Source organism: Caulobacter sp. FV2ye17ST (assembly GCF_058680955.1).
This window is the reverse complement of record NZ_CM178727.1, coordinates 170704-228374: the sequence shown is the minus strand read 5'-3', so window position 1 is coordinate 228374 and position 57671 is coordinate 170704. Positions and strand designations below refer to the sequence as shown.

General features: G+C 68.5%; 46 protein-coding genes and 1 pseudogene (2 of these 47 only partly in view). 21 read left to right on the top strand and 26 right to left on the bottom strand.

What is annotated here, in order from left to right; genetic code table 11:
• From ACW17V_RS01035 to ACW17V_RS01015, 5 genes are all read left to right on the top strand, one after another.
• Positions 1–8, top strand: the 3' portion of a protein-coding gene (locus tag ACW17V_RS01035; protein ID WP_492107055.1) for a CPBP family intramembrane glutamic endopeptidase, BDIM_20840 family. 703 nt of this gene lie to the left of the window's left edge; the window shows 8 of its 711 coding nt (coding positions 704–711); its start codon lies beyond the left edge, outside the window; its stop codon occupies positions 6–8.
• Between the two features lie 227 nt (positions 9–235).
• On the top strand, positions 236–1282 hold the full coding sequence (locus tag ACW17V_RS01030; protein ID WP_492107054.1) for an aspartate-semialdehyde dehydrogenase: 1047 nt from the start codon (positions 236–238) through the stop codon (positions 1280–1282).
• 224 nt (positions 1283–1506) lie between these two features.
• The gene (locus ACW17V_RS01025; RefSeq protein ID WP_492107053.1) at positions 1507–2277 is read left to right on the top strand and encodes a sulfite exporter TauE/SafE family protein; all 771 of its coding nucleotides are present in this window, start codon (positions 1507–1509) and stop codon (positions 2275–2277) included.
• 70 nt (positions 2278–2347) lie between these two features.
• Positions 2348–3010 carry a PAQR family membrane homeostasis protein TrhA gene (trhA, locus tag ACW17V_RS01020; RefSeq protein ID WP_492107052.1) on the top strand — a complete coding sequence of 221 codons (663 nt, stop codon included), beginning with the start codon at positions 2348–2350 and terminating at the stop codon, positions 3008–3010.
• A 7-nt stretch (positions 3011–3017) separates the two neighbouring features.
• Positions 3018–4250 carry a patatin-like phospholipase family protein gene (locus ACW17V_RS01015; RefSeq protein ID WP_492107051.1) on the top strand — a complete coding sequence of 411 codons (1233 nt, stop codon included), beginning with the start codon at positions 3018–3020 and terminating at the stop codon, positions 4248–4250.
• A gap of 38 nt (positions 4251–4288) precedes the next feature.
• Here the strand turns inward: ACW17V_RS01015 and ACW17V_RS01010 are convergent, their stop codons facing one another.
• The 5 genes from ACW17V_RS01010 to ku form a co-directional block, all read right to left on the bottom strand.
• Positions 4289–4612, bottom strand: coding sequence for a hypothetical protein (locus ACW17V_RS01010; RefSeq protein WP_492107050.1), 324 nt, complete (start codon positions 4610–4612; stop codon positions 4289–4291).
• A 48-nt stretch (positions 4613–4660) separates the two neighbouring features.
• Positions 4661–5680: a lipid A-modifier LpxR family protein gene (locus ACW17V_RS01005; protein WP_492107049.1), complete on the bottom strand. Its 1020-nt coding sequence runs from the start codon at positions 5678–5680 to the stop codon at positions 4661–4663.
• Positions 5681–5852: 172 nt separating this feature from the next.
• A complete protein-coding gene (locus tag ACW17V_RS01000) occupies positions 5853–7733 on the bottom strand; it encodes a ribonucleoside-diphosphate reductase subunit alpha (RefSeq protein WP_492107048.1) in 1881 nt (626 codons plus the stop codon).
• Positions 7734–8170: 437 nt separating this feature from the next.
• Positions 8171–9382 carry an outer membrane beta-barrel protein gene (locus ACW17V_RS00995; protein ID WP_492107047.1) on the bottom strand — a complete coding sequence of 404 codons (1212 nt, stop codon included), beginning with the start codon at positions 9380–9382 and terminating at the stop codon, positions 8171–8173.
• 370 nt (positions 9383–9752) lie between these two features.
• Entirely contained in the window at positions 9753–10601 is an 849-nt protein-coding gene (ku, locus tag ACW17V_RS00990; RefSeq protein ID WP_492107046.1) for a non-homologous end joining protein Ku, read from the bottom strand.
• 149 nt (positions 10602–10750) lie between these two features.
• On the opposite strand from ku, the gene ligD reads away from it, so the two are divergent.
• Entirely contained in the window at positions 10751–13315 is a 2565-nt protein-coding gene (ligD, locus tag ACW17V_RS00985; RefSeq protein WP_492107045.1) for a DNA ligase D, read from the top strand.
• Here ligD and ACW17V_RS00980 read toward each other — a convergent pair whose 3' ends face one another.
• Both ACW17V_RS00980 and ACW17V_RS00975 read right to left on the bottom strand, forming a co-directional pair.
• Positions 13316–15121, bottom strand: a complete 1806-nt coding sequence (locus tag ACW17V_RS00980) for a cation:proton antiporter domain-containing protein (RefSeq protein ID WP_492107044.1) — start codon at positions 15119–15121, stop codon at positions 13316–13318. It abuts the gene before it with no gap.
• A gap of 21 nt (positions 15122–15142) precedes the next feature.
• Positions 15143–15403: a helix-turn-helix transcriptional regulator gene (locus ACW17V_RS00975; protein ID WP_492107043.1), complete on the bottom strand. Its 261-nt coding sequence runs from the start codon at positions 15401–15403 to the stop codon at positions 15143–15145.
• A gap of 71 nt (positions 15404–15474) precedes the next feature.
• Here ACW17V_RS00975 and ybaL point away from each other — a divergent pair, with 71 nt between their 5' ends.
• The 9 genes and pseudogenes from ybaL (at position 15475) to ACW17V_RS00930 (ending at position 27519) form a co-directional block, all read left to right on the top strand.
• On the top strand, positions 15475–17139 hold the full coding sequence (gene ybaL, locus ACW17V_RS00970) for a YbaL family putative K(+) efflux transporter (protein ID WP_492107042.1): 1665 nt from the start codon (positions 15475–15477) through the stop codon (positions 17137–17139).
• Positions 17140–17512: 373 nt separating this feature from the next.
• Entirely contained in the window at positions 17513–18673 is a 1161-nt protein-coding gene (locus tag ACW17V_RS00965) for a serine hydrolase domain-containing protein (RefSeq protein WP_492107041.1), read from the top strand.
• Positions 18674–18938: 265 nt separating this feature from the next.
• Positions 18939–19334 carry a DUF2946 family protein gene (locus ACW17V_RS00960; RefSeq protein WP_492107040.1) on the top strand — a complete coding sequence of 132 codons (396 nt, stop codon included), beginning with the start codon at positions 18939–18941 and terminating at the stop codon, positions 19332–19334.
• A 68-nt stretch (positions 19335–19402) separates the two neighbouring features.
• Entirely contained in the window at positions 19403–21487 is a 2085-nt protein-coding gene (locus ACW17V_RS00955; protein ID WP_492107039.1) for a TonB-dependent receptor family protein, read from the top strand.
• Between the two features lie 9 nt (positions 21488–21496).
• Positions 21497–22000, top strand: a complete 504-nt coding sequence (locus tag ACW17V_RS00950) for a YcnI family protein (protein ID WP_492107038.1) — start codon at positions 21497–21499, stop codon at positions 21998–22000.
• Between the two features lie 17 nt (positions 22001–22017).
• The gene (locus ACW17V_RS00945; protein WP_492107037.1) at positions 22018–22503 is read left to right on the top strand and encodes a copper chaperone PCu(A)C; all 486 of its coding nucleotides are present in this window, start codon (positions 22018–22020) and stop codon (positions 22501–22503) included.
• Between the two features lie 96 nt (positions 22504–22599).
• A complete protein-coding gene (locus ACW17V_RS00940; protein WP_492107036.1) occupies positions 22600–24717 on the top strand; it encodes a M13 family metallopeptidase in 2118 nt (705 codons plus the stop codon).
• Positions 24718–24911: 194 nt separating this feature from the next.
• Positions 24912–27257: a glycoside hydrolase family 95 protein gene (locus ACW17V_RS00935; protein ID WP_492107035.1), complete on the top strand. Its 2346-nt coding sequence runs from the start codon at positions 24912–24914 to the stop codon at positions 27255–27257.
• 67 nt (positions 27258–27324) lie between these two features.
• A pseudogene (locus tag ACW17V_RS00930) lies at positions 27325–27519 on the top strand (hypothetical protein).
• Positions 27520–27534: 15 nt separating this feature from the next.
• On the opposite strand, the gene ACW17V_RS00925 reads toward ACW17V_RS00930, so the two are convergent.
• From ACW17V_RS00925 to pgi, 6 genes are all read right to left on the bottom strand, one after another.
• A complete protein-coding gene (locus ACW17V_RS00925; protein ID WP_492107034.1) occupies positions 27535–28233 on the bottom strand; it encodes an HTTM domain-containing protein in 699 nt (232 codons plus the stop codon).
• Complete coding sequence (locus tag ACW17V_RS00920) at positions 28230–28661, bottom strand: hypothetical protein (protein WP_492107033.1); 432 nt, start codon at positions 28659–28661, stop codon at positions 28230–28232. Before ACW17V_RS00920 ends, ACW17V_RS00925 begins: the two co-directional genes overlap by 4 nt.
• A 453-nt stretch (positions 28662–29114) precedes the next feature.
• On the bottom strand, positions 29115–30077 hold the full coding sequence (gene hisG / locus ACW17V_RS00915; RefSeq protein WP_492107032.1) for an ATP phosphoribosyltransferase: 963 nt from the start codon (positions 30075–30077) through the stop codon (positions 29115–29117).
• A complete protein-coding gene (locus ACW17V_RS00910) occupies positions 30074–31201 on the bottom strand; it encodes an ATP phosphoribosyltransferase regulatory subunit (RefSeq protein WP_492107031.1) in 1128 nt (375 codons plus the stop codon). The genes hisG and ACW17V_RS00910 overlap by 4 nt, the downstream gene beginning before the upstream one ends.
• Before the next feature lie 3 nt (positions 31202–31204).
• On the bottom strand, positions 31205–32692 hold the full coding sequence (gene hisS, locus ACW17V_RS00905) for a histidine--tRNA ligase (protein WP_492107030.1): 1488 nt from the start codon (positions 32690–32692) through the stop codon (positions 31205–31207).
• Positions 32693–32921: 229 nt separating this feature from the next.
• Entirely contained in the window at positions 32922–34541 is a 1620-nt protein-coding gene (gene pgi, locus ACW17V_RS00900) for a glucose-6-phosphate isomerase (RefSeq protein ID WP_492107029.1), read from the bottom strand.
• 109 nt (positions 34542–34650) lie between these two features.
• Between pgi and ACW17V_RS00895 the strand changes: the two genes are divergently transcribed.
• Entirely contained in the window at positions 34651–35130 is a 480-nt protein-coding gene (locus tag ACW17V_RS00895) for a hypothetical protein (protein ID WP_492107028.1), read from the top strand.
• A 20-nt stretch (positions 35131–35150) separates the two neighbouring features.
• Here ACW17V_RS00895 and ACW17V_RS00890 read toward each other — a convergent pair whose 3' ends face one another.
• On the bottom strand, positions 35151–35762 hold the full coding sequence (locus ACW17V_RS00890; RefSeq protein ID WP_492107027.1) for a redoxin domain-containing protein: 612 nt from the start codon (positions 35760–35762) through the stop codon (positions 35151–35153).
• A gap of 69 nt (positions 35763–35831) precedes the next feature.
• Positions 35832–37985 (bottom strand): protein-disulfide reductase DsbD family protein, encoded by a 2154-nt coding sequence (locus ACW17V_RS00885; RefSeq protein ID WP_492107026.1) that lies wholly within the window; start codon positions 37983–37985, stop codon positions 35832–35834.
• Positions 37986–38096: 111 nt separating this feature from the next.
• Between ACW17V_RS00885 and ACW17V_RS00880 the strand changes: the two genes are divergently transcribed.
• From ACW17V_RS00880 to ACW17V_RS00870, 3 genes are all read left to right on the top strand, one after another.
• Positions 38097–38489: a hotdog family protein gene (locus tag ACW17V_RS00880; RefSeq protein WP_492107025.1), complete on the top strand. Its 393-nt coding sequence runs from the start codon at positions 38097–38099 to the stop codon at positions 38487–38489.
• A 197-nt stretch (positions 38490–38686) separates the two neighbouring features.
• Entirely contained in the window at positions 38687–40261 is a 1575-nt protein-coding gene (locus ACW17V_RS00875; RefSeq protein WP_492108855.1) for a sensor histidine kinase, read from the top strand.
• Positions 40262–40990, top strand: coding sequence for a response regulator transcription factor (locus ACW17V_RS00870; RefSeq protein WP_492107024.1), 729 nt, complete (start codon positions 40262–40264; stop codon positions 40988–40990).
• A 103-nt stretch (positions 40991–41093) separates the two neighbouring features.
• Here ACW17V_RS00870 and ACW17V_RS00865 read toward each other — a convergent pair whose 3' ends face one another.
• The 9 genes from ACW17V_RS00865 to ACW17V_RS00825 all read right to left on the bottom strand — a co-directional run bounded on the left by ACW17V_RS00865 (position 41094) and on the right by ACW17V_RS00825 (position 52726).
• Positions 41094–41657, bottom strand: coding sequence for a metal-independent carbonic anhydrase family protein (locus tag ACW17V_RS00865; RefSeq protein WP_492107023.1), 564 nt, complete (start codon positions 41655–41657; stop codon positions 41094–41096).
• A gap of 198 nt (positions 41658–41855) precedes the next feature.
• The gene (locus tag ACW17V_RS00860) at positions 41856–42485 is read right to left on the bottom strand and encodes a hypothetical protein (RefSeq protein ID WP_492107022.1); all 630 of its coding nucleotides are present in this window, start codon (positions 42483–42485) and stop codon (positions 41856–41858) included.
• A 17-nt stretch (positions 42486–42502) separates the two neighbouring features.
• Positions 42503–43228, bottom strand: coding sequence for a DUF2490 domain-containing protein (locus tag ACW17V_RS00855; RefSeq protein WP_492107021.1), 726 nt, complete (start codon positions 43226–43228; stop codon positions 42503–42505).
• A complete protein-coding gene (locus ACW17V_RS00850; protein ID WP_492107020.1) occupies positions 43192–43875 on the bottom strand; it encodes an OmpW family outer membrane protein in 684 nt (227 codons plus the stop codon). Before ACW17V_RS00850 ends, ACW17V_RS00855 begins: the two co-directional genes overlap by 37 nt.
• A gap of 319 nt (positions 43876–44194) precedes the next feature.
• On the bottom strand, positions 44195–44986 hold the full coding sequence (locus tag ACW17V_RS00845) for a SapC family protein (RefSeq protein ID WP_492107019.1): 792 nt from the start codon (positions 44984–44986) through the stop codon (positions 44195–44197).
• 165 nt (positions 44987–45151) lie between these two features.
• A complete protein-coding gene (locus ACW17V_RS00840; RefSeq protein ID WP_492107018.1) occupies positions 45152–47188 on the bottom strand; it encodes a TonB-dependent receptor in 2037 nt (678 codons plus the stop codon).
• 133 nt (positions 47189–47321) lie between these two features.
• Positions 47322–48200: an N-carbamoylputrescine amidase gene (gene aguB, locus ACW17V_RS00835; RefSeq protein ID WP_492107017.1), complete on the bottom strand. Its 879-nt coding sequence runs from the start codon at positions 48198–48200 to the stop codon at positions 47322–47324.
• Positions 48197–49198: an agmatine deiminase family protein gene (locus ACW17V_RS00830; protein ID WP_492107016.1), complete on the bottom strand. Its 1002-nt coding sequence runs from the start codon at positions 49196–49198 to the stop codon at positions 48197–48199. The genes aguB and ACW17V_RS00830 overlap by 4 nt, the downstream gene beginning before the upstream one ends.
• Positions 49199–49363: 165 nt before the next feature.
• Positions 49364–52726 (bottom strand): TonB-dependent receptor, encoded by a 3363-nt coding sequence (locus ACW17V_RS00825; RefSeq protein ID WP_492107015.1) that lies wholly within the window; start codon positions 52724–52726, stop codon positions 49364–49366.
• A gap of 247 nt (positions 52727–52973) precedes the next feature.
• On the opposite strand from ACW17V_RS00825, the gene ACW17V_RS00820 reads away from it, so the two are divergent.
• The gene (locus ACW17V_RS00820; protein WP_492108854.1) at positions 52974–54524 is read left to right on the top strand and encodes an ArnT family glycosyltransferase; all 1551 of its coding nucleotides are present in this window, start codon (positions 52974–52976) and stop codon (positions 54522–54524) included.
• On the opposite strand, the gene ACW17V_RS00815 is transcribed toward ACW17V_RS00820, so the two are convergent.
• Together ACW17V_RS00815 and divL are read right to left on the bottom strand one after the other, a co-directional pair.
• Positions 54521–54880, bottom strand: coding sequence for a DUF1304 domain-containing protein (locus ACW17V_RS00815; protein WP_492107014.1), 360 nt, complete (start codon positions 54878–54880; stop codon positions 54521–54523). The genes ACW17V_RS00820 and ACW17V_RS00815 overlap by 4 nt on opposite strands.
• A 12-nt stretch (positions 54881–54892) precedes the next feature.
• Positions 54893–57205 carry a cell cycle protein kinase DivL gene (gene divL, locus ACW17V_RS00810; protein WP_492107013.1) on the bottom strand — a complete coding sequence of 771 codons (2313 nt, stop codon included), beginning with the start codon at positions 57203–57205 and terminating at the stop codon, positions 54893–54895.
• A gap of 169 nt (positions 57206–57374) precedes the next feature.
• Between divL and ACW17V_RS00805 the strand changes: the two genes are divergently transcribed.
• Positions 57375–57671, top strand: partial view of a metallopeptidase family protein gene (locus ACW17V_RS00805; protein ID WP_492107012.1) — the 5' portion only. It continues 105 nt past the right edge of the window; only the first 297 of its 402 coding nucleotides appear in the window; it begins with the start codon at positions 57375–57377; its stop codon lies beyond the right edge, outside the window.

The window sequence follows — 57671 nt, the reverse complement described above, 5'->3', positions numbered from 1 at the left end:
TTCTCTAGCGCAGGCTTTACCTCGCCAAGCTTCGCCGCTAGAAACCCCGCCGATGCACATCGCCGCGACCACTATTATGACCCCAAAAACGACCCGCTTCGGTGGGGCGTCTTCGGGTCTGTGCGCGATCTAGTCCGCATCCCGAACTCAGCCCCGCCGATGCGCGGGGCGGCTCTCACTTTGCAAGAGACCTGAAGCTCCCCGCGCCTCCGCACTTTCCAGGAGACGTACCCCCGTGAGCTTCAGATTTTCCCGTTCCAATCCCCCGCATGTCGGCGTCGTCGGCGCCACCGGCCTGGTCGGCGGCATGATGCGCGAACTGCTGGCGGAGCGCGACTTCCCGCTGGCCTCGCTGCGCCTGTTCGCCTCGCCCCGTTCGGCGGGGACGAAGATCGCGTTCCAGGGCCGCGAGATCACCGTCGAGAACGCCGAAACCGCCGACTTCACGGGCCTGGACCTGGTGTTCTTCTCGGCCGGCGGCGCTGCCTCGCGCCAACTGGCCCCCAAGGCCGTCGCGGCCGGGGCGATCGTGATCGACAACTCCTCGGCCTGGCGCGGCGATCCCGACGTGCCGCTGGTGGTGTCGGAGGTCAATCCGCACGCCCTGAACCATATCCCCAAGGGCATCGTCGCCAATCCCAACTGCACCACCATGGCCGCCATGCCGGCGCTGAAGCCGCTGCACGAGGCCGCCGGCCTCAAGCGTCTGACGGTCAGCACCTATCAGGCCGCTTCGGGTGGCGGCGTGGCCGGCATCGAGGTACTGGCCAAGCAGCTGGCCGCCGGCGCCAAGGGCGATGTGGCGGGCCTGGCCCTGAGCGGCGACGCCGTCGCCCTGCCCCCGCCCGAAAAGTGGGCCGTGCCCCTGGCCTATAACGTGGTGCCGCTGAACTACGTGCTGGCCGAGGATGGCTATACCGAGGAAGAGCTGAAGCTGCGCGACGAGACCCGCAAGATCCTCGAGATCCCGGGCCTCCCGGTGTCCAGCACCTGCGTGCGGGTGCCGGTGTTCACGGGCCATTCGCTGTCGATCAACGCCGAGTTCGAGCGGCCGCTCTCGGTGGCGCAGGCCACGGCCCTGCTGGCCGCCGCGCCGGGCGTCGTGCTCGACGACGTGCCCAACCCTCTGGCCGCGACCGGCCAGGACCCGGTCTTCGTCGGCCGCCTCCGTCCCGACCCCACCGTGGCCCACGGCCTGGCGCTGTTCGTCACCGGCGACAACCTGCGAAAGGGCGCGGCCCTGAACGCCGTGCAGATCGCCGAGGTGATGCTGGGGGCGTAGGGGGTCACCAGACTTGCCCCCTGACCTCTTCTCCCTTCCCCCTTTGATGGGGGAAGGGCGGGGTTGGGGGTGACCCCGCCGGACGATTTCACGCAGGCTGCGCCACATCCTGAACCTCTGTCACCCCCATCCCCAACCCTTCCCCCATCAAAGGGGGAAGGGGGCAACGTGGGCGGATGGAGAGGCGCGTGGTCTCGCAAAGCCCGACCTGCTAAGTCCCCGCCATGCTGACCGATCCCTTCTTCTACGCCGTCGCCATCCCGGCCGTGATCCTGCTGGGCCTGGCCAAGGGCGGGTTCGCGGGGATCGGGGTGGTGGCGACGCCGCTGCTGGCCCTGGCCATCTCGCCGGTGCTGGCCGCCGCCATCCTGCTGCCGATCCTGATCGTGCAGGACGTCGTCAGCGTCTGGGCGTTCCGCAAAACCTGGGACAAGGGCCTGCTGAAGCTGATGCTGCCGGCCGCCGCGATCGGCATCTTTCTGGGTTGGGCGCTGGCGGCCTTTGTCTCGCCGGCGGCGGTCGAGCTGGCCGTGGGCCTGATCTCGATCGTCTTCGCCCTGCAGCGGCTGTGGGCCGAGCGGGCGGTCAAGGTCTCCGAACAGCTGGGAACCACAGCGGGCCGGCCGTGGCTGGGGGCCCTGTGCGGCCTGACGGCGGGCTTCACCAGCCAGATCGCCCATGCCGGCGGGCCGCCGTTCCAGATCTATGTGCTGCCGCGCCGCCTGCCGCGCGACGTCTTCATCGGCACCAGCGCCATCTTCTTCGCCGTGGTCAACTGGATGAAGGTGCCGGCCTATATCGCCCTGGGCCAGTTCACGCCCAAGGTGCTGGCCACCGCCGGCGTGCTGCTGCCCCTGGCCATCGCCTCGACCTGGGCCGGGGTCTGGCTGGTGCGACGGGTTCCGGCAGAGGGCTTCTATCGCGTGATCTATGTCCTTTTGGTCGCGGTCGGCGGAAAGCTGGTGTTTGACGGGAGCGTCGCTTTGCTTTCCTGACGACCCGCCGCCCTTTCGGCGCCATGATCATCGTCGTTCATACGTCATCCGACGCGATTAGACTGACTCCATGACCGACATCATCACCACGCACTATCCGACCCCGGGCGCCAAGTTCGCCGACCTCATCGTGCATCTGGCCGGCCTGGCCTGCGCGTTGCTGGGCGGCGGCATCCTGCTGGGCCTGGCCTTCGGGATCGGCGACCTGAAACAGGTCGCGGCGGTGTCGGTCTATACGGTCGGCCTGATCCTGATGCTGTCGCTGTCGACGGCCTACAATTTCGCCACCACCCGCTGGCGGCCGCTGCTGCGTCGCTTTGACCATGCCGGCATCTTCGTGATGATCGCCGCGTCCTACACCCCCTTCACCACCCAGAACCTGACCGGCTGGTGGGCGATCGGCATGACCACGGCCGTCTGGACCGTGGCCACCGTCGGCGTGCTGGCCAAGTTGCTGCTGCCGGGCCTGGACAAGCGCTTCTGGGTCGGCCTGTACCTGGCCCTGGGCTGGCTGGTGCTGGTGGCCATCAAGCCGATGATCGACGGCCTGTCCTGGGTGGCCCTGCTGCTGCTGGCCATCGGCGGCATCGTCTATTCGACCGGCACGATCTTCTATCTGATGCGCCGCCTGAAGTTCCGCCGCGCCATCTGGCACGGCCATGTGATCGGCGGCGCGGGCCTGCACTACGCCGCCGTGCTGGTCGGCGTGGTCCTGGCTGGCTCGCACGCGTGAGGCCGGCTTGAGTCGGGGGCCGGAGAGCAAGACCACCGTACAGAGCCTGTTCGCCGACTGGTGGACGGGCGATCCCCTGCGCGGCAAGCGCCTGGCGACCCCGCCGGCCAACCAGCTGGCCGAGATCGTCGATTTTCCCGGCGTGCGCCTGACGGCGGATCAGGCCGACCAGGCCCTGAACGCCGTCGCCGACCGCCTGACCCCGACCCGCTCGCTGCTGGGTCGCGCCGACTTCAACATCCTGGCCCTGTCGGGCGGAGCCTCCGGCGGCGCCTATGGGGCGGGCGTGCTGACCGGCCTGTCCAAGGCCGGCGCGCGACCCGAATTCGCCATCGTCACCGGGGTCAGCACCGGCGCCCTGATCGCGCCCCTGGCCTTTCTGGGCTCGGCCTGGGACGAACGCCTGACCGACTCCTATGTCGGCGGCCACGCGGCCGACCTGCTCAGCATCAAGGGCTTCGCCGGGGGCCTGGGGGCCGGCCTGTTCAAGGGCGAGGGCCTGGAGGCGCTGGTCTGGCCGTTCATCGACGAGGTGGTGGTCGAGGCCGTGGCCCGCGAGCACGCCCGGGGCCGTCGCCTGCTGATCGCCACCACCAATCTCGACAACCAGAAGGCCGTCATCTGGGACATGGGCGCGATCGCCAGCCGCGGCGGCGAGGCCGCCCTGCAGCTGTTTCGCGACGTCATGCTGGCCTCGGCCTCGGTGCCGGGCCTGTTCCCGGCCAAGCTGTTCACGGTCGAGGCAGGCGGCGAGCGCTATCAGGAAATGCATGTCGATGGCGGCGTCGCCGCGCCGCTGTTCCTGATGCCCGACGCCCTGCTCCACTGGCGCAGCCTGGGCCAGCGCCTGAGGCGCGGCAGGGTCTATGTGATCGTCAACACGGTGCTGGACCCCTCGCCACGCTCGACCCCGGCCGGGGTGGCCTCGATCATGGTGCGCGGCTTCGAGACCATGCTGCGGTTTTCCTATCGGCAGGCGCTCAGCCTGGCCGCCGGTTTCTGCGCGCGCCACAATCTGCCGCTCAGCGTCGCCTCGATTCCGTCGAGCTTCGACAATCTGAACATGCTGAAATTCGACACCGCGACCATGCGCGCCATCTTCGATGAGGCCGAGCGCCTGGCCATGGCGGGCAGCGTCTGGGCCAGCCCCTCGCCCGAGCCCACCGGCTGGAGGGGCCTGTTCCGGCGTCAGCCTGCCCGGGCCGACATCGACCCCGGCCCGACCGACGTTCTGGAATAACGGACGCCGCGGCTCAGGCCTTTTTCAGATGGCTTTCTTCAGGTGGCTTTCTTGAGGTGACGGGCGCGCAGCTTTTCCACGTTGGGCGGATCGGCGCGGAAGTCGGACGCCAGGCCCAGGCGCGCATTGCACGACGGGCAGCGAACGGAATCCTCGTCGGCCAGATCGGGCGAAGGGTCAAAGCGCGTGCCGCACGGCTTGCACTTCCAGTCGCCCACGGCCGGAGGCGGCGGAGGCGGCGGTTCGGGCACGACCGGGCGCGCCGGACGGGCCATGCGCTCCAGCGGCTTTGGGCCTCCGGGCGCGGCGACGCCGCTCTTGAGGCTCAGGATCTTGCGGCGCGGGGGCTCGCTGTCAGTCATGGGGGCGCTATCGCATGATCACGGCGCGAAACTCAAGCGCCGAGAGCCCTACCAGTTCGGTTTCAGGCTGAAAGACAGGGCTACCATCGAGTCCTTCTGGGTGGCCATGCCCATGATGACGTCCTTGGCCTTCATCTCGCGATGGATGTAGCCGACCGAGGCCTGCATCGGCCCCTTGCGCCAGGCCACGCCGGCCTGGGCGTCGCCGATCAGCTTGCTGTTGACGTCCGAGCTCATGCCGGCCCGGCTCCAGTCGCCGTCCTGGCCGCGCAGCATGTTCAGGCCCACGGCCCGGCCGCTGGCGGCGGCGAACACGTACCAGCGCCCGCGCTGGCCGAAGGCCTCGTCGCCGTCGCGCAGGCCCAGGGAGTCGCTGACCCGGTCCTCGACATTCTTGCCCAGGCGCACGGTGGCGCCGGCCTCGGCCGAACCGCCCGCGTCGCCAAAGCCAAAGCCGGCATGGGGCGAGAAATCCAGGGCGTACTTGCCCGCCTCCAGCTTGACCGCCGAAGGCCAGCCGCGCGTCAGGGTGACGTCGATGTTTTCGGCGTCGAAGGCCTGGGCGTCAGGGCGCACCAGGCTGAGCGGTGCGATGGCGGCGTTGCGGGCCACGGCGGCGACCGAAACACGCAATGAATCGACCGCACCGCCTTCCGTCTGGCCGACCACGAAGGCGTTGGAGCGCCAGCTCACCGGGCCGCGGCCGTCATAATAGCGGTCGGCGTCCAGCAGCCGCACATCGCCGAAGGTGGCGGCGGGCGAGAGTGCGAACTGGCCCTCCACGCGGCCCTGGGGCGAGCCCACCTCGCGCGGCGCGAAGCCGGCGGCGGCGGTGTCGGCGGGCTGAACCTCGTTGCGGGTGAGCTTCATGGGCTCGGCCGTGGGGGCGCTCAGCTGGAAGCTGACGGAGGCGGCCTCGTCTGTGGCCGCGACAGTCTTCGAGGGTTTGGCTGGAGGGGTCTTGGAGGCCTTTGGCGCGGCCTGAGCGACGGATACGGGCGTCGCGGCCATGACCAGGGTCATGACTGTCAGGCAGAGCGCGGAAAGTCCCGTTTCCCTGATCCGCACGGCGGATTCCCCAATCCCAGTTGTCGTCAGCCTATCCCGTAAATCGCGGCTGTCTACCGCGACGAAAGCCCACAGGGTGAACAGCGTGACTCCAAAAGGGTTCCAGAAACGCAAACGGCGGCGGGGTTTTTGACCCCGCCGCCGCTTAACCATCTTGAATTTTTCTGGCCGCCTATTGGCAGGCGAGGCATTCCTCGTAGTCGGTCTTCTCGGCGATATCGAAACCGCCGGTCGGCTCGACCGCGAATTCCGAGCCGGCATAGGAAGCCCGCTGAACCGACTTCGAGCGCAGATAGTACAGCGATTTGACGCCGCGCTCCCAGGCCTGCCAGTGCAGCATGTGCAGGTCCCACTTGTCGACATCGCCCGGCAGGAAGATGTTGACCGACTGGCTCTGGCAGATTTCCGGCGTGCGATCGGCGGCCAGTTCGACCACCCAGCGCTGGTCCAGCTCGAAGGCGGTCTTGTAGACGTCCTTGTCGTCCTGGCTGAGGAAGTCCAGGTGCTGGACCGAGCCCTCGTTCTCCAGGATCGTGCCCCACACCGCGTCGGTGTTGTGGCCCTTTTCTTCGAGCAGCTTCTCCAGATAGGGGTTCTTGACCGCGAACGACCCCGACAGGGTCTTGTGCGTGTAGATATTGGCCGGGATCGGCTCGATGCCGGCGCTGGTGCCGCCGCAGATGATCGAGATCGAGGCGGTCGGGGCGATGGCCAGCTTGTGCGAGAAGCGCTCCATCGAGCCGCGATCGGCGGCGTCCGGGCACGGGCCCTTCTCTTCACCGATGGCGATCGAGGCCTTGTCGGCCTCGCGGCGCAGGTGCTTGAACATCCGCATGTTCCAGCTCTTGGCCAGCGCGCTCTCGAAGGGCACGTTCTGGCTTTGCAGGAAGCTGTGGAAGCCCATCAGGCCCAGGCCCACCGAACGCTCGCGCATGGCGGCATAGGCGGCGGTGGCGGCGGCGTCCGGCGCGCGGTCGATGAAGTCCTGCAGGACGTTGTCTAGGAAGCGCATGATGTCCTCGATGAACATCGGCTCGTCGCGCCATTCCATGAAGGTCTCGGCGTTGACCGACGACAGGCAGCAGACGGCCGTGCGGTCATTGCCAAGGTGATCGACGCCGGTGTGCAGCATGATCTCGCTGCACAGGTTGGACTGGCGCACGGTCAGGCCCAGCTCGCGCTGGTGCTGGGGCATGGCGCGGTTCACGGTGTCGGAGAAGATCAGATAGGGCTCGCCGGTCTGCAGGCGCAGCTCCAGCACCTTCTGCCACAGCGAGCGGGCGTCGACCTCGCGCAGCACTTCGTTGGTCTTGGGCGAGCGCAGGCCAAACTTCAGGCCGTCGCGGACCGCGTGCATGAACTCGTCGCTGATCGAGATGCCGTGGTGCAGGTTCAGGGACTTGCGGTTGAAGTCGCCCGACGCCTTGCGGATTTCCAGGAACTCTTCGATTTCCGGGTGGTGGATGTCCAGATAGACGGCCGCCGAGCCGCGGCGCAGCGAGCCCTGGCTGATCGCCAGGGTCAGGCTGTCCATCACGCGGATGAAGGGGATGATGCCGCTGGTCTGGCCCTGGCCCTTGACCTTCTCGCCGATCGACCGGACGCCGCCCCAGTAGGTGCCGATGCCGCCGCCGTTGGCCGCCAGCCAGACGTTCTCGTTCCAGACACTCAGGATGCCGTCCAGGCTGTCGGAGACCGAGTTCAGGAAGCAGCTGATCGGCAGGCCGCGCTCGGCGCCGCCATTGCTGAGCACCGGGGTCGACGGCATGAACCACAGCTTGCTCATGTAGTCATAGACGCGCTGGGCGTGGTCGGCGTCGTCGGCGAAGGCGGTCGACACGCGGGCGAACATGTCCTGATAGGACTCGCCCGGCAGCAGATAGCGATCTTCCAGGGTGGTCTTGCCGAAATCGGTCAGCAGGGCGTCGCGCGAGCGATCGACCTCGACCTTGCGCACCAGCGCCAATTTCGGACGCTCGGAGACCCGCATACCCTCGGTGCGACCCTGGGGGAGCGCAGTCGTCTTCGCCGCTTCACTGCCGTTCATGACCAAAATCCATAATCAATCAGCGTGTTCCGGAGAAGGGAACGCCCCGCCCAGCCGCTACATCTTGTGGCCGAGGAGCCCCCTCAGCCCACATATGGGGCCACAGTGGCTAATGACTCGTCAACGCCCCGCAGGCGAGTTTTTCGTTAACAAGCTGTGAACGGCTCCAACTTAGCGGGCAGGATCAAGGGGTTGCCCAAGCGAACTTTTTTCAGCTGCGACAGACGGTCACAAGCCCGGTCAAGCGATCCGCCCCCGGACTTCGACATCCGCCCACAGCATGGTCCATGGGCGCCCCGGGTCGGTCACACCAGGGGCTTGAGCGCGGTCGCGGGACGTTGGCGTGCGCGAGGTGGCCAGGGCCCTCCTGAAGGGCCTACGGCGCAAAAGAAAAGGGCCCGGCGTCGCCGCCAGGCCCTTCCCAGATCAAGTTGATCCAGATCTTAGAAGTTGATCGAGATCGTGGAACGGCGGTTCAGCGGTTCCTTCACACCATCGCCGGTGGCGACGGCGGGGGCGCTTTCGCCCTTCCAGTCAACGGCCAGGGTGTCCTGGGCGACGCCCAGACCAACCAGGGCGTCAGCAACGGCCTTCGCACGACGCTCCGACAGGCGGGCGTTGTACTTCGGCGAACCCGAGGTGTCGGTGTGACCGACGACCACCAGCTTCGTCGCCTTGCCGGCGTTGGCGTAGTTCGCGGCTTCCGAAACCACCGACTGGGCTTCCGGCGTCAGCACGTACTGATCGAACGGGAAGTAGACGATGAACTCGCGAGCCTCATACGCCGGCGGAGGCGGCGGGGGAGGCGGCGGGGGCGGAGGCGGCGGGGGCGGAGGGGGCGGCGGGGGCGGGGGCGGCGGGGGCGGCGGGGCCGGCGGGGCAGCGAAGGAATAGCGGAGACCCACGGTCACCGACTGGTCCTTGTACTGGCCACCGAAGGTGCCCGGTTGCAGGGCGCCAGCGGAACCCGTCGACAGCCACTCGGTGTCGTAGCCGGCGAGATAGCGATAGGTGACGTCGATCTTCAGCTTGTCGGTCGCCTTGATCGAGGCGCCGGCCAGAGCTTGCCAGGCGATCGAGGTGTCGTCGTCGTCAACGCTGAGGTTCTGGATAGCCGGGTTGCTGGCCGAGATCGGGGCCTGAACGCCGCTGAACTGACCCAGGGCCTTCACGTCAACGCGGTTGAGGCCGAGGCCGGCGCCGACGAAGGGGTTGATCCAGGCGTCCGGAGCGAAGTCGTACAGGACGTTCGCCATCAGGGTCCAGGAGTCGATCGAGCCGTCCGGCGAGCCGCAATTGGCGGCGGCGGCGGTGCGGATCACGCCGGGGGCGCAGAGGCCGCGGGGCTGTTGGCGAACGGCGTTGCCGCGAACCGAGGTCAGGTCGCCGGGGCGATAGCCGCCTTCGAGTTCAGCGCGCCAGTTCGGGGTGAACTGGTAGCCAAGACGAACAAAGCCGGTCCAATCCTTATCGGTGGCCCACTGCCAGTGATAGTTGGCGTTGTCCGGGGCCCGCAGGCTGGACTCGGTGCCGATGGCGGTCGGGAAGTGGTAGCCCAGGTCGACCGCGCCGTACCAGCCGGTCTCTTGAGCGGAGACGCCCGACGCGGCGCAAACCGCAGCCAGAGCGACTCCCGCCAGGAGTTTGAATTTCATATCAAGAGCCCTCTATTGCCCTGCTCCGGCCGAAGACGACCGAGCATCGTTATACCAAGGCGAACGTCCCGGGAAAGTGTCAGCAAAGCCACACTCGTCAGGTTTCGCTGACCTGGATATTCGCTCCAGGAAGCCAAACAAGACCGCCCCACAAAATCAACTTCCGAGCGTATCGGCTGAAATTTTCCGCTGAGAGCGCCAGTCTGTTGGTTCGCACGTGAAACCGGGTCGCGCAAGGGCTTGGTGCATGAAAAGGTGGCGCTTTGTCGCAGTACGGCCACATCTATGCTGTCATTCGCGCGACGCGTGAATATCCGCCCGGCGCTCGCCGGCGGCGGATCAGGCAGTCCGGGTGCGGAGCGAGCGGCGCCTAGCTGGCCTTGCGGGCCCGCGGCCTGGCGGCCGGCTTCGAGGTGGCGCGGCTGCCGCCCCTGGGCTCCTTGGCCGGCTTCCCGGCGAGGCTGGCCCGCAGGGCCGCCATCAGGTCCACGACATTGGTGTCCTCGGTCTCGGCCACCTTCTCGACCTTGTGGCCCTTCTGCTTGTCGGCGATCAGCGCCTTCAGGGCGGTCTCGTAGCGATCCACGAACAGGCTGGGATCAAAGGGGCCCTTCTGCTGCTCGATGATCTTCTCGGCGATGGCGATCATGGCCTTGTCCGGGGCCTTGTCGGTGATCGAGGCGAAGATCTCGTCGGCCTTGCGCACCTCGTCGTCGGTCCGCAGCGAATAGGCCAGTATGCCCTGCCCGCGCGGCTCCAGCGCCAGCAGGCGCTCGCGCGTCGACAGCACCACCCGACCCAGGGCGATCTGGCCCGAGCGCTCCATGGCCTCGCGGATCACGCCGAAAGCCTCCTGGGCCAGCTTGCCGTCGGGGGCCAGATAATAGGGATTGTCCCAGTAGATTCGGTCGATGTCGGCGGCGGGCACGAACCGCTCGATGTCGATGGTCTTGGTGCTCTCCAGCTTGACCGATTTGATCTCCTCGTCGGTCAGCAGGACGTACTGGCCGTCGGAAACTTCATAGCCCTTGACCAGATCGGCCCGATCGATCGGTCCCGTGTCGGGATCGGTGGTGATCATCTTGATGCGGTTGTTGGTCTTGGGATTGATCAGGTTGAAGTGAACGTCGCCCCCGCTGCTGGTCGCCGTGTAGAGCGCGACCGGGCAGGTGACGAGCGACAGGCGAAGATGCCCCTGCCAGGTGGGTCGATAGGCCATGTCAAAAACCCCTCAGCGCCGTGATGGCTTCGCGAAGACGACTCAACGGGCGTGCGGCCAATTTGTTCTGCGCGGCGGCGCGGCGCGGCGGCAGGGATCGACAATCGGCCGAGCCCGTTCTGTTCCGGCAACGGTTGGAGCCACGCCCGATGACCAAACTCGCGCGCTACAGGGAAAAGCGGGACTTCAAACAGACGGCCGAGCCGTCGGGCGAAGACGCCAGGGTCGTCGCCTCCGACCGCCTGCGGTTCGTGATCCAGAAGCACGACGCCACGCGCCTGCACTTTGACCTGCGGCTCGAGCACGACGGGGTCTTCCGGTCCTGGGCCGTCACGCGCGGGCCGTCCCTGGATCCGAAGGACAAGCGCCTGGCCGTCGAGGTCGAGGACCATCCCCTCGACTATGGCGACTTCGAGGGCACGATCCCCAAGGGCCAGTACGGCGGCGGGACGGTGCAGCTGTGGGATCGGGGCTACTGGGCGCCGGAAGCCGGCTTCGAGGATATCGACAAGGCGCTGAAGAAGGGCGAGCTGAAGTTCGTCATGGAGGGCGGGCGCTTGCACGGCTCCTGGGTGCTGGTGCGGCTGCGCGATGAGGGCAAGCGCCACAACTGGCTGCTGATCAAGCACCGCGACGCGGCGGCCGTGGACGGCGAAGGCGGCGCCCTGGCGGCCGAGGACCGCTCCATCGCCTCGGGTCGCAGCCTGGCGCACATCGCCAAGGGCGAGGGCAAGGGGGCCACGCCGTTCATGACCGCCGCCAGCGGTGCGGCCGACGCGGTCTGGGACACCGACAAAAGTCGAAAGCCGGCCACCGCCGCCAAGGCCAGGGTCTCGCCCGCCTTCGTCGAGCCGCAGCTCTGCAAATCGGTCGACAAGCCGCCGGCCGGACCGGGCTGGGGTCATGAGATCAAGTTCGACGGCTATCGCATGCAGCTGCGCATCCGGGACGGCGAGGCGACGCTTCTGACCCGCAAGGGCCTGGACTGGTCGGCCAAGTTCCCCGCCATCGTCAAGGCCGGCGCCCGCCTGCCCGATGGCGTCATCGACGGCGAGGTCGTCGCCCTGGACCATACCGGCGCGCCGGACTTCGCGGCCCTGCAGGCGGCGATATCGGACGGGCGAACCGACGACCTGATCTTCTTCGCCTTCGACCTGCTGTTCGACGCCACGGACGATCTGCGCGACCTGCCGCTGACCGATCGCAAGGCCCGGCTGAAAGCCGCGCTGAAAGGCGCGACCTCGACGCTGCGCTATGTCGACCACTTCGTCACCGCCGGCGACGCGGTGCTGCTGTCGGCGTGCCGGATGGATCTGGAGGGCATCATCTCCAAGCGACTGGACGCGCCCTACCGCTCGGGCCGCAGCGACAGCTGGGTGAAGTCCAAGTGCCGGCAGGGCCACGAGGTGGTGATCGGTGGCTGGACCACGACCGGCGAGGCGTTCCGCTCGCTGCTGGCGGGCGTCTATCGCGGCGACCATCTGGTGCATGTGGGACGGATCGGCACGGGCTATGGCCGCGACAAGGTCGCCCGGCTGATGCCGAAGCTGCGCGCCCTGGAAACCGGCAAGAGTCCCTTCGGCGGCAAGGGCGCGCCCCGGGCGGCAGCCGGGATCCACTGGGTCAGGCCCGAACTGGTCGCCGAGATCGAATATGCCGGCTTCACGGGCGAGGGCATGATCCGCCAGGCCGCCTTCAAGGGCCTGCGCGAAGACAAGCCCGCCGCCGAGGTCGAGGCCGAGACCCCCGCCCCCGGCGCCACGCCGCTGAAGACGCCGACGTCCCGGGCCGCCGCTCCGGCCACTGTCGGCAAGGGCGGCGCCTCGACCGTCATGGGCGTCTCGATCTCCAGCGCCGACAAGGCGCTGTGGCCGGATGGCGGCGACGGCCAGCCCGTGACCAAGCTGGACCTGGCCCGCTATTACGAGGCGGTGGGCCCCTGGCTGCTGCCGCACATCAAGGGTCGCCCCTGCTCGCTGATCCGCATGCCCGACGGCATCGGCGGCGAGACCTTCTTTCAGCGCCACGCCAGCCGGGGCGCCTCGTCGCTGTTCACGCAGGTCGAGGTCTCGGGCGATCCCAAGGCCTATCTGCAGCTGGACCGCATCGAGGCCCTGATCGCCGCGGCCCAGATCGGCGCGGTGGAGCTGCATCCCTGGAACTGCGAGCCCGGCCTGCCCGACCAGCCCGGGCGGCTGGTCTTCGATCTGGACCCGGCGCCCGACGTCGACTTCGCCCAGGTGATCGCGGCGGCGCGCGAGGTGCGTGATCGCCTCGACGACCTGGGGCTGGTCAGCTTCTGCAAGACCACGGGCGGCAAGGGCCTGCATGTGGTCACCCCGCTGAAGGCGAAAGGGATCGACTGGCCCACGGCCAAGGCCTTCGCCCGCGACGTCTGCAAGGCGATGGCGGCCGACGCGCCCGACCGCTTCCTGATCACCATGGCCAAGAAGGACCGGACCGGGCGGATCTTCCTGGACTATCTGCGCAATGACCGGATGGCCACGGCCGTGGCCCCGCTGTCGCCGCGCGGCCGGCCCGGTGCGCCCGTGTCGTTTCCGCTGAACTGGACCCAGGTCAGGACGGGGCTGGATCCGGCCCGATACACCCTGCGAACGGTTCCTGGCCTGATGGCCGGCCTGAGCGCCTGGGAAGATTATGGCGAGGGCCAGCGGTCCCTGGCCACGGCGATCAAGCGCCTGGGCAAGGTCTAGCTAGCGCAGCGACGCATCGCGCAGGCGCCGACGACGGCCGCCCAGCGCGTCCGGACGGTTCAGCACCTTGCGGTACTCGTCGCGGCGCTCGTGGATCGAGGCGATGACCAGGCCCATCGGCACGCCGATATCGACCAGCACGGCCTCGGACAGCTGCAAGGACGCCTCGATGGTTTCGGGCACGGCGTCGGTGGCGCCCAGCTCGTACAGCCGCGCGGCGTGGCGGGCGTCACGGGCGCGGGCGACGATGGTCAGGTCGGGCCGAGCGCCGCGCGCGGCGGCGACCACCGCCTCGGCGGCTTCCGGCGCGTCCATGGTCACCACCACCGCCCGGGCGGTGGCCAGGCCGCAGCGCTCCAGCAGCTCCAGCCGCGCGGCGTCGCCATAATAGATGCGGCCGCCCTCGCGACGCCCCTGCTCCACCAGGCGCGCGTCGCGCTCGACGGCGATCCAGGACAGGTCGTGGCGGCCCAGCATGTCGCCGACCAGCTTGCCCACCCGACCATAGCCGATCACCAGCACCTGGCCGGTGGGCTCGGGTCCGACGCGGTCGGGCTCGTTCGCCACGCCTTCGACGGGCGGCGCTTCCGACGTCTTGACGGCGCCGACCTTGCGGCCCAGCCGCGCGCCCAGCGCCGCCAGGCCGGGAATCAGGAACATGGTCAGGGTCGCCGAAACCAGCACGGCCTGGCCCACATCGCGCGGCACCACCTGGGCGCCCATGGCGTTGTCGAGAATGACGAAGGCGAACTCGCCGCCGGCCGCCAGGATCAGGGCCGCCTCGGCCGAGGCCTTGGCCCCCAGCTTCATGGCCAGGCCCAGGCCGAACACCATCGCCGCCTTGACCACCAGCAGGCCGATGGCGACGCCCAGGATCAGCACCGGATTGGCCACCAGCAGCGACAGGTCCAGGCGAATGCCCAGCGACACGAAGAACAGGCTCAGCAGCAGGCCCTTGAAGGGCTCGATCTTGACCTCGACCTCGTGGCGATACTCGGTCTCGGCCAGCAACACCCCGGCCACGAAGGCGCCCAGGGCCATCGACAGGCCCGACAGCGCGCTGACCATGCCCGCGCCGATGATCACCAGCAGGCAGGCGGCCATGAACATCTCTTCGCTCTTGGCCTTGGCGACCGACTTCAGCATCGGCCGCAGGAGCAGGCGCCCCACAAGCACGATGCCGCCCAGGCCCAGGGCCGCCGGGGCCAGGGCCATCAGGTCCTTCAGCGCGAACGCCCCGTCGCCGCGTCCCAGTATGGTCAGGGTGATCAGGATCGGGGCCACGGCCAGGTCCTGGAACAGCAGCACCGAGAAGGTGGCCCGTCCGCCGTCGGAATGCAGCCTGCGCCGCTCGGCCAGCACCGGCACGGCGATGGCGGTCGAGGACAGGGTCAGGGCCGCGCCAATGGCCAGGGCGGAAACCGGCGGCTGGCCCAGGGCCATGGCCCCCAGCCCCAGGGCGATCGAGCAGCCGATCATCTGGGCCGCGCCCAGGCCGAACACCAGCTTGCGCATCAGCCGCAGCCGCTCCCACGACAGCTCCAGCCCGATCATGAACAGCAGGAAGACGACGCCGAACTCGGCCAGTTGGGCGATTTCATCGGGATTGTCGACGGTGACATAGTCGAGCCACGGGGCCACGTGGATGAAGCGGCCCAGGCCGAACGGTCCCAGGATCACCCCGGCCAGCAGGAAGCCCAGGATCGGATTGAGCTTCAGGCGCTTGAAGATCGGCGCGACGACGCCCGCGGTGGCCAGGAACAGGACCAGGTCCTTGTAGTCCGCTGGTGAAACCTCGTGCTGCACGCGCCCTCCCGCTCCGGTCCGCTAGCTCGCCAACTTCAGTCGAACGCCCGCGCCGGCGTCGCCCTGGGCGCTGCCCGGCGCGATCAGCACGACCCCGCCCGCCTCCAGCGCCTCGATCAGAAGCCGTTCGGTGCTATGGTGCAACGCATGACGCTCGGTCTCGAAGTCCTTGACCGTGCTGCGCGACACCCCCGCCCGATCGGCGAGATCGCCCTGAGACCAGCTGAGCAGGCCGCGGGCGCCCCGACACTGGGCCGGCAGGAGAATTTTTGCGTGTGGCATCTGGCGAACCCGGGTGACGTCACCCATATTGGTTGAGTACGCCCGAAAAAGCTGACCGTCAAGGAGAGCCTTTGCACCATACCTCACTGATCGTCACCATCGTCGCGGGCCTGGGGCTGGCCTTCGTGTTCGGCGCCATCGCCAACCGGCTGAAGCTGCCGGTGCTGGTCGGCTATCTGGTGGCCGGGGTGATGGTCGGGCCGTTCACGCCCGGCTATGTGGCCGATCAGGAGCTGGCGCCGCAGCTGGCCGAGATCGGCGTGATCCTGCTGATGTTCGGGGTCGGGCTGCATTTCTCGCTGAAAGACCTGATGGCGGTGCGCAAGATCGCCATCCCCGGCGCCGTGGTGCAGATCACCGCCGCCACCCTGATGGGCATGGGCCTGGCCTGGGCCCTGGGCTGGACCATTGGGGCGGGCGTCGTCTTTGGCCTGGCCCTCTCGGTGGCCTCGACCGTGGTGCTGCTGCGCGCCCTGCAGGAGCGGCGGCTGATCGAAACCGGGCGCGGCAAGATCGCCGTGGGCTGGCTGATCGTCGAGGATCTGGCCATGGTGCTGGCCCTGGTGCTGCTGCCGGCCCTGTCGGGCATGCTGGGCGGTGAGGCCGCCGCCCCCGGTCCCGGCGGCGTGGCCGGCGCCTTCGCCATCACCATCGGCAAGGTCGTGGCCTTCGTCGCCTTCATGCTGATCGTCGGCCGCCGGGTGATCCCGTGGATCCTGCACCGCATCGCCCACACCGGCTCGCGCGAGCTGTTCCGTCTGGGCGTGCTGGCCATCGCGCTCGGTGTCGCGTTCGGCTCGGCGACCCTGTTTGGCGTGTCGTTCGCCCTGGGGGCCTTCTTCGCCGGCATGATCATGGCCGAGAGCGAGCTGTCCCAACAGGCCGCCAACGAGACCCTGCCCCTGCGCGACGCCTTCGCGGTGCTGTTCTTCGTCTCAATCGGCATGCTGTTCGACCCCATGGTGCTGATTCGCGAGCCGCTGGCCGTGCTGGCCACCCTGGCGATCATCGTGGTGGGCAAGTCGATCGCGGCCTTGATCATTGTCCTGGCCTTCCGTCGTCCGATGAGCACGGCCCTGACCATCTCGGCCAGCCTGGCCCAGATCGGCGAGTTCTCGTTCATCCTGGCGGGGCTGGGCGTGTCCCTGAAGCTGCTGCCGGAAGCCGGCCGCGACCTGATCCTGGCCGGCGCCATACTGTCGATCCTGGTCAATCCGCTGCTGTTCGTGATCCTTGACCGGTTCCTGCCCCGGATGATCGCCCGCGAGCGCGCGGCGGCCGGCGAGCCGCCGCTAGTCGCCGCCGCCCAGCCCCACGCCCTGCTGGTCGGCTATGGCCGGGTCGGCAAGCGGGTGGCCGAGGGCCTGAAGGGCCGCACGCCGCTGGTGGTGATCGAGGACGACGCCGAACGCGCCGCCGAACTGCGCGCCGCCGGCTTCGAGGTGGTCAACGGCAATGCGGTGCTGCCCGAGGTGCTGCTGAAGGCCGGCCTCGCCAGAGCCACCCACCTGTTCGTCGCCGTGCCCAGCCCCTTCGAGGCCGCCCGGATCATCGAACAGGCCCGCGCCGCCAACCCCAAGGCCGAGATCATCGCCCGGGCCTATACCGACGCCGACGTCGAACTGCTGAAAAGCATGGGCGCCAGCCACGCCCTGGTCGGCGAGGACGAGATCGCCAAGGGCATGCTGGCGCGGGCGCCGAAGAAGAAGCCGATCGCGGCGGCGGGTGGGCATTAGGGGAGCTGAATTTGGCTCTTAGGCGACCTTGGGAAGGTCCGCTCAGGGCCAGTGAACATCACGTTCGCAAAGATGGGGTCAGGTATTCGAGTCCCCTATGCACCACTCATCCTGAGTAGCGTCAGATCGGGAGCCGATCCTGCTTGGCCGCTGCCGCACTCAAATTTGACAGCCCCGTCCGCCTTGAGGCAACAGTTCGCCGGGACGCACCGCCGTTCACCGATCAAGCCATGCCATTGACCGAGCCTGGGTGGACGGGCGTGCAGCGAACGGGTCAACCGACGCCATGACCAGCCCATCCCTCAGCCAACGCGCCGTTGCGCCCGATCCGCGATTGCGGCCGGTCCCCCCCGAGCTCTGGATAGCCAAAAGAATGCTGAAGAATATTTCCGCCGCAATCGGCCTGATTGCGATCATGGGCGGCCTTGCCAACAGCGCAAACGCCCAGACGACGCAGATCGCAGACGCGGATAGCAAGACCGCGGCGATTGAACGCCTGGTTCAAAGCGAGATGGCGTCCCGCCGTATTCCGGGGCTCCAGCTGGCGATCGTGAAAAACGGCAAAATCATCTTCAAGGGCGCTTACGGCCAGTCCGACCTCAAGACCGCCAAGCCTGTCACGGACCGCACGGTTTTCGGCATCAACTCGGTCAGCAAGGCCTTCACCGGCGTCGCGGCGATGCAGCTTGTCGAGGCCGGTAAGCTCGATCTCGACGCCTCGGTGACGCAGTATCTCGAAGAGCTGCCGCCCTCGTGGAAACCGATTACGGTCCGCCAGATCCTGACGCACACATCAGGCCTGCCCGAGATCATCGACGACAATACCCGGCTGATCGACGGCGCCGAGCCCGATGCCGCCTGGGCAAAGGTCCAGGACCTTCCCCTGAGATATGCGCCCGGGACGCAGTATGCCTACAACCAGACCGGCTATGCCCTGATGGGCAAGATCATCGAGAAGCTCTCGGGCAAGCGCTTCGTTGATGTCGTGCGCGAGGGGCAGTTCAACGTGGCGGGCATGGCGCAAGCACGCTTTGGAAACACGGCCGACACCGTGCCCGAGCTGGCCCGGCTCTACACCTATCTGACGCTGCAGATCACGGACATGAAGGTCGTCGGCGCCGAGCGCAGCGAGACCCCGCTTGCGCGCCAGGAGGTTTGGCCGGCCTACATGCATCCCACCGCAGGCGTTCAGGCCACGGCCACGGATCTGGCCGCATGGGTTATCGCGCTGCAGAAGCGGGAACTGGTCAGCGAAAGGGGCCTCGAGCAGCTCTGGACACCGCAGCAACTGCCCGACGGAAGCTATCGCGGCTTCAACAAGACCATCAATGGCTATGGACTGGGCTGGCCGGTCATTCGCCGCGCGGAACATCCCGCGATCACGCCCACGGGCGGCAATCGCGCGACCATCTTCATCTACCCCAAGGATGACCTTACGGTGATCGTTCTGACGAACCTGCTGGGCGCTTCGCCCCACAGTTTTGTCGACAGGATTGCGTCGCAATACATCCCCGATCTCGCGGTCGAAAACTGACGATAGCGTCTCGTCGCGAGGGCGGCCGGATTGGCGGTTGGCAAAAGCCGATCGGTTCAAGGCAGGGCGTCGTCAGTCCAACACCAGGTGGCGGGACCCTTCAGGTTTGGGTCCTCGCCGCCTGGATTTTTGCGGAGCCGGAGACCCGGGAGGTCACGTTTCCAGAGCTGGGCCAATGTCGGCTCATGGCGCATACCACCACCCGGCAAAAACCAAACACACCCCAATTGACCCCGCACACGCCAGCGCCTAGTCACCCCAGACCATGACCGCCCGTCGCGCCAGATCCGGCCCCACCCTGCTCGTCGCCCTGCTGGCGGCGCTCGCGGTGCTGGCCCAGACTCTGGTTCCGGCGGTCGCCATGGCCCGCTCGACCAGCGCGGGCGAGGCGATCATCATCTGTACCGCGCAGGGCGCCAAGCTGGTCAAGGTAGGCGGCGAAGAGCCGGTCCCCACCAAGATCTTCGGCGGCTTCAAGTGTGGCCAGTGCGTGGTCGCCAGCCTGGCCGCCATCACCCCCGACCCCGCCGCCACCATCGCGCCCGTGCGCTACGCCGTCCGCCTCGAGGTCGCCATCGTGCGCACCCTGGGCGTTCGCGGCCATGCCCGCGCGCCGCCGCGTCCGCCCGGCCAGGGCCCCCCAAGCTTCCTGAACGCCTGACCTAAAAAGCCCGCGCCACGGCGAAAGCCGCCCGCGCGTCTCGTCACGTTTTCAGGACTGCGATTTCCATGACCGTCACCTTCCGCCGCGCCCTCATGCTGGGCGCCGCCGCCCTCTGCCTGTCTTCCGCTGCTCACGCCGCCGAAGCCGACCAGACCCGCCTCGACTCCGTTCTGGTCACCGCCCGCCCCGACCCCGAAGACCCGCCCGCCGTGGCCCAGGCCCGCAAGCGCCTGTCGGAAACCCCCGGCGCGGTGGCCGTGATCTCGTCGGAAGCCTATGCCAACCGCTTCGCCCTGGGCCTCAACGACACTGTCCGCGACGTGCCCGGCGTGTTCGCCCAGAAGAAGTTCGGCGAGGATACCCGCCTGTCGATCCGGGGTTCGGGCATCGGCAACGCCAATCACAATCGCGGAACCCTGCTGGCCCAGGACGGCGTGCCCCTGAACGAGGCCGACGGCTATGGCGACTATCAGCTGATCGACCCGCTGCTGGCCCGCTACACCGAGGTCTACAAGGGCGGCAACGCCCTGCGCTTCGGCGGGGCCCTGCTGGGCGGGGCGATCAATTTCGTGACGCCGACGGGCAAGACGGCCGGGGCCGACACCCTGGTGCGGGTCGAGGGCGGCTCGTTCGGCACGGCCCGCCTGCATGGCGAGGTGGCGCGGCAATTGGGGGGCTTGGTCGGCGACAACGACATCTTCGTCGGCGCCACCCTGATGAACGCCGACGGCTGGCGCCAGCAGAGCAACAGCTCGGCCGCCCGCCTGTCGGCCAATATCGGCCAAAGCTTCGGCGAGGACCGCGAGGTTCGCCTGTATGTCAGCGGCGCGGACCTGCGCCAGCAGATCGCCGGCTCGGTGACCCTGGCCCAGGCGCTGAACAGCCCCGAGAAAGCCGCCGCCGGTAACCTGACCAACAACTACGGGCGCAACATGCGCAACGCCCGGGCCAGCATGCAGATCACCTGGCGATTGAGCGACAGCACCGTGTTCGAGGGCGGCGTCCATGCCGCCTGGCGCGATCTGGACCATCCGATCTTCCAGATCATCGACCAGGAAAGCCGCAACTTCGGAGCCTTCGGGCGGCTGGACTGGACGGGCGAGCTGGGCGGCCACGCCGCTGACCTGTTCGCCGGCGCGTCGTACCGGATCGGTGATCTGGACGCCCGCCAGTGGCTGAACCTGCGCGGCTCCCAGGGCGCGGCCCAGGCCTTCTCGCGCCAGAACGCCGAGGCCCTGGATGTCTTCGCCGAGGGCCGGTTCTTCGTCACGCCGCGCGTCGCCCTGGTGGCGGGCGCCACCTATGGAACGGCCAAGCGCGACTATCGCAGCTACAAGCTGGCGGGCGTCGCCTCGACCTTCGACCTGACGGCCAGCCGCGACTATGACTGGCTGGCCCCGCGTGTGGGCCTGCTGTTCCAGATCGACCAGGACAGCCAGGTGTTCGCCAACCTGACCCGCTCGGTCGAGCCGCCCAATTTCGGGGCCTATTCGCCCAGCGCCGCCGCCGGCTTCGCGCCCGTGGTTCCGCAAAAGGCCTGGACCGGCGAGATCGGCGCGCGCGGCCGCAAGGGCGCCTTCGCCTGGGATCTGGCCCTCTATCGCGCCGAGCTGAAGAACGAGCTGCTGAGCTTCGTGGTCGATCCCGCCCACCCGGCCGCCACCTTCAACGCCGACGAGACGGTGCACCAGGGCCTGGAAGCCGGCCTCGACTGGCGCTTCAACAAGCGCGTTCGCCTGCGCCAGACCTGGGCCTGGTCGGACTTCCACTTCGAGGGCGACGCCCAGTACGGCGACAACACCCTGCCGATCGTGCCTGAGCACCTCTACCGCGCCGAGCTGAAATACGAGCACCCGGCCGGCTGGTTCGTGGCCCCGTCGGTCGAGTGGTCGCCGCGCGGCCCGTTCGTCGATTTCCGCAACAAGGTCCGCGCGCCCGACTACGCCATCGCCTCGCTGGGGGCGGGCTATACCCGCGACGGGGTGACGGTGTTCCTCGATGCGCGCAATCTGCTGGACAAGCGCTATGTGGCCACCGTCAATCCGCTGGCCAATCCGGCCACGGTCACGGCTGCGACGATCGAAAACACGGCGGCCTTCTGGCCGGGTGAGGGACGCGGCGTGTTCGTCGGCGTCTCGGGCAAGTTCTAGGAGATTTCGATGCGCAAGATCGCCCTCACCCTGCTGGCCCTCGCCGCTCCCCTGCCCGCCCTGGCTCACGTCGTCGCCGCGCCCGACACGGCGCGGGCGGGGTCCTACGCCGCCGTCGCCTTCCGGGTGGGCCATGCCTGCTCGGCGGGCGACGCCACCCTTAAGGTCCGGATCGAGATCCCGCCCGGCGTGGTCTCGGCCCGGCCCCAGCCCAAGCCGGGCTGGACCTATGAAATCGAGCGCGAGGCCGGCGCCGATCCCAAGGCCGCGCCCTCGGCGGTGACCTATGTCGGCCGCCTGCCCGACGAGGCGTTCGACGAGTTTCCGCTGCTGATGAAACTGCCCGCCGCCGGCGACACCCTGGTGTTTCCGGTGATCCAGACCTGCGAGAAGGGTGAAAGTCAGTGGACGGAAGTTCCATCGCCGGACGCGCCCGGCGAGAAGCTGTCCCGCCCCGCCGCCACCCTTCGCCTGACGCCTGTCGAGCCTATGCCGGCCGGCCACCAGCACTGAATTTCCGGAGACATCCCATGCACAGCGCACGCCTCCTGGCCCTCGCGGCCGTCCTCGCCTTCACCGCGCCCGCCATGGCCGGCGACTACAAGGTCGGCGCCCTGACGATCGGCAATCCGTGGACCCGCCCGGCCATGGCCAGCATGAACGGCGTCGGCTTCATGACCATCGCCAATGCCGGCGCCAAGCCGGTGAAGCTGGTCAGCGCCGAAAGCGCCCTGGCCGGCAAGGTCGAGATCCATCGCTCAGCCATGGCCAATGGCGTCATGACCATGCGCCGCCAGGACGACGGCGTGACCATCCCGGCCGGCGGGTCGGTGGCCTTCGCGCCGGGCGGCTATCACTTCATGCTGATTGGCCTGAAACAGCCCTTGGCCCAGGGGCAAAAAGCTCCCGTAACGCTGGTCTTCGACAATGGCCGCCGCGCCGCTGTCGAGCTGACCGTGCAGAGCGCCGCGCCCCAGGCCCCACAAGGATCGATGGGCGAGCACCAGCACCACTAGCCACCCATTCTGGCCGGACATGACAAATTTGTAAGGGAGCAAAACTTCCACGGCGGGGCAGATTGCGGCCAGCTCACACCAACGGATACGACTTCCATGAAACGAGTCTGGTTCGCCGCCGCCGCCGTGGCCGCGCTTTCCCTTTCGGCCTTCGGCGCCCAGGCCCACGAGGACCATCTGTGCCTTGATGACGCCTGCACGACCCAGGCCCTGTTTGCTCCGGCTTCGGAGGGCGCGGCCGCCGACCTGACCTCGCTGGACTCGCCGCGCTACGGCGCCTGGGGCTTCGACAGCTCGGGCATGGACACCACCGTCAAGCCGGGCGACGACTTCTACAAGTTCGCCAACGGCGCCTGGGAGGCCCGCACGGTGATCCCGTCGGACCGCACCCGCTATGGCAATTTCGACAAGCTGTCGGAACTGTCGGAAGCCCGCACCCGCGCCATCATCGAGGCCGCCGCCGCCAACAAGGCCGCCGCGGGCGACAGCGCCAAGGTCGGCGCCGCCTATCGCGCCTTCATGGACGAGGCCGCCATCGAGGCGCTGGACGCCAAGCCGATCGCACCGTACCTGGCCGAGATCAAGGCCGTGAAGAGCAAGGACGCCTTCACCGCCCTGATGGGCAAGAGCAATGTCGCGCCCTATACCAGCCTGATCGGCCTGGGCATCTCGACCGACGCCAAGAACCCCAAGGCCTATGCGGTCTATGCCGGGGTCGGCGGCCTGTCCCTGCCCGACCGCGACTACTATCTGGACGCCAAGTTCGCCGACAAGAAGACCGCCTACCTGGCCTATGTCGAAAAGGTCCTGACCCTGGCCGGCTGGGACAAGCCCGCCGAGAACGCGAAAGCCATCGTCGAGTTCGAAACCAAGCTGGCCGACGCCAACTGGACCCGCGTCGAGCGCCGCAACCGCGACAAGACCTACAACCCCGCCACCCTGGCCGAGCTTCAGGCCCTGACGCCGGGCTATGACTGGAAGACCTTCCTGCCGGGCACCCAGCTGCCCCAGGTCGACCGCTTCATCGTCACCACCAACACCTCGTTCCCGAAATATGCGGCCATCTATGCCGCCACCCCGCTGGACACCCTGAAGGCCTGGCAGGCGTTCAAGGTCACCGACGGCGCGGCCCCGCTGCTGTCGAAGCGCTTCGTCGACGCCAGCTTCGAGTTCCGCAACAAGACCCTGTCGGGCCAGCCCGAACAGCGCCCGCGCTGGAAGCGCGGCGTGGCCCAGGTCAACGGCATGCTGGGCGAGGCGGTCGGCCAGGACTATGTGGCGGCCTATTTCCCGCCCGAGTCCAAGGCCAAGATGCTGGATCTGGTGGCCAATATCCGCTCGACCATGAAGGTGCGGATCGACAATCTCGACTGGATGAGCGCCGAGACCAAGGTCAAGGCCCAGGACAAACTGGCCAAGTTCACCGTCAAGATCGGCTATCCCGACAAGTGGGAAGACTATTCCAAGCTGGTGATCAAGGAGGGCGACGCCTATGGCAACGCCCAGCGCGCCGGGGTCTGGGAATGGCGCAAGGACGTCGAGCGCCTGAACGGCCCGGTCGACAAGGCCGAGTGGGGCATGACCCCGCAGACGGTCAACGCCTACTACAACTCGGTCAATAACGAGATCGTCTTCCCGGCCGCCATCCTGCAGGCCCCGTTCTTCCATCCGGACGCCGACCCGGCCGTCAACTATGGCGGCATCGGCGGGGTGATCGGCCACGAGATCGGCCACGGCTTCGACGACCAAGGGCGCAAGTCCGACGGCGACGGCGTGCTGCGCGACTGGTGGACGGCGGAAGACGCCGCCAAGTTCAAGACCCAGGCCGACAAGCTGGGCGCCCAGTATTCGGCGTTCGAGCCCTTCCCCGGCGTGCACGTCAATGGCGGCCTGACCATGGGCGAGAACATCGGCGACATGGGCGGCCTGGCCTTTGGCCTGGACGCCTATCACGCCTCGCTGGACGGCAAGCCGGCCCCGGTGATCGACGGCTTCACCGGCGACCAGCGCGTCTATCTGGGCTGGGCCCAGGTGTGGCGCCAGAAGTTGCGCGACGACGCCCTCAAGCAGCAGATCGCCAGCGATCCCCACTCCCCGGCCCTGTACCGCGTCAACGGCGCGCTGCGGAACCAGCCGGGCTGGTACTCGGCCTTCGACATCAAGCCGGGCGACGCCCTGTATGTCGCGCCCGAAGAGCGCGTGAAGATCTGGTAGGCTCGGTCAACGGACCGGAATTTGGGGGCTGGCGCTCAGGCGCCGGCCCTTTTTCTTTGCGCGATCCTCCGGAAACGGACGGCCGCGAAAAGCAAGGTCAGCGCCGTGGCGTCGTCGGTTGCCATGATAACGCTACCATGAATACAACGTCTGACTGAATTCGCCCGTTCGAGGCGGACGCGAGGGAGAACGCCTTGACCGACCTGACCCGTCGCGCGGCCCTGATGGCCGGTTCGGCCGCCCTGGCGCTGCCCCTTGCGGGCCAGACCGCGCCACTGGAAACCGCCAGCGACCTGCGGCTCTGGTATCGCCAGCCCGCCCGCGAATGGGTCGAGGCCCTGCCGGTGGGCTCGGGGCGGCTGGGAGCCATGGTGTTCGGCGGCGTGGCGGCCGAGCGCCTGCAACTGAATGAGAACACCCTGTGGGGCGGCGGGCCCTATGACCCGGTCAATCCCGAAGCCGCCGGCGCCCTGCCCGAAATCCGCCGGCTGATCGCGGCGAGCGCGTACGCCGAGGCGATGCAGCTGGCCAACGCCAAATTCATGGCCAGGCCCTTGCGGCAGATGTCCTACCAGACCCTGGGCGATCTGAAGCTGACCTTCCCCGGCCTGCCGGACGCCGCCGAGGGCTATGTCCGCGATCTGGATCTGGACGCCGCCACCGCGCGCACCCGCTTCTCGCATGCCGGCGTCGCCCATGTGCGCGAGGTGATCGCCAGCGCGCCCGACCAGGTGATCGCCGTGCGGCTGGGCGCCGACAAGCCCGGCGCGATCCATGTCGACCTGGCCTTTGACAGCCCCCTGAAGCCGAAGATCACCGTCGAGGGCGGCGACACCCTGGTGCTGAGCGGCGCCAATGGCGGTCAGCACGGCCTCGCCGCCGCGCTGAAGGTGGATTGCCGGGTCAGGGTGATCGCCACCGGCGGCAAGGTCGTCGCCGGCCCGACAGGCCTGTCGGTCATCGGCGCGGATCAGGTGCTGCTGCTGGTCGCGGCCGGCACCAGCTATCGCCGCTTCGACGACGTATCCGGCGATCCGGCCGCCGACAATCGCGGCCGCCTGAACAGGGCCGCGCGGAAGACCTGGCCCAGCCTGCTGGCCGCGCATCGCGCCGATCACCGCCGCCTGTTCCGCAAGGTGGCCGTCGATTTCGGAACCACCGGCGCGGCCCTGCGCCCCACCGACGAGCGCATCCGCCTGTCTCAGACCACCCACGATCCGGCCCTGGCGGCGCTGTACTACCAGTACGGCCGCTACCTGCTGATCGCCTGCTCGCGACCGGGAGGCCAGCCGGCCAATCTGCAGGGTCTGTGGAACGACAGCCTGAACCCGCCGTGGGGCAGCAAGTTCACGATCAACATCAATACCCAGATGAACTACTGGCCCGCCGAGCCCACGGGCCTGGCCGAATGTGTCAGCCCGCTGGTCGAGATGGTCCGGGATCTGTCGATCACCGGGGCCCGCACGGCCAGGGCGATGTACGGCGCGCGCGGCTGGATGGCGCACCACAACACCGACCTCTGGCGCGCCACCGCTCCAATCGACGGCGCCTTCTGGGGCGTCTGGCCCACGGGCGGCGCGTGGCTGTGCAAGCATCTTTGGGACCACTACGACTATGGTCGCGACAAGGCCTATCTGGCCGACGTCTATCCCCTGATGAAGGGCGCGGCGCTGTTCTTCCTTGACGCCCTGGTCGTCGATCCCAGCACCGGAAACCTTGTCACCAGCCCGTCGATCTCCCCGGAGAACGACCACGGCCACGGCTCGTCCCTGGCGGCCGGACCGACCATGGACCAGGCCATCATCCGCGACCTGCTGGGCTCGTGCGTCGCCGCCGCCAAGGTGCTGGGCCTCGACACCGAGCTCGCCGCCCAGTTCGCCGCCACCCGCGACAAGCTCGCGCCCTACCGGATCGGCAAGGATGGCCAGCTTCAGGAGTGGCAGGAAGACTGGGACGCCGACGCTCCCGATCCCCAGCATCGCCACGTCTCGCACCTGTATGGCCTGTTCCCGTCCGACCAGATCTCGCTGGACGGCTCGCCCGACCTGGCCGCCGCCGCCCGCAAGACCCTGGAGACGCGCGGCGACCTGTCGACCGGCTGGGCCATCGCCTGGCGCCTGAACCTGTGGGCGCGACTGGGCCAGGGCGACCACGCCCACGGCATCCTCAAGCTGCTGCTGGGTCCCGAGCGCACCTATCCCAACCTGTTCGACGCCCACCCGCCATTCCAGATCGACGGCAATTTCGGCGGGACCAGCGGCATGACCGAGATGATCCTGCAGAGCCGCAACGGCGCGGTGCACCTTCTGCCCGCCCTGCCGTCGGCCTGGCCCACCGGCAGGATGACCGGCCTGCGCGCGCGCGGCGCCCTGGGCGTGGATGTGTGGTGGCGGGATGGGGCTCTGGAGCGGGCGACGCTGACGGCGACCGAGGCCGGCCGGCACGTCGTCTTCATGGCCGGGCAGTCCGTGACTCTGGATATGAAACGCGGCGAGACGGTCGCACTGACCCTGCGGGGCGGCCAGTTGCGGCGGGACTAGCTACGGCGGCCGGGTCCGTCGGACTGAGCGTCCACAGCGGACGCCCCGCACGTCGGCTAAGGGTGGGATGCGGCGTTGCTCCCTCTCCCATAGGGAGAGGGTCGGGGTGAGGGGTTACGGTGGTTGACGGCGTGCCGGCACTCCGTCAACCACCGTAACCCCTCACCCTCCCACCGCTTCGCGGCGGGCCCCTCCCTCTCCCTTTGGAAGAGGGATTCAAAGTCCGCGATGGGTCGAAAGCAGAAACCGCCCTCCGCCCTGAAAGTGGCCCCCGCTCTCACACCACCCGCGCCTGCAGCCACAGGATCGCCGGATAGACCGACAGCCAAGTCCAGAAGAAGCGGTTGAGGCCAAACAGCCAGGCATTGGCCAGGTGGAAGGTCCCGGCGATCACCAGGCCGGCGATCAGGGTCTCGCGCGACAGCAGGGTCAGCGGAAAGGCCAGTTCGAACAGCATCACCGCCCAGGACATCACCAGCAGCAGGCGCGGTCGATCGGCCAGGCGGCGCAGGTCCTCGCTGACCGGATAGGCCGAGAACCGGAACACGTCGGCCAGGGCCCGGCCGTCGCGCCACTCGGGATTGACCACCTTGACCCAGCCGGAAATGAAGTAGGACAGCATCAGCTGCAGCCCCAGATAGCCGAAGACCAGCTCCTGCAGGGCCGGCGTCGGCATCAGCCGCGACAGGGTCAGGCACCACAGGGCCAGCAGGCCCATGCGGTCGCTGCCGCCATTATAGGGTCCCTGGAAGCGTTGCAGGATCAGCAGCGACAGAGCGGCCAGGCCCAGCAGCCCCACCAGATCGACCCCCGGCCAGGGCGAGACCGCGCCGAGGATCACCAGGCCGCAAAGCCCGATCCGCGCCAGGAACAGCGGCCGGTCGGCGCGCGGGCCGTTCAGGTGCTCCAGGCTCTGCTGGATCAGGGCCAGGGCCAGCAGGGCCTCGGTCAGGCGGGCGGCGTTCTCGAGCGTCATCGGGCCGCGATCGCCGCCAGCCGGCGCGGGGCCGACTGGAACAGCACCTCGCGCTGGATCGCATCATCCTCGCGGCTGACGAAGACCAGCCGGAAGCTCAGCCAGTCATCGGCAGGCGCGCTGCCCCGGAGATCGGCGGCCAGGCGCGTGAAGAGCTCGTCCTGGCTATGGTCGGTGGGCGCATTGATCAGCCGCTCGGCGCAGCTGACCAGAAACAGGGTCTCGTTCCAGCGCGGGTTCCAGATCAGCCGGGCCAGCAGGGTCCGAGCCGACACCGTCTGGGGCCGGGGGCGAAACTCGGTCCAGCCCTCTTGGGGGACAGCGGACGAGGCGGCCAGGGCGTATTCGATGCGCGGCGAGGGCGCGATCACGTCGAAGAAGTTCCAGGACGGGATCAGCGCCGGCAGCAGCAGGCCGAGGGGCTTCAACAGGGATCCCTCCTCCGCGGACGGGCGAATCGACAGGCGCACATTACGGCGCGGCGCGATCATCTCCGCCCCCGCGCCCCTTGCGCAATGGCGCGTGTCGTCGCGTGGAAACATCGCCGCCGACCTGCGCCAGCGTTTTTGACTCTTGCGTCAAATATGGAAGCCGAGGCCCAGATACACCAAACCCGCCGCGGGGGATAATCGCGACGGGCTGGCTATTTCTCGATCATTCGATCTAGGCGGGCGTTTCCTCCCCGAAACGCCGAAGGAAGGGAGCTCTCTGATGGGCTCTGTTCTTCCTTGCAAGCGTTAGAAACGTCATAAATGGGGCGGTGTCAACGCAACAAAGCCCATTTCTGTAACGGGTTGAGCGTTTTTTTGACGAGATAGACGTAGTTTGGACGCCCCAGTCAAACTTATCACTGATCTCTCAGGATATTTTTGACTACCTTGTCAAATATTACCCCCAAGGCGAGCGGTCAGCTGGTCCAGCACCCGCGATCGCGACTCGAACACATAGTCGGGACGCGACACGGTGACCGGCTCGACCCCGGCGGCGGCCAGGGCGGCGGCGGCGTCGAACAGATCGGCGGTGGCCAGCAGGGCGCCATTGGTCCGGCGCGAGCCGCCCTTGGCGACAAAGCCGGCGACGGCGGTCTGGGCCAGGTCGTCCTGCTCGGCGGGCCAGACCAGGGTGGCCAGCGTCCGCGCCCGGCCCTTGGCCTCGACTACCGCCAGCAGGCGTTGCAGGCTGCCCAGTTGCTCGGGCGACCAGTCGGCGATCAGCGAGGCTGTCAGCTGGGCCTGGCTTTTCAGGATCACGCCGTCGGTCAGGATCTTCAGGCCGTTGGCCGCCAGGGTCGCGCCGGTGGTGGTGATGTCGACGACCAGTTCCGCCGCGCCGGCGGCCGGGGCCCCCTCGGTGGCGCCGCTGCTCTCGACGATGCGGTAGTCGGCCACGCCGTGCCGAGCGAAGAAGGCCCGGGTCTGGGTGACATACTTGGTCGCCACGCGCAGGCGGCGGCCGGTGCGGGCCAGATGAGCGTGCCCGACCTCGTCGATATCGGCCATGGTGTCGACGTCCAGCCAGCTCTTGGGGGCGGTGACCACCAGATCGGCGCGGCCAAAGCCCAGGGCGCGCAGCAGCATCACCCGGCTGTCCATGTCGTCGCCGCGCTCGCGCAGCAGGTCCTCGCCCGTGACGCCCAGGTGCAGCTCGCCGGCGTCGAGGCCGGCGGCGATGTCGCCGGCCGACAGCAGCCGCACCGACACCCCGGGCAGGCCCGACAGTTCAGCGCTATAGCCGCGCGAGCCGCCGGTCATTTCCAGCTTGAAGCCGCATTCGGCCAGCCAGGCCTCGACCTGCTCTTTCAGGCGGCCCTTGGAGGGGATGGCGAAGATCATCTGGGCAGTCATTCGCCGCCTCCCGCATAGGCTCGGGCCGGGCGGACCATGCAGCCCACCGCGCCTGTCTTTCGTTCCGCGCCAAGACGCGCCGGCAGGCCGTCATAGCGACCGCCGGCCGCCACGGGCCGCTCGTCGCCGAGGGCGGCGCTGCGCACTTCGAAGAGGTAGCCGTCGTAATAGCCGAAGGCCCGGCCGAACGAGGCGGTCAGCACCATGCGGTCCTCGGGCACGCCGCGCGCGGCCATGCCGGCCAGACGCGACCGCCAGCCGTCCAGGGCCGCGTCCAGCGCCGCGCGCTGCGGGCCGGCCAGCGCCGAGATGGCGTCCAGCGCCGCGCCCGGACGGTCGCTGACCGCCAGGAAGGCGCGCACCACATCGGCCTGCTCGGGCGACAGACGGCCGGCCTTGGCGGCCTCGGCGCGTTCGACCAGGCGGTGGGCGATCTCGGCGGGGCGGCGACCGCCGACCGGCTCGATGCCGGCCAGGGACCACAGCTCCTGCAACACCGCCGAGGCTTCGCCCTCGGGCAGACCCGCCAGCAGGGCGGCGATGCGGCTCTGCTCGGCGCTGGCCTCGACACCGCCGTCCAGCTCGATCTTCAGCTGGCGCGGCCGGGTGAAGGCGCGCTTGAGGCGGGCGGCCAGGGGCGCGGCCAGGCCCAGCGTGTCGACGAAGGCGCCGAACAGCCCGACGTCGCCCAGCACCAGCGACAGGTCAGACCGCCCGCCGGCGGCCGACGAAGCCCAGGCCAGGGCGGCGATCTCGGCGTCGGCGGCGACGGGGTCGCCGGCCTCGAAGGCCTCGACGCCGATCTGCAGGAACTCCTCGGCCCGGTCGCTGCCGCGCGGCGCGACGCGGAAGGCCTTGCCGTCATAGAGATAGCGCCCCGACGCCGCCCCCGCCTCCAGGTGCGCGCGGGCGATGGCCACGGTGAAGTCGGGGCGCAGGCACGCCTCCTCCCCCCCGTCGCCGGACACCACGAACAATCGCGACCGCATGGCCTCGCCGGCCAGGTCCAGCAGCAGGCCCAGGGGCTGCAGCACCGGCGCGTCGGTCAGCACGGCCCCGGCCGCCAGCAGCGGGGCGCGGATGGCGCCCAGCGCCTCCGCGGGAATGGAACGCTCGAGCCTCATGCCTCAGCCCTCAATGATCTTGCGGACAGCCGCGACCAGCTCGCCGCGCGGGATGGTCTGCTGGCCGGGACGCTCGGCCTTCCAGGCGGCGTTGTCGGCCACGCCCGAGGCCAGCTCGCGGCCCAGATCCAGGTCCTTGATCGTCACCGTGCCGGCCGCGATCTCGTCGCCGCCCAGCATGATGGCGGCCGGCGCCATCCGGCGGTCGGCATATTTCATCTGCGGCCGCATGCCGGAGGTTCCCAGATAGACCTCGGCCGGAATGCCGGCGTTGCGCAGGTCGGCGGCGACCGAGAAATACTCGCCCATGTGGGCCTGGTCGAAATTGATGATCACCACCGGGCCTCGTGCGACCCCTCCGGGCTCGCGCCCCGCCGCCCGCAGGGCCGAGGCCAGGCGCGAGACGCCGAACGAGAAGCCGGTGGCCGGCACCGGCTGGCCGGTGAACCGCGCGATCAGATCGTCATAGCGCCCGCCGCCGCCGATCGAGCCGAACGAGACCTTGTTCCCCTTCTCATCGAGGGTGGACAGCAGCAGCTCGGCCTCGAACACCGCGCCGGTGTAGTATTCCAGCCCGCGCACGATCGATGGCTCGAACATCGCCTGGTCGTCGGCGACCCCCAGGCTCTTCAGGGCCGCGTCGATCAGGGCCAGCTCATTGAGGCCCTCATCGCCCTCGGCCGAACCGCCGATGACATTGGCGATCTTGCTCAGGGTCTCCGAGCGCCCGCCGGAGCCGGCCTGGACGAAGTCGAGCACCGCGTCGATGGCCTTGCCGACCAGGCCCGCGCCCTTGGTGAAGGCGCCGCTCTCGTCCAACCGGCCCTCGCCCAGCAGCAGGCGCACGCCCTCGACGCCCAGCCGGTCCAGCTTGTCGACGGCGCGCAGCACGGCCAGCTTCTGGCCGCCGGTCTCGACCCCGGCCGAGGTCAGAAGGCCGTTCAGCAGCTTGCGATTGTTGATCCGCAGCACGGCCGAGCCGCGCGGCAGGCCGGCGGCTTCCAGACCCGCCACGGCCATGGCGATGATCTCGGCGTCGGCCTCGGGCCGGGCCGAGCCCACCGTGTCGGCGTCGCACTGGATGAATTCGCGGAAGCGGCCGGGGCCGGGCTTCTCGTTGCGCCACACCGGGCCATAGGCATAGCGGCGGAACGGCTTGGGCAGGGTCTCCCAGTTCTGGGCCGCGAAGCGGGCCAGGGGCGCGGTCAGGTCGTAGCGCAGCGCCATCCATTGATCATCGTCGTCCTGCAGGGCGAACACGCCCTCATTGGGACGGTCGCTGTCGGGCAGGAACTTGCCCAGGGCGTCGGCATATTCGAAGGCCCCGGTGTCCAGCGCCTCGAAGCCGTGCCGCTCATAGACCTTCGACACCGCCTCCAGGATGGCGCGCTCGGCCCGCAGGTCGCGGGCGCGCTTGTCGGCGAAGCCGCGCGGGGCGCGGGCTTCGGGGCGGAAGGTCTGGGCAGCGTCGGTCTTGGTGTCGTCGGGCATCGTCGGTCCTTGGATACTCAAAGGCTTCGACGGATGGCGCTTGCAGCAAAGCCCCATCCGCTAGGCGGGGCTCAGGCAGGGGGCTTGCTTCTAGAGCGAGCGGACCCGGCCGATCCCGCGAGGCGAGGTCGGATGGTGGTGGCGGCCGTGATGGTGCGGCGTGCGGGTCATTGGGGGCGGGCTATAGCGCAGCGAAGAGGATGGGGGAAGGGGCTAGCCGCCCGGCGGCCTAGACCTTCAGCCGCGCGATCAGCGCCGCCGTCGACGGATCGTGGCTGCCGACCGCGCCGCTTTCCAGCTCCGGCAGGATCCGGCCGGCCATTACCTTGCCCAGCTCCACGCCCCACTGGTCAAAGCTGTTGATGCCCCAGATGACGCCCTCGACGAAGGTCTTGTGCTCATAGAGGGCGATCAGGGCGCCGAAGGTCTGGGGCGTCAGGCGCTCCAGCAGCAGCAGGGTGGACGGACGATTGCCGGCGAAGGTGCGCTGCGGGGCAAGCGTGGCGATCTCGCCTTCGGAGACGCCCTTGGCGGTCAGTTCGGCGATCACGTCGTCCGTGGTGCGGCCCACCATGAAGGCCTCGGCCTGGGCCAGCAGGTTGGACAGCAGCTTTTCGTGCATGCCGGCCGGGCCCTCGTCGGATTTGGCCAGGCCGACCAGCTCCATCGGCGTGATGTCGGTTCCCTGGTGCATGCACTGGAAATAGGCGTGCTGGACGTTCGTGCCCTCGTCGCCGAACACCACCGTGGCCGTGCCGCGTTTGGCGGGCCGGCCGTCGGGGCCGACCGACTTGCCGTTGCTCTCCATCTCCAGCTGCTGCAGGAACGAGGCCAGCCGGCGCAGGCGGTGCGAGTACGGAACCACCGAGCGGGCGCGGCGGTCCAGGCCATTGCGGTTGAAGATCTGGGCCAGGGCCAGCAGCACCGGGGCGTTCTGGTGCAGCGGGGCTGAGGCGAAGTGGGCGTCCATGGCGGCGGCGCCGTCCAGGAAGCCCTGGAAGGCGTCCCAGCCGCAGGCCACGGCCACCGACAGGCTGACCGACGACCACAGCGAATAGCGGCCGCCGACCCAGTCCCAGAAGCCGAACACGCGCTCATCGCTGATGCCGAAGGCGGCGGTCTTTTCCAGGGCGGTCGAGATGGCGGCCAGGTGCTGGCCGGCGCCCGCCTCGCCCAGGGCCTGCGCCAGCCAGGCCCGCGCGGCGGTGGCGTTGGACAGGGTCTCCTGGGTGGTGAAGGTCTTGGAGACGATGATCACCAGGGTCTCGGCGGGATCGAGATCGGCCGTGGTCAGCAGGAACTCGGCCCCGTCGACATTGGCGATGAACCGCAGGTCGATCTCGGGTTTGACGGGGCGCAGGGCGTCCCACAGCAGGCGGGGGCCCAGGTCGCTGCCGCCGATGCCGATGTGCAGGATGGCCTTGAACGGCTTGCCGGTGGCGCCCTTGATCTGGCCCGAGCGCACGGCCTCGGCGAAGGCCTTCATCCGCTGGCGGACGGCTTCGACCTCGGCCATGACCGGAACGCCCTGGGCCTTGATGTCGGCGCCCGCCGGAGCCCGCAGGGCCGTGTGCAGCACGGCGCGGCCTTCGGAGCTGTTGATCGCTTCCCCGGCCAGCATCCGGGCCCGGGCGCCCTCGACGTCGGCGGCGTGGGCCAGGTCGAGCGCGGCTTCCAGACCGGCCTCGTCCCAGGCCTGTTTCGACAGGTCGATGTGCAGACCGGCGACGTCCAGCGTCAGGTTGGCCAGGCGGTCGGGCTCGGCCTCGAACATCTCGACGATGCGCTTTTCGCCGGCGGCCTTGGCGGCGGCTTCCAGGCGGGTCCAGGCGGCGTCGAGATCGGCCATGCGGGCGTTCCTTGCGGGTTTGGTAAATCGGCGTTTACCCGCGCGGGCTTACCAAACGGATACCGCCGCGTCATGCAGACCCATGACGTTTTTCGCGGGGAGAGTTCAGATGTCCTGCGACGCGATCGCCTTTTCCGCCATGCTTTGGCTGGCCTCGACCGGCCCGGCCGCGCCGCCGACCGCCGTTCCGGCCCTCAGCGCCCCGGCCTCGGTGGCCGGCGAGCCGCTGTTCGCCGACATCGTCCGCCGCGCCGGCGGGCTGAAGGCCCAGGCCGAAGCCTACCGCAAGGCGCTCGCCGCCGACCCCGCCGCCCCGGCCGCCGCCCTGCCCGGCGCCGAGGCCTTCGCGGCCAGGATCACCGAGCTTTCCGCCCTCGACATGAAGGGCCACCTGACGCTGAAGGAACGCGGCGCGGTCGACGACCTCAAGTGCATCCTGCGCGGCATCTCGGTCGACCTGCCCGAAAAGCTGGCCGCCATGACCGCCGCCAGGACCGTCAAGGACCAGGACCTGGCCCTGCGCGACATGGTCTATCTGCTCAACGACAATGTCGAGGTCATCACCGCCCCGCCGCAGCCGGCGGCCTAGGCGCGCCCTCAAGCGCCCCCCTAGGCGTCCTTGTACTTCACCGCGCAGCCATAGGGCTGGACATACGACACGGCCACCTTGCGGCCCGCCTTCACATCCGCCAAGGCCGCCGCGACCAGGTTCTTGGCCTTCCCCAGATCCTCGACCTTGTTGCTGGGGATGTCGTCGATGGCGCCCTCATAGACGACGGCCCCGGCCTTATCGATGACGAACATGTGCGGCGTGGTCTTGGCCTTGTAGGCCGTGGCGATCACGCCCTCCGCGTCGAGCAGCAGAGTGGTCGGCTTGGCGCCGCGAGCCTGCATCCAGGTCTTGGCGACCGCGCCGTCCGGGAAATGGCCCTGCTTGCCGGGCGCCGAGGAAGCGATGGTCAGCCAGACCACGCCCTCGGCCGTGGCGGCCGCCTGCAGGCCCTGCATGTTTCCCGAATAGTGCTTCTTCACATAGGGGCAGCCCTCGTTGACCCATTCCAGGACCACGGTCTTGCCCCTGAACTCGGCCAGCGAGCGGGTCTTGCCGTCGATGTCGACAGCGGTGAAGGCCGGGGCGGGCTTGGCGTGGGCGAGACCGGGCGCGGCGACCGCGATCAGCGGCAGGCCGGCGGCGACGAGACGGCGCGTGACATTGGACATATGCGAGCTCCAGAAAGACAGAGTTCCCCCTCGCCTTTGCAGCTTGTCACATCCCGGCGTTCTCCGAAACTAGGAAGCCGCCTTCTCGATGGCCTCGATCACCATGCCCTCGGTCAGCAGCTGCGGCAGGATCACCGGCGCGCCGCCCTTGGCCGGATAGACCAGATACAGCGGCACCCCCGCCCGGCCATGCTCGGCCAGGGCGGCGGCGATGGTGGCGTCGCGATTGGTCCAGTCGGCCTTGAGCAGCACGGCGTTCCTGTCCTTGAACACCTGGGCGACGCCGGCGCCGGACAGGGCCACCTTCTCGTTGACCTGGCAGGTCACGCACCAGGCGGCGGTGAAGTCGACCAGGATCGGCCGGCCCTCGGCCTGCAGCGCGGCGACACGCTCGGGCGACCAGGGCTCGGACGTCAGGCCGGGGCCGCTGGGCGTCGAGGCGGCGGTCGTGGCGGCCGCGGCGGGCCCCGGCGCCTGCACGGTCAGGGCCGTCAGGGCGATCGCACCCGCCAAGCTCAGCACCGCCAGCACCAGCGAGACCCGGCTGGGCTTGCCCACGGCGCGGCGCGTCTGGGCGTGGCCCCACAGCCAGGCCGCGAAGGCCAGCAGCACGGCGGCGGCGAACACCTCGCCCAGGGCGATCGACCCGGCCTGTTGGCTGAACACCCAGACCAGCCAGGCGGCGGTGCCATACATCGGGAAGGCCAGGCCCTTCTTCAGGGTGTCCATCCAGGCGCCGGGACGCGGCAGGCGGGCCAGCAGGGCCGGGGCGAAGGCCAGGATCACGAACGGCGCGGCGAAGCCGAGCGCCAGGGCCAGGAACACCGACAGCGAGATCAGCGGCGGTTGGACCAGGGCGAAACCCAGGGCGCCGGCCATGAACGGGGCGGTGCAGGGGGCGGCTACGACCACGGCCAGGGCGCCGGTGAAGAAGGCGCCGGTCACGCCGCCCCGCGCCGAGATGCTGCCGCCGACGCCCTGGACCGAGGTCCCGAACTCGAAGACGCCCGACATGTTCAGGGCCACCAGCAGCATGACCAGGGCCAGGCTGGCCACCACGACCGGCGACTGCAGCTGGAAGCCCCAGCCCACGGCCGCGCCGCCGGCCCGCACCGCGATCAAGAGGCCGGCCAGGGCCAGGAAGGTGGCGACCACCCCGACCAGGAAGGCCAGGCCCTGCAGGCGGGTCTTGCCCGGATCGTGGGCGTGGCCGGCCAGGCTGGCGGCCTTCATCGACAGCACCGGGAAGACGCACGGCATCAGGTTCAGGATCAGCCCGCCCAGAAAGGCGAAGACCAGGGCGGTGAGCAGGCCCTTGGCGTCCACCGGTCCTTTTGCGGTCGGCGGCGCGCCCAGGCCCGAGGCCGTGGCGGGGGGATCGCCCGCCGTCGCCGTCACCTCGAAGGCCTGACCCTTCAGGGCCAGCACGCCAGAGAGCTCGGTCGGCGCCGTGCCAGAGGTGAAGTCATAGCCGGGCGTCAGGCCCAGGGTCAGGCCCTCGGGACCGCGCTCGATGGTCTGGTCGGCGGCATGGTCGATGACCTTGCCGGAATAGGGGAAGAAATAGGCCCCGGTCATGTCGGCGCCCTTCAGCGGCGCGCCGGTCACGGCCAGCTTCAGAACGCCGCCCTCGAGCTTGAACACGGCCTTCAGGCCGGCGGACTTGGGGGCGTCGGCCAGGGTCTTGGCGACGGCGGCGCCCCATTTCGGATCCGGGCCCGGCGCGCCGGCCACGATGGGCAGGTCCAGGGTCAGGACCGCATCCTCGGGGATGCAAATCTCCTCGCAGACCAGGAAGGCGGCGGCGGCCTTCAGGGTGACCGTCGAGCCCGGGCGGGCGTCGACGGGCACGGTAATCGGCACGGGCAGCAGAACCTCGCCCTCATAGGCGTAGTCGAGCAGCGGCCCGACGCGGCTTTTCTCCGGGGTCGGCCAGACGATGTCGCCGGCGGTCCAGCCGGTCGGCAGGGTCCAGACGATCTTGGTGGCGTCGCCGGCGTCGCCCGGATTGCGCCAATAGGTGTGCCAGCCCGGCTGGATCTTCTGGCGCAGGGCCACATAGATCGTCGCGCCCGGCACGGCGGCGGCGTCCTGGGCCACAAGCTCGGCTTCGATGTGGCCGGTATTGACCGGACCGGCCACGGCCTGGCCGCCGCCCGAGGCGGCCAGAAGCCCGGCGAAGAGCACGGCCTGCACGGCCACGAGAAGTTTCCGGATCAACATCAAGCCTGCCCGAGCCAAAAAGCGTCAGCGACACATGGCCCGCCCACGCGCTCTCGACAAGGACCGACCGACCATGGACAGTCGATGACGATTCAAAGTGAGACTCCAGACATGCCCGCCGCGTTCGACGATATCGAGATTGGTCAGGTCGTGTCGCTGGGCACGCGCGCCGTGGAGGGCAAGGCGCTGGAGGCCTTCATCGCCGCCTTCGCCCCCGGCTGGCCGATCGAGAACGGCGCCCCCGACGTGATGGTCTTCGCCATCTGGTCGCGGCTGGACGCCGAGGCCGCCGCCGCCTGGCCCCAGACCAAGCGCCTGGGCGTCGACGCCCTGCGCTGGATGCGCAACCCGCCGGTCGGCGAACTGCTGCGCGGCCGCATGACGGTGATGGGCAAGGACCCGGTCGGCGAAGGCAAGGGCATGATCATCGCCCAGCACGACCTGCTGGATGAGGCCGGGCGGCTGGTGTTCTCGTGCCTGACCCGGAGCATTTTCGCGCGGTAGGTCGGGCTCGGGGCCGCAATGGCGACTTCAGGGGTGCTCTGAAAGCCTGGGCTGGTGGTGTGGTTGCAAGCCCGCCCATATTGCGGGTCAAGCTTGGCGATGCTCCAGCGTCGCTCTATCTCTACCAATCCCCTTGGTATGCGGAGACCCGCGTGAAGGCGCTTTTCTCTACCCGTCTCACCGTGGCCTTCGCGCTTATGGCGTCTCTGGCGCTTGCGCAGGGCGGCCTGGCCGCCTGGATCGCGACGCGCGCGGAGCATCAGGTCGTCCGCGGCCGCGTGGCGGGCGATCTTCAAAGTGGCTTCTGGGAGCTTTCGGCGACCAAGCAGCGGCTCAGGGCCTGGTCGCTCCGCGCCCTGATCGGAGCCCCATACGCGCCAGGTGACGGGGAGATGCTGCGACTGCGCATGGCGAACACCATCGTACGATTGCAGGAACTCAGCGCGCGAGCCGAGGAGATGGATCGCGCCATGGGGATCCAATCCGATGACAGCGCCCGGCGCGACGATGCCCTGAAACTCTTGTCTCAGAGCGTCGTCGCGCTGCGGGATCCAATCGCCGAGATCAATCGTCGAGGACCGAGCCAGGACGCGCTGGGGGCCTGGGGGGCCATCGAGTTGGTGTTCGACAAGGGCGCGGGGCGCGATCTGCGGGAGATGCTCAACGAGCGAATCCAGACCGAAGCCGTGACCCTGAAACGCACGCGCGAGAGCGCCGACGTCTATCTGGCGCGGGTCAAGGTGTTGTCCTGGTCAGCGGCGGGTATACTCGGCCTGACGGGCGTTGTTCTGGCGTTCTACTTCATCCGGGCGCTGAGACGGCCTCTGGCGGCCATGTCCGACGGTGCCAAGGCCTTCGAACAGGGGCGGCTGGATCATCGCATGCCCGAAGACGGCATCGGCGAATTCTCTCGCCTGGGCGCGAGCATCAACCATATGGCCGAGGAACTGTCGGCTCGCCGTAAGCAGGAAGCCGAACTGCGCGCAGACCTCGAGGTCCAGGTCGCTGCCCGCACCCAGGAGCTGGAGGCGGCGTTGGCCGAGCTCCGCCAGGTGGAGGCGCGGCGACGCCAACTGCTTGGCGACATCAGTCACGAGCTGCGCACGCCCATGACCGCCATCCGCGGCGAGGCCGACGTGGCCCTGCGCGGCAGCAAGTCGATCGACGACTATCGCGAAGCGCTTCAGCGCATCACCCAGGCCTCCGGCCAGATGGGCGCGCTGATTGAAGACCTTCTGATGATGGCGCGCAGCGACGCTGAACTGCTGCAACTGAACCTCACCGAGGTAGATCCCCGCCAAGCCCTTGAAGAGGCTATCGCCACGCTTTCGCCGGTGGCCCGCGTCCGGGACCTGGAGCTGAGGGTCAGTATCGACGCCGCCCCCCTGCGGGTCGAGGCGGACGGACAGCGGTTGCAGCAGGTGATGGCCCTGCTGCTCGACAACGCCATCCGCTATTCGCACCCGGGCGGCGGCGTCGACATATCCGCCGGGGTCGATCCAGCGAACCCGGACGTCTGGCGTCTGGAGATCAAGGACCAAGGGATCGGCATCGCCGAGGCGGACATGATGCGTGTCTTCGATCGCGGCTTCCGGTCCTCGGCGGCGCGCGCCCACCGCGCTGACGGCACCGGCCTGGGCCTGCCCATCGCCAAGACGCTCACCGAAAGGCAGGGCGGCACCCTCAAGCTCGAGAGCCACGACGGCGAGGGCGTCAAGGCGACGCTGACCCTGCCCCGAACGATAGCTGACGACGCGGACGGAGACGCCTAGATGCACATCCTCGTGGTGGAGGACGACACGCGCGTCGCCGATTTTCTGGAGCGAGGGCTCAAGGCCGAGGGCTACAAGGTCAGGGTGGTGCGCGACGGGATCAGCGGGCTGGAGGCTGGCCGCGAATTGGATGGAATGCTCAAGGAGCTGGACCAGAGCGGTGTCATCCTGCTGGACCTGATGCTCCCCAAGATGACCGGCATGGAAGTCTGCCAGACCTTGCGCGCCTCCGGGACAATGACGCCGATCCTGATGCTGACGGCACTGGGGGCGGTGGAGGATCGCGTGACGGGCCTACGGATGGGAGCGGACGACTATCTGGTCAAGCCGTTCTCCTTCGAGGAGCTGTTGGCCCGGATCGAGGCTCTGCTGCGCCGTCCTCGCGACCAGCGGGCGCCGACGAATCGGAAACTGAAGGCCGGCGGCGTCGAACTGGACCGATCCACGATGCGCGTGACGCGGGACGGCGAGGAGATCCTCCTGACCGCGCGCGAACTGGCTTTGCTGGAGCTGTTCCTGTCTTCGTCCGGCCGTGTCCTGAGCCGCGAGCGCATCCTGTCGAATGTCTGGGGGGTCGATGAGGATCCCTTGACCAACGTGGTCGATGTCTATGTGCGGCGACTGCGCGCCAAGGTGGACCCGCTGGGCGCGACCTCGTTCATCACGACGGTGCGAGGCCTCGGCTATCGCCTGGAGCCCGATCCGGAGAAGACCGCGCAGAGCGCTTGAGCGCCCTCACCGATATGCCCACAAAAGAACGCCCGCTCGGGCTGGAGAACCCGGCGGGCGTAAGTTCAAGGGGTTGGAAAAAGAAGTTTGGCGCCGTTTTCCGCTACTTGGCGCTGTAGGGCAGCGACGAGTGGTGGGCGACGATGCGGATCGCGCCGTCGTCGGTCTTCTTGAAGGTCCAGGTCTTGTCGACCACCGTCACCTTGCCATCCTTGTCCGTCATGGTGACGTTGCCAACGGTGCTGGCGGTGTCGCCATGGATCTGAACGGCGGCGTTCTTGATCTCGACCGAGCGCCAGCCCTTGAGGGCGAAACCCGTGTCGTTCGGGTACTTGGAGTCGCCACCGACGAAGTAGGCCAGAGCGCCGTCCTTGGTGGTGCGGAAGGTCTGCGGCGCGGTCGTCAGGGTCGGCTTGAAGAGCACCGGACCCAGGTTGTAGCCATAGGCCTTGTCGAGCACGACGTTGGCCAAGGCCTTGGCCTTGGCGTGGCCGTTGGTCTCATACTCGCGCGCGATCGAGACCAGCGCGTCGCCCCAGGCCTTCTGGGCCGACAGGACGTCGGCCTCGGTCAGCGCGCCGGAATAGGTCGTGCTGGCCCAAGCGGCCGGAGCGGTCGCCACGGCGGCGAACAGAGCGCCAGCGGCGATGATGGAGCGGCGGTTCATCTTTAGTCTCCTGATCTGTTTGGCGTCGAGCGCCGTGTCGTCAGGTCTAAGGGGCGCGAGTGAACCTGAACTGTCGCCAGGATGAACGGCGGATTACAGAGGCCCTCCGATCGCGGCCAAGAGCAGGCATGAAAAAAGCCGCATCCCGAAGGACGCGGCTTTCCATCAGCGATGCGCGATAGGGGAAACGCGCTCGCACTATCGCTTCCAGCCGTCGACGGCGTTGACCAGTGCGGCCACCTCAGCCGGGGCGATGCCGATGGTCAGACCCTCGCCGTGGTCATCCTTGAAGCGCACGCGCCAGGGGGTGCGATCGCCCGGCTTGTAGGCGGCGGCGATGTCGCGGATCACCTTTTCGGGCGCCTCGAACTCCACCGTCATGTGCTGGCCGCAGGTGGCCGTGCCGTCGGCGCCGCAATCCTCGCTCCAGCGGCGCACGGCCGCGGGCGCGATCTTCAGGAGACCATCGGCGGACCGGATGTTCACCTGTGTCACGTCGCGGCGAGCGCCGAAGTAGGTGAGATCATAGCTGACGCGCCAGGAAACGCCGGCGGCGGCGCCGTCGCGAGGCTTGCTGGCCTTGATGAAGCCGTCATGCACCGCCACGCCTCCGGTGTAGCCGCCCTTGCGGAACACCGGCTTGGTGCTGAACAGCACGTGGTCCTCGAGAGGATCATCGCGCACCTCGATGCGCTCGGCGATCGTTGCGGGCGACATCTTTGCCAGAGCCGAATGGATCGGCTTGTCGCCGACACCGGCCTGCGCCGCAGCGACGCCAACGACCAGGGCGAGCATGGTCGAGCCCAGGGTAATATCGAGCTTTTTCATAGCGTTGCTCTTTCTGCTCAGAATTGAAGATTGATCCAGACGGCCGCTGCGTGGGTCACCGCATCGGGTCCGGTTCGGAAGGCGCGCTGGTGCAGGTAGCCCGGCTCCAGCGTCACGGTCTTGGAGATGGGAACCGACACGCCGGCGAAGCTGCGCCAAAGGTGCAGCCCGTCACGCTGGCCCCAGGAGGTCTGGTTGAAGCCGACAAACGACTCGGTCCAGGCTACCCCGCGCACGCGGTCCTTGACCGGAGCGGTCACCCGAACCTGCTGACGAACACGCCAACCGGTCCCGTCGCGCCCCTCGACCCAACGCTGTTCCAGACGCGTCCGCCCTGTCAGCGTCAAACCCTTGCCGCCCCCCGCCAGCCGGTAGGACAGCTGCTGCCAGCCTCGGTGCTCCTCGGTCGCCGGACGGCCCTTGGGCGTGGACCGGATGTAGGCATAGCCCAGTGAAGCGGTCTTGGCGCCGTCCAGCCGCCAGCCCACCGATGGACGGACGATCAGCTGGCCCAGACGACTGGCGTCGTCGCTAAAGCGCACCTGACCGTCGACGCTCAGGACCACCTTGTCGTTCAGCGCCCCGGTAGCGTTGACGACCGACCAGACCTGGGTGTCTTCGTCGGTCGCGTGGGCTGCTCCAGCGCTGGCGAGCACGAGGCTCGCCAGCGCCAAGCCCACAGGAGCACGACCGCCCCGACGAAGGCCTAGAAGCGCCATATCACACCCGCGCTCGCCACCCACGGATCCAGCTGGTGCTCGGTCTCCAGGACCAGCTGACTGCCGGCGTGGAATCGAGCCGTGGTGTCGACGAAGTAGCGCTTCACGTCGATGCTGAGGCCGACGGCCTTGTCGCGGAGGGGGATATCCACACCCGCCTGCAGCGCCGCGCCGAACTCGCTGGAGAGGCCGACCTTGGTCGCGCCCAGGGCCCGCGCGCTGGCGCCGACGCCTTCGCCGAAGATCATGAAGTAAGCGGGGCCCGCGCCCACATAGGGCTTAACCCCACTCGCGAGCGGGAAGTGGTACTTCACCGTCACCGTGGCCGGGATGACCTCGGCGTTATCGATCAGCGCTGCGCCATTCAGCGCGCCTGCCCCTCGTACGTCGTGCTGCGTGAGGCAGCAGATCGTCTCGATCGAGATGCGCGGCGAGACGAAGTATTCCGCAGCGATGGTCGGGACCCAGGCGTCTTTGGCGCGAGTGTCGGACCCCGACGGCAAGCGCAGCCGGTCAAGATTGACCTGGGTGATTGCGCCATCGACGGCGACGTTCGTGGCCATCAGCTTGACCTGGAACTTGCCGGTCTCGGCGGCCTGTGCGCTCGCCCCCGCGCCGGCCAACCCCAAAAGCACTGTCGCGACCGCGACGACTGAAACGCTCTTACGCATTGTCTCCTGCCCTGTAGCGCGGGCCTTCGCCCGTGACGTCAGGACTAGAGATGGCGGGTGAACCCACCCTGTCGGCCAGATGAACGGCCCATTACAGCGCCAAAGCCTGGCATGCCGATGGGCTAACTCCCTATCCAGCCTCGGGAGTTAGGTTAGATGCTGAACTTTGGGCAAAGCCGCCCCTGGCGGCAGCCGCGCCGTACTGAGGAACCCCGGGGCCGCCAAGCCCCGGAAACGGAACCCGGGCTCAACCCAAGAAAAAAGGCGGCGAAGCCGAAGCCTCGCCGCCCTATTCCGAACCTCCCGAAGGAAGCCTGTCTTAGTTCACAGCCACGCCCGCCGCGGCCGCCTGGCGGACCATGGCGACGGCGATCAGGCGGTCCCAGCCGACCAGCGACACCAGGTGCGCATAGATCTGGGCCAGGGCGCCGTTGGTTTGCAGTTCGCGCAGCTTCTCGACCGGCAGGGCGTTCAGCTTCTCTTCCGACACGCCGTAATATTCGGCGACGGTCTGCGGCTGGCCAGGCTGGCCGGCGGCGTCGGTCGGGGTGAAGACGGCGGTCTTCAGCTCGAACAGGTCGTTGTCCTTCAGCAGCTGCACGAACGAGTCGGTGCGGCGGCGTTCGGCTTCGAAGTCATCGCAGAACTTGATGCAGTTCTGGGTGTATTCGGTGGGCTCGCCCTTCTCGTCGAACAGCTTGGTCTCGCCCTGTTCCGACAGCAGGCTGGAGCCCTTGTCGATGCAGACGATCAGGCGGTCCTGGCCCTCGTCATTGGCCAGCACGAACGGATAGCGGCGGATATAGGCGGGGATGTAGACGCCGGCGTCGATCGAGCCGTCGGCGTTGACGAACAGGTTCTCGCCGTTGTTCAGGCCCATGACGGCCAGGGGAACGCGGTCCTCGCCGGCGAAGATCACCGGGAACGACAGGGCGGCCGGCGCGAACTCGGTGACCGTCAGCGGCACGGCGGTGCCGGTGGCGGCGAAGCTGTAGGGCTTCTCGTTGTGAACGAGGGCCAGTTTGGCATGCTGCTCGCGGTTCAGCGGCTCAGGCGAGACGTAGAACAGAACGTTGCCGGAGATGCCGCCGGCGGACTGAGTCGATTCCATTGATAGCTCTACACAAAAGCTGAAAGGGCGGACCGCGCGAGCGGCCGTAAAGGCCTGGCGCTTCTAGCCGATCCCAGGCGCCCCGGCAATCGACCCGTCCCGACCGGGGATATCACGACCGCCCTTTCCACTGTCGAGCGAACGCCGTCCGCCCGACAAGGGTCTCTAGAAACGCCAGGCGACGCCCGCGCGCACCGAACGGCCGGCCGACGGGGCGATGTCCTTGAGGAACGAGGCGTGCTCGCGGATCTCCTCGTCGGTCAGGTTTCGGCCGTCCAGGAACACGCGCAGCTGGCCGTCGCCCTTCGGCTTCCAGGCCACGGAGGCGTTCAGCACCGTATAGGCGTCGGTGGGCAGCTCGCCTTCGGCGACGCGGTCCTGCTCGCCGACATGGCGGGCCTCGACACGGGCGGTCCAGAAGCGGGCGTCATAGATCGCCCGGCCGCTCACCGAATAGGACGGGATGCGGGCCGGCGGGCCCAGATCCGTCGCGCCGCGCACGAAGTCGCCGGAGGCTTCCAGGGTCAGGCTCTGGTCGTCCCTGCGCCACGCCTTGTAGCTGGTCTCGACCTCGAAGCCCCGGAAGTCGGCCTTGGTCTGGATGTACTGATAGACCGCCAGGCCGTCTTCCTCGGCGCCGGTCGGGCGCAGGTCGATGAAGCCGTCATAGCGGGCGGTGAATAGGTGCAGGTCGGCGCTCAGGCGCTCGCCGGTATAGTGGGCGGTGGCCTCCAGCGACCAGGCGGTCTCTTCCTCGAGGTCGGGATCGCCGATCTCGAAGCCGCGCGTAGCCACGTGCGGGCCCTCGGCATAGAGCTCGGCCTCGGTCGGGGCCCGGCTGTTGCGCGACAGGGCCACGCCGAAGAACACCGCGTCCGAGGGCCGGGTGAAGATCCCGACCGAACCGGAGAGGTTGGTGAAGTCGGCCTCGCCCTTCAGGCTGTCCAGGTTGCGATAGTCGATCCGCAGACCGCCCTCATAGCCCCAGCCGGCCTTCTCGACCCGCTGCTGGGTGAAGGCGCCGTATTCGGTGATCTTGGTCTTGGGCACATAGGCCTCGTCGCCCTGGGCGTCGAAGTTGCGGCGCAGGGCCTGGACGCCCACCGCGCCCTTCCAGCCGTCTCGCTCGGTCTGGACCAGCTCGACGCGACCCTCATAGCCGTCCGACATGAACTTGGTGCCGACCGCGTCGCCCTCGAACTCGGTGTGCTCATAGTCGGCGTGGCCGGCCGAGGCGCGCAGCTTGGCGAAGGGACCGAAAGGCTTGTTGTACTCGCCACGCAGGTCGACGCGGGTCTGGGTCAGGCCGATGGTGACCGGCCCCTCTTCCTCGACGCCCGGCTCCTCGTGAGCATGGCCGGGAACGCCGTAGGTGGTGTCGGTCTTCTTGACCGAGACGCCGATGAAGCCGTCAGCGCCGATATAGGAGACGCCGCCGCCATAGGCCTTCAGGTCGACCGCGGTATTGGCCAGCTTGCCGCCGCCGCCTTCGGCCGTCTCGCCTTCCAGGGCCAGCTGGCGGCGGGATTCGGGATAGACCGGGATCTCGTAGTCGTCGGCTTCGCGCTTGAGGCCATCCAGGGTCAGGACCAGCGGGCCGACCGCCGCGTGGATGGCGCCGGAAACGGCATAGCTGTCGTCGCCGGTCGCGCCGGAGGCCAGGAACCGGCCGCTGACGCCGCCGTCCGGGGCGCGGCTGGCGATGCGGTCGTCGATGATGTTGATCACCCCGCCGATGGCCGAGCCGCCATAGGCCAGGGCCGCCGGGCCGCGCAGCACCTCGATGCGCTCGGCCTCGCCGGGATCGGTGGCCACCTGATGGTCGGGCGACAGGGCGCTGGCGTCAATCTGGCCCACGCCATTGGTCAGCACCTGCACGCGGGGTCCCGCCAGGCCGCGCACCACCGGACGGCTGGCGCCGGCGCCGAAGGCCGTCGAGCGCACGCCGGGCATGCCGCTGAGCAGGTCGCCCAGACCGGTGGGAGGCGCGAGATCCAGATCGGTGCGGTCGACGATGGCGACGCTGGCGGTCAGGTTGTCGGCCGACACCGCATAGGGCGCGGCGGTGACCACCACCTTGGAGACCTCGACCTCCTGGCCGGCCGCCGGCGCGGTCCCGGCGGGGGCGACTTCGGCCTGGGCGGTGGCGGCGACGGTCAGGACCAGCAGGCTGACGGCGGAGAAACAAGCGCGACGGGGCATCGAACAATCCTGAACCTTGACCGGGGGACCGGTCTCGGTTGGAGTGTTATGAAATAACATATCTACTCGTCAAGCGGCTTCGCGCTCAACGCGCGCCCTTGCGCCCGGCGCCCGAAAACCGCGCAGTCTGGGCCTAGGCCGGACGCGGGCTGGCCAACGCGCCGTACAGGTCCGACCGCCGGTCGCGGAAAAAGCCCCAGGCCGCGCGGTGGGTGCGCAGGAAGTCGAGGTCGAACGACGCCGCCACCAGACCCTCGTCGTCGCGGCCCAGCTCGCTGACCAGATCACCGCGATGGTCGGCGATGAAGCTGGAGCCATAGAACTGCTGGCCGCCATTGGGATAGTTCTCCCAGGGCTCGAAGCCGATGCGGTTGGCGCCGATCACCGGGATGACATTGGCGACGGCGTGGCCCTGCATGGCCCGCTGCCACGGCAGGGTGGTGTTCAGCGTCGGGTCATGCGGCTCGCTGCCGATGGCGGTGGGATAGAACAGGGCCTCGGCGCCCATCAGGGCCATAGCGCGGGCGGCCTCGGGGTACCACTGGTCCCAGCAGATGCCGACGCCCAGCCGGCCAAAGCGGGTGTCCCAGACCTTGAAGCCGGTGTCGCCGGGGCGGAAATAGTACTTCTCCTGATAGCCGGGGCCGTCGGGGATATGGCTCTTGCGATAGAGGCCCAGCAGCGAGCCGTCGGCGTCGGCCATGACCACGCTGTTGAAATAGTGCGGGCCTTCGCGCTCGAAGATCGAGATCGGGATCACCACGCCCAGCTCGCCGGCCAGGGGCGCGATGGCCTTGACCACCGGATGCTCGCGCCACGGATGGGCCTCGGCGAACCACTTTTCTTCCTGCGTCACGCAGAAATACGGGCCCTGGAACAGCTCGGACGGCAGGATCACCTGCGCGCCGCCGGCGGCGGCCTGGCGGATGAAGCCCTCGGTCTTCTTGATATTGGCCTGCAGATCCATGCCGTAGGAGGTCTGGATCGCGGCGACGTTCAGGGTGCGGGTCATGCCGGCTCCTGCTGGCTGATGCAGTGGAACGAGCCGCCGCCGGTCAGGATGGCGGTCGAGGGTAAGCCGATGACCTCGCGCTCGGGGAACAGACCCTGGATCACCTCGACGGCGAAGGCGCCCGACTCCTCGGCATAGATCGGCACGATGACCGCCTCGTTGGCGATCAGGAAGTTCATGTGCGAGGCCGGGATCGGCTGGCCCTCGTCATCCAGAATGCGGCCCGGCGACGGGATGCGCACCACCTGCAGGGGCGAGCCGCGGCTGTCGGTCATGCCGGCCAGGGTGCGGGCGGTGTCGGCATAGACCTCGGCATTGGGATCGTCGGCGCCGAAGGCCATCGGACAGGCCACCACGCCCGGCGCGACGAAGCGGGCCAGGTTGTCGATATGGCCGTCGGTGTGGTCGTTCAGCAGGCCATCGCCCAGCCACAGCACCTTCTTGACGCCCAGCGCCTTCGACAGCGCGGCGAAGGCCTTGGCCTCGTCGAAGTCGCCATTGCGGTTCTCGTTGAGCAGGCACTGGCGGGTCGAGAGCACGGTGCCCAGACCGTCGTGGTCCAGCGAGCCGCCCTCCAGCACGAAGCCGTTGCGGGTCAGGGGCGTGCCCGAGGCGGCGGCGATCTGCTCGGCGACGATGTCGTCGCCCTCCATCTCGAACTTGCCGCCCCAGCCGTTGAACTCGAAGCCGGCGGCGATAGGGCCCTGCGCGGTCTCGACATAGATCGGGCCGGTGTCGCGCAGCCAGATGTCGCCGAACGTGCCGCGCACGATCTCGACCGTGGTGTCGGCCAGCAGGGCCCGGGCGGCGGCCTCGGCCTCGTCGCCCACCACCATCAGCCGCACGCGCTCGGCGCCGGGGCCGGCCAGGGCGCGGGCCAGATCGGCCACTTCCTTCTGGGCGACCGGAAGGTCTTCGCGCCACAGTTCGGCGTGGCTGGGAAAGCCCACCCACATCGCACGGTGCGGGGCCCACTCGGCGGGAACGGTCGGGGTCATGTGTCGAAAGCCTGGATCAAAACGGGAGGCGCAAATGGCCCTTGGGGGACCGGGGGTCAAGCAGGGGTTCTAGCAAATGACGTTTTCTAACAGATGGGGGCGACAAAACAAAAAGGGCGGCCCGTTGCGGGGCCGCCCTTCCTGTTGGTCGTGGTGACGAGTGGGTTAGAACTCGTAACGCAGCGAAACCTGCATCGTCCAGAGCGACTGGTTGATGTTGCGGCTCTTGTTCACCGAGGTCGGAACGCTCGAGTACCGGTAGGCCGGGCAGCTGGCGCTGTTGGCGGCGGTCAGGTTAGCGCCCGTCGCGCTCACGCACGCCACGCGGGCCAGGGTGTTGCCGTCGAAGTACTCTTCCACCTTGCCCCAGTCGCGGTCGATCAGGTTCAGCACGTTGCGGATGTCGAACTGGACCTTCAGCTTGTGGCCGTCGATCAGGGTCGGCAGTTCCTGGCTGAGCTGCAGGTCGAGGCGGTTCAGGTCCTTGTTGCGGTTGGAGTACTTGGGCAGAACGCCAGCATCCAGGCCGAACTGGTTCACATAACCGATGAAGCGGTCGCGGTTGGCCGCATCGACGAAGAACACGTTGCCGATTTGCAGGTCGGCGGTGTTGGTGTCGGCCTTGATGTCCGGCACGTACAGCAGCTGGGCGGCGCGGTTCACACCGAACACCGAGCTACGGCCCGAAGCGGCGTCCTGCATGGTGAAGCCGAACGGACGACCCGTGGTGCGCTCGCCGAACAGGGTGATGCGCGTCTCGTTATCGCCGAAGAACTTCTTCCGGTAGCCCAGTTCCAGCTTGTAGCGATCCTTGATCTCTTCCAGCGCGGTGCCGTAGGCGTCGCGGGCCGGATCCAGGCCGGCCGGAACGCTGTTGTACAGCGAGCCGGCGGTGGTGCCGAAGCGCAGGCCGGCGTTCGACTCGTCGATGTTCTGACGGGCGTAGCCGAGGCCCAGGTCCAGACCGAAGTCGAAGGACTTGGACAGGCTGACGCCGGCGGTGAAGGCTTCACCCTTGTCGACGTTGTTGGTGATCAGGTCGCGGTTGTCGCCCGGGTTGGTCGACGAAACGCCCTGGGCGGCGCGGTCCGAGGCCGACAGGGTCAGACCGTCATAGCGCGGACGACCGTCCGGGGTCAGGGCGCGTTGGCCGTTGATCACCAGCGCGCGAGCGCGGGCGTCGACGAAGGTCACGGCGTCCTGGGCCTGGGTGGCCACATATTGAACGTCCAGGTTCCAGCCGTCGTACACTTCCCAGTTGGCGCCGAAGTACAGCTTCCATTCAGCCGGCAGCTGGAAGGCCGGGTTCAGGGCGATGACTTCGTTGGACGGGCTGATGCCCGGGGTGCCGGCCAGGGTGCCTTCCTGGAACGACTTCACCAGGGTCGGGATCTGATAGCCGAAGCCCGAGAAGCTGTTGAGGTTGTCCAGGGCGGCGGCGCCGACAGCGGCGTTGAAGCCCGGGGTCACGCCCGACGAGGTCGAGGATTCCAGATAACCGTTGGCGCCCGTGCAGTTCGACGCGGCGGTGATGCAGCGGCGGATGGTGGTGCCGGCGATCTGATAGCCGTTGTTGTAGAACGGCGTGGCGAACAGCACTTCCGGCTGGCCGCCCGAGAACAGGCCAAAGCCCGCGTTCAGCTTCAGGCTGTCGGTCACGCGCCAGGTCGCCGAGACGCGCGGCATCAGGATGCTCAGGCCGTCCAGGGTGGTGGTGTTGGTGAAGCCGTTACGCGCGACGAAGTTGGGGTTTTCACCCGGGACGTCGTCCATCTTGATCCAGTCGAAGCGGAAGCCCGCCGTGACCTTGATGTCGTCGGTGACGTCCACCGAGTCCTGGGCGTACAGCGAGTGCTGCCAGTACTTGAAGTCGGCGGCGGCGTCGTTGGCGGTGCCGGTGACCGAGTTGCTGTAGGTCAGCGAGCTGGCGCGGCCGGCGGCGAAGTCGGCGATCGAGTCGAAGTAGTAGGTGCCGCGCGAGTTCGGCACGAACACGTTGAACACTTCCTTCTTCGAGCCCTGGTAGCCGAACTTGAAGACGTGATCGTCCATCGAATAGGTCGCCGTGCCCTGGAACACCGCTTCCTGGATGTCCAGTTGGTTGGCGTGGCGGAACGCGTCAGGTCCGAAGCGGATCGACGAATTGCCAACGGCGCAGCTGGTGATCGAGGCGTTGGTCGGGGCGGTGTCGGCGTTCTGCGCGGCGCAGATGGTCACGTCCGAATAGTTCTGGCCGCTCTTGGGGTTCTGGCCCTTGACCCAGTCGCGATAGGTGGCGCGAACGGTCGTCGACAGACGATCGGTCCAGTCCGAGTTGATCTCGAGGGTGGTGCCTTCGTCCAGATAGGTCGCGTCATACCAGTGCGAGTCGAGCGCGGCCGTGGTGGTGCCCAGGTCGGTCCGCGAGGTGAACTGCGACTCGGCGCGGCGATAGCTGAGGCTGGCGCGATGCTGGTCGTTGATGTTCCAGTCGATCTTGGCCGAGTACTTCTTGTCGGTGACCGGGGTGGAACGCAGGATCGAGCCGGCGTCGAAGTCGCTGGCGTAACCGCTGTTATAGATGCTGACGACCTGGTCGATCGTGGCCTGGGTCAGGCCGTTGGAGAAGCTGTTGGCGAAACCCGCGCCAACCGGACCGGTGTTGGTGGTGTCGAGGGTTTCGTACTTCTCGTACGAGCCGGCGAAGAACAGCTTGTCCTTCCAGATCGGGCCCGACAGGAAGCCGCCGTAGTTCTTCTGGCTGATCAGCTGCGAGACGCGCGACGGGCCGATGTGCCTACCGACCAGGCCTTCGTTCAGATAGTTGATGAAGGCGCTGCCGTGGAAGTCGTTGCCGCCCGAGCGCAGGACGATGTTCAGGGCGCCGCCCGTGAACGAGCCGTTCTCGACGTCGGTCGGAACGGCCGCGATGCTGAACTGCTCGATGGCGTCCAGCGAGATCGGGCCGCGCGCGGTGGGCAGGCCGCCGGTTTCCAGGCCGTAGGGGTCCTGGGCGGCGACGCCGTCGATGACGATGCGGTTGGTGCGCGGGTTCGAACCGGCGATCGAGATGCCGCCGTCGTTACGGATGTTCTGCGAAACCAGGATGTCGCGGCGGGCCAGGTCGCGAACGTCGCGGCTGACCGAAACAACCGCTTCGATCGCGTCGCGGTTCAGGGTGGTCTTGGGACCGCCTTCGTCATTGCCGCCAGCCGACGCGGTAACCACAACGGCTTCGACCGCGTTGGCGGCCAGGTCGACGTCGACGCGCTGGGTGTCGGCGAGCGTCAGATAGACGTCGGTGATCTTCTTGCCTTCCAGGCCCGGGGCCTGGACGGTGATTTCGTAGGGGCCGCCGACGCGGAGGCCGCGGGCGTCATAGGTGCCGTTTTCGCCCGAAACCGTCGTCGAGCGCGTGCCCGACGGGGTGTGAACGATGGTGACCGCAGCGCCGGCGACCGGCGCTCCGCCTTCACCCGTCACGGCGCCGCGAACGGCCGCGGTGGTTTCCTGGGCGTACACCGCGCTGGACGCGGCGAGCGCGAGCACGGTAAGGGCTGCCCCACTGGCGAGCCTTTTCATAGAAATCATTGCAATCCCCTCATTCTGGCGCGCTCTCGACACAAAAGAGAAACATCGCACCCCATGTTAGCGGCTTCCTTAGCCGTCCTTTTCGAAGGTTTGGTGACGGAAAGGCCACGCCGGGCCACAAACCCTCCGCCATCGGCGCCTTTGCAACACATTTGGTCAGGACTTTCTTACTTGTGCCGGAGAACTCAGCGTGGCGCTTGATGAAATGACGCAACCGGACGCTGCGCGGGCCTGGCGACTGACGCTCTGCATGGTGGGCGTGCTGACGATCCTGCGGCTCGCCGCCCTGTTCGCCACGCCATTCGAACTCTACCCGGACGAAGCCCAGTACTGGCTGTGGTCGCGGACGCTGGACTTCGGCTATTTCTCCAAGCCGCCGATGATCGCCTGGCTGATCTGGGCCACCACCGCCATCGGGGGCGACTCCGAGGCCTGGGTGCGGATTTCTGCGCTGTTCCTGCACGGCGGGACGGCCCTGATCATCGCCCGCATCGCCGGCAGGCTCTATGGCGGCTGGACCGGCCTGGCGGCGGCGGCGCTCTATGCCCTGATGCCCGCCATCCAGCTGTCGTCGGGCGTGATCACCACCGACGCGCCGCTGCTGTTTTTCCTGTCCCTGACGATCTGGGCCTATGTGTCGCTGCCCGCGCTGGAGGCCCGCCGCAGACTGCCGGTCGCCGCCGCCCTGGGCGCCGCCCTGGGCCTGGCCTTCCTGTCGAAATATGCGGCGGTCTATGTGCTGGCCGGCCTGGCCGCCCACCTGGCCGCCTCACGCGAGGCGCGGCAGGTCTGGACCCTGCCGATGGCCGCCGCCGCCCTGGCCGCCCTGGCGATCGTCTTCTCGCCCAACCTGGTCTGGAACCTGACCCACCATTTCGCGACGCTGGAGCACACCGCCTCCAACGCCAACTGGAACGCCCGCAAGCTGTTCAACATCCGTGAGCTGATGGAATTCATCGGCTCGCAGTTCGGCGTCTTCGGCCCCATCCCCTTCGCCGTGCTGGTCGGCGGCGCGATCGGTATGGGCGCGCGGCGCAGGCTCCAGCCCGCCGACATGCTGCTACTGTGCCTGGCGGCGCCGCCGCTGCTGACCGTGGCGGCCCAGGCCTTCGTGTCGCGCGCCAACGCCAACTGGGCCGGCGTGGCCTATATCGCCGGCTCGATCCTGGCGGCGGCCTGGCTGCTGCGCTGGAACGCCCGCCGCTGGCTGATCGCCGCCGTCGCCATCCAGGCGGCGTTCTGCGCCGTCTTCATCGCCTGCATGGTCAATCCGCGCCTGGCCGACACCCTGGGCGCGGCCAACAGCTTCAAGCGCGTGCGCGGCTGGGAGCAGGGGGCCGAGACGATCATCGCGCGGGCCCGCGAGGAACAGGCCGCCGGCGGTCTGACCAGCATCGCCATGGACGACCGCTTCCTGTTCAATGTCACCGCCTATTACGGCCGCGACTATTTCAGCGCGCCGGGCGCCCCGCCGCTGAAGATGTGGGTGCATGAGGCTCGGCCCCAGAACCAGGCCGAGACCGAGGCCCCGCTGACCGCCGCCTTCGGCCGTCGCACCCTGATCGCCAGCCTGGAGGGCGACTACCGCGCCGAGATCGAGCAGGACTTCGCGCGCACCTCAGGGCTCGAAATCGTCCGCGTTCGCCTGGATCGCAAGCATGTGCGGCGCACCGACCTGTTCATCGCCGAGGACTTCCGCCCCCTGCCCCGCGATCCGGTCACCGGCCTGCCGCCCAGGCCGAAGGGCGAGCGTTAGGCCAGCCAGCCCAGCACGAGCGCAACCACCGCCGGAACGGTCTGGATCAGCAGGATCGACTTCTTGACCGTCACCGCGCCCCAGACGCCGGCCACGGCCACGCAGACCAAGCCAAAGGTCTTGAACGCCGAAGCCGTCACCGGGTCGGGATAGAACAGTCCGATCGCCAGCGCCGCGACCAGGAAGCCATTGTAGCAGCCCTGGTTCGACATCGCCGGCTTGAGCACGACGGCGGCCTCGTCGGTCAGACCGAAGGCCTTCTTGCCCCGGCTGTCGAACAGCACCGTCTCCAGAAGCACGATATAGATGTGGATCAGCAGGACGAGACCGGCGGCGATCTGGGCGGCGAGTAGCATGGCGCGACCTTCTTAGAACGACAGTTCAGGCTGCATGGCGCCCGGCTGCTGGGTCTCGGGCAGGTGGCAGGTGAAGGTCGAGCCCGAGCCCGGCTCGCTCTCCAGCGCCACCCAGCCGCCGTGCAGCTCGACCAGCGCCTTGACCAGGGCCAGGCCCAGGCCCGGGCCGCCGCGATCGCGGCCGACGAAGCGGTCGAAGATATGGGCCTGGACGTGGAACGGCACGCCGCGCCCGGTGTCCTTGACGTCCAGCCGCACCTCGCCCAGCGCCCGGCGGGCCGAGAGCGTGACGATGCCGTCCGGCGGCGTCTGGCGCAGGGCGTTCTCGACCAGATGGTCCAGGGTCTGGGACAGGCGTTTCAGGTCGCCGCGGATCAGGCCGACATCCTCGTCGCACTCGATGTTCAGGGTTACGCCGCCCAGGGTGGCGTCCTTCATCGCCCGCTCGCGGGCGTCGACCAGCAGGTCGCCGACGCGGATGTCCTCGATCTCCAGGGCCATCTCGCCGGCGTCGATCTGGGCCATGTCCAGCACGTCGTCGATCGAGCGGGCCAGCTGGGTGGCGGCGGCGCGGACAGCGGCCACATGGTTGCGGCCCCGCTCGTGCAGGCCGTCGGCCCGCTCCAGCAGCTCCGAATAGCCGATGATCGTCGTCAGCGGGGTGCGCAGCTCGTAGGAGACATTGCCCACGAAGTCGCGCTTCAGCCGCTCGGCCTCGGCCAGGGCGGCCGAGCGATCGGCCAGGGCGCTTTGCAGGTCGCGGGTGTCGGTGACGTCGGTGAAGCCGATCAGGGTCGCGCCATCGGGCAGCGGCCGGCTTTGATACAGCACGATGCGCCCGTCCGAGGTGCGCACCTCGCCCGAGGTCGGAGCCCGCATCTGCGGATCGGGATCGGCGACGCGGCCCTTCAGCTCGCGCCAGAAGGCCAGGTCGTGCAGGCGCGGGACGCACAGGTCGACCACGCCCTCGAAATCGACCGCCGCCTCGAGAGCCTGGGCGGTGACGTTCCAGAAGCTCTCGAACGCCTCGTTGTGCAGCCGCAGCCGGCCGTCGGAGCCGAACACCGCGACGGCGTCGTTCAGCTTGTCCAGCGTGGCCTGCTGCACCTGGATCAGGGCGTTGTACTGGGCCTTGAGTTTCAGCTCGCCGGTGATGTCGGAATAGAGCAGCAGCATGCCGCCCAGCGGGTGCGGCTGACGCACCAGCTTCAGGGTCCGGCCGTCGGGCAGGCCCCACATGTCGTCGGCCTGGGGACCCAGGTCCTCGTAGTGGGCCAGTTCCTCGGCTTTCCACTTGGCGTAGTCGATGGTCTCGGGCAGGCGGCGGCGCTGGCGCAGGCGGTCGAGGATCTCGCCATGGGTCGGGCGGTCGGCCAGCCAGGCGGGCTCCAGCCCCCAAAGCTCGGCGAAGGCGGTGTTGTGGAACGCCAGGCGCCGGGTCTGGCTGAAGATCGCCACGGCGTCGGCGATGTGGTTCAGCGTCTCGTCATGGGCCTCGACATGCTTGCGCAGGGCGTCGCGGACATCCTCGATCTCGGTGACGTCGCTGCAGAACACCCCCACCCCGCCGCCGTCCAGCGCCTTGGCGGCAACGCGGAAGGCCCGGCGGCGGCCGTCGACATTGACCCAGCGCAGGGCCTCGCGGCGCTCGCCCGAGGTCGCGGCCTCGACAGCCAGGGCGTCGGCGGCGCGGTCGAAGGTCTTGCCGCCCTGGGCGGCGGTCGCGGCCGAGGGCGCGTCCACGGCGCGCAGATAGGCGGCGTTGCCCCAGACCGGCGCGCCGTCGGCGCTGGAGATCCAGGCCGGCTCGACCAGGCCGTCGACAAAGGCGGCGAAGCGGGCGGCCGACGGGAGGCCGGCCTCGTTGGAGACCACCGCCGCCAGACGCAGCCAGGCCAGGGCCCCGGCCGCGCGGCCCTCGACCGAGACGGAACCGGCCAGACCCTGGGCCTCGAAGGCGCAGGGCTCGCCGCGCTCGAACAGGCCGCGCAGGCGTGTGGTGTGGTCAGGATCCAGCAGCATCAGGGCGGCCACCACCTCCTGGGCCCGCGCCTCGCAGCCCAGCACCACGGCGCAGGCGCCCAGGCTGTCGGCGCCGGACACGAGGGCGGCCCGGCCGTCCTCGACCGAGATCAGGGCGCTGTCGAAGGCTTCCGCCGAGGCTTGAGCCGCCAGGGCGCCGCTCTCCAGACTGGACAGCCGGCTCTGCAGCACGGCCAGCCTGGCCTCGAATCGTCGACGCTGGGCCAAAGCCCACAACGTCGCGCAAATGGCGAGGCAGACCGCGCCGGCCGCCGCCGCGAGGATCAGTTCATGCGAAGTCATCAGGCCGGTCGCTAAAGCCCCAGGCAGCCCACGAAGGCGGGTCCGCGAATCAGAATCACAGATTAGTCGGGCCGTGACCAGAGCGCGACCGGAACGGCTGTCGCAGGTTGTGTCGCATGTCGCGTTTCGGGCGACTGGCGAAACCGGCCAATCAGTCTATCTGAGAGCCATGGACTGGACCTCTCGCCCCGCCCCGTCGCTCGACGAATTCGCCGCCCTCGCACAGGCCGCCTTCAAGGCCCTGCCCGAGCCGTTCGCCGGCCTGTCAGCCGATGTCGGGATCCGCATCGAGGATTTCGCCGCCGAAGACGTGCTCGATGACCTGGGCATCGAGGACCCGTTCGAGCTGACCGGTCTCTATCAGGGTGTCGATCTGGGCCGCCGCTCGGTGCTCGACTCCGGCGTCCACCCGTCGATGGTGTTCCTGTATCGCCGCCCGATCCTCGACGAATGGTGCGAGCGCGGC

What these genes read in the sequence shown, in the direction of transcription:
- ACW17V_RS01025 (WP_492107053.1), top strand. Translation starts at nt 1,507, where the DNA reads ATGCTGACCGATCCCTTCTTCTACGCCGTCGCCATCCCGGCCGTGATC.
- trhA (WP_492107052.1), top strand. Translation starts at nt 2,348, where the DNA reads ATGACCGACATCATCACCACGCACTATCCGACCCCGGGCGCCAAGTTC.
- ACW17V_RS01010 (WP_492107050.1), bottom strand. Translation starts at nt 4,612, where the DNA reads ATGACTGACAGCGAGCCCCCGCGCCGCAAGATCCTGAGCCTCAAGAGC.
- ACW17V_RS00995 (WP_492107047.1), bottom strand. Translation starts at nt 9,382, where the DNA reads ATGAAATTCAAACTCCTGGCGGGAGTCGCTCTGGCTGCGGTTTGCGCC.
- ku (WP_492107046.1), bottom strand. Translation starts at nt 10,601, where the DNA reads ATGGCCTATCGACCCACCTGGCAGGGGCATCTTCGCCTGTCGCTCGTC.
- ligD (WP_492107045.1), top strand. Translation starts at nt 10,751, where the DNA reads ATGACCAAACTCGCGCGCTACAGGGAAAAGCGGGACTTCAAACAGACG.
- ACW17V_RS00975 (WP_492107043.1), bottom strand. Translation starts at nt 15,403, where the DNA reads ATGCCACACGCAAAAATTCTCCTGCCGGCCCAGTGTCGGGGCGCCCGC.
- ACW17V_RS00965 (WP_492107041.1), top strand. Translation starts at nt 17,513, where the DNA reads ATGCTGAAGAATATTTCCGCCGCAATCGGCCTGATTGCGATCATGGGC.
- ACW17V_RS00960 (WP_492107040.1), top strand. Translation starts at nt 18,939, where the DNA reads ATGACCGCCCGTCGCGCCAGATCCGGCCCCACCCTGCTCGTCGCCCTG.
- ACW17V_RS00955 (WP_492107039.1), top strand. Translation starts at nt 19,403, where the DNA reads ATGACCGTCACCTTCCGCCGCGCCCTCATGCTGGGCGCCGCCGCCCTC.
- ACW17V_RS00950 (WP_492107038.1), top strand. Translation starts at nt 21,497, where the DNA reads ATGCGCAAGATCGCCCTCACCCTGCTGGCCCTCGCCGCTCCCCTGCCC.
- ACW17V_RS00945 (WP_492107037.1), top strand. Translation starts at nt 22,018, where the DNA reads ATGCACAGCGCACGCCTCCTGGCCCTCGCGGCCGTCCTCGCCTTCACC.
- ACW17V_RS00940 (WP_492107036.1), top strand. Translation starts at nt 22,600, where the DNA reads ATGAAACGAGTCTGGTTCGCCGCCGCCGCCGTGGCCGCGCTTTCCCTT.
- ACW17V_RS00925 (WP_492107034.1), bottom strand. Translation starts at nt 28,233, where the DNA reads ATGACGCTCGAGAACGCCGCCCGCCTGACCGAGGCCCTGCTGGCCCTG.
- hisG (WP_492107032.1), bottom strand. Translation starts at nt 30,077, where the DNA reads ATGACTGCCCAGATGATCTTCGCCATCCCCTCCAAGGGCCGCCTGAAA.
- ACW17V_RS00910 (WP_492107031.1), bottom strand. Translation starts at nt 31,201, where the DNA reads ATGAGGCTCGAGCGTTCCATTCCCGCGGAGGCGCTGGGCGCCATCCGC.
- hisS (WP_492107030.1), bottom strand. Translation starts at nt 32,692, where the DNA reads ATGCCCGACGACACCAAGACCGACGCTGCCCAGACCTTCCGCCCCGAA.
- pgi (WP_492107029.1), bottom strand. Translation starts at nt 34,541, where the DNA reads ATGGCCGATCTCGACGCCGCCTGGACCCGCCTGGAAGCCGCCGCCAAG.
- ACW17V_RS00895 (WP_492107028.1), top strand. Translation starts at nt 34,651, where the DNA reads ATGTCCTGCGACGCGATCGCCTTTTCCGCCATGCTTTGGCTGGCCTCG.
- ACW17V_RS00890 (WP_492107027.1), bottom strand. Translation starts at nt 35,762, where the DNA reads ATGTCCAATGTCACGCGCCGTCTCGTCGCCGCCGGCCTGCCGCTGATC.
- ACW17V_RS00885 (WP_492107026.1), bottom strand. Translation starts at nt 37,985, where the DNA reads ATGTTGATCCGGAAACTTCTCGTGGCCGTGCAGGCCGTGCTCTTCGCC.
- ACW17V_RS00880 (WP_492107025.1), top strand. Translation starts at nt 38,097, where the DNA reads ATGCCCGCCGCGTTCGACGATATCGAGATTGGTCAGGTCGTGTCGCTG.
- ACW17V_RS00875 (WP_492108855.1), top strand. Translation starts at nt 38,687, where the DNA reads ATGGCGTCTCTGGCGCTTGCGCAGGGCGGCCTGGCCGCCTGGATCGCG.
- ACW17V_RS00870 (WP_492107024.1), top strand. Translation starts at nt 40,262, where the DNA reads ATGCACATCCTCGTGGTGGAGGACGACACGCGCGTCGCCGATTTTCTG.
- ACW17V_RS00865 (WP_492107023.1), bottom strand. Translation starts at nt 41,657, where the DNA reads ATGAACCGCCGCTCCATCATCGCCGCTGGCGCTCTGTTCGCCGCCGTG.
- ACW17V_RS00860 (WP_492107022.1), bottom strand. Translation starts at nt 42,485, where the DNA reads ATGAAAAAGCTCGATATTACCCTGGGCTCGACCATGCTCGCCCTGGTC.
- ACW17V_RS00850 (WP_492107020.1), bottom strand. Translation starts at nt 43,875, where the DNA reads ATGCGTAAGAGCGTTTCAGTCGTCGCGGTCGCGACAGTGCTTTTGGGG.
- ACW17V_RS00845 (WP_492107019.1), bottom strand. Translation starts at nt 44,986, where the DNA reads ATGGAATCGACTCAGTCCGCCGGCGGCATCTCCGGCAACGTTCTGTTC.
- ACW17V_RS00840 (WP_492107018.1), bottom strand. Translation starts at nt 47,188, where the DNA reads ATGCCCCGTCGCGCTTGTTTCTCCGCCGTCAGCCTGCTGGTCCTGACC.
- aguB (WP_492107017.1), bottom strand. Translation starts at nt 48,200, where the DNA reads ATGACCCGCACCCTGAACGTCGCCGCGATCCAGACCTCCTACGGCATG.
- ACW17V_RS00830 (WP_492107016.1), bottom strand. Translation starts at nt 49,198, where the DNA reads ATGACCCCGACCGTTCCCGCCGAGTGGGCCCCGCACCGTGCGATGTGG.
- ACW17V_RS00820 (WP_492108854.1), top strand. Translation starts at nt 52,974, where the DNA reads ATGACGCAACCGGACGCTGCGCGGGCCTGGCGACTGACGCTCTGCATG.
- ACW17V_RS00815 (WP_492107014.1), bottom strand. Translation starts at nt 54,880, where the DNA reads ATGCTACTCGCCGCCCAGATCGCCGCCGGTCTCGTCCTGCTGATCCAC.
- divL (WP_492107013.1), bottom strand. Translation starts at nt 57,205, where the DNA reads ATGACTTCGCATGAACTGATCCTCGCGGCGGCGGCCGGCGCGGTCTGC.